Below are 56,880 nucleotides of genomic sequence, written 5' to 3'. Positions count from 1 at the left end.
GCTTTCGCTGACCGTGCTGCTCGCCGAAGGGCATCTTCTGATCGAGGATGTCCCTGGCGTCGGCAAGACCATGCTGGCGAAGACGCTGGCAAAGTCCATCGACTGTTCCGTGCGGCGCATTCAGTTCACGCCGGACCTGTTGCCCTCGGACATCACCGGTGTGTCCATCTGGGACCAGCAGCGCCGCGACTTCGAGTTCAAACCGGGGGCGATCTTCGCGCAGATCGTGATCGGCGACGAGATCAACCGTGCTTCGCCGAAGACCCAGTCCGCGCTTTTGGAGTCCATGGAGGAGCGCCAGGTCACCATCGACGGGCAGACCTACGAACTGCCCAGCCCCTTCATGGTGGTGGCCACGCAGAACCCCGTCGAGATGGAGGGCACCTACCCGCTCCCGGAGGCACAGCGCGACCGCTTCATGGCCCGCGTGTCCATCGGCTACCCGAGCGCGGAGGCCGAACTCCAGATGCTGGACGTGCACGGCGGCGTCTCACCGCTGGACGACCTCCAGCCGGTGGCCCACGCGCACGACATCGTGAAGCTCGTCGAGGCCGTCCGCAACGTGCATGTCGCACAGTCGGTCCGGCGCTACGCGGTGGACCTGGTCTCCGCCACGCGCACCCACCCCGATCTCAGACTCGGCGCCTCGCCGCGCGCCACGCTGCATCTGTTGCGCGCCGCGAAGGCGTCCGCCGCCCTGAGCGGCCGGGAGTACGCACTGCCGGACGACATCCAGGCCCTCGCCGTGGCCGTACTGTCCCACCGCCTGCTCCCCACCGCCCAGGCCCAGCTCAACCGCCGTACCTCCGAGCAGGTCGTCCAGGAGATCCTGCAGCGCACCCCGGTGCCTGCGGCGCCCCAGCAGCAGAGCGGCTTCGGCCTGGGCCGCTCCGCGCCCGACTTCGGCCAGCAACCGCCGCGGAGGCTTGGATGAGCGCAGAGGCGCCGGGGCACCCGGAGGACGACGAGGGCGACAAGGGCGGGGTGCGTACGGCGCTGGCCGGACTCACCACCCGCGGACGCTCCTTCCTGGCCGCCGGGGTCGCCGCTGCCATCTGCGCGTACGTCCTGGGGCAGAGCGATCTGCTCCGGGTGGGCGTACTGCTCGCCGTACTCCCACTGGTCTGCGCGACCGTCCTGTACCGCACGCGCTACCGGGTGGCCGGCAGCCGCCGGCTCTCCCCCGCGCGCGTGCCCGCCGCCGCCGAGGCCCGCGTCCATCTCCGGATGGACAACGTCTCGCGGCTGCCCACGGGCCTGCTGATGCTCCAGGACCGGGTGCCGTACGTGCTCGGTCCGCGCCCCCGGTTCGTCCTGGACCGGGTGGAGGCGGGCGGGCGCCGCGAGGTGTCCTACCGCGTCCGCTCCGACCTGCGGGGCCGCTATCCGCTGGGCCCGCTCCAGCTGCGGCTGACCGACCCGTTCGGCATGTGCGAGCTGACCCGCTCCTTCTCCACGTACGACACCCTGACGGTGATCCCGCGCGTGGATACCCTGCCGCCGGTGCGACTGACCGGCGAGGCCAAGGGATACGGCGAAGGACGGCACCGCTCGCTGGCGCTGGCCGGCGAGGACGACGTGATCCCGCGCGGGTACCGCTACGGCGACGACCTGCGCCGCGTGCACTGGCGCTCCACCGCCCGCTACGGCGAGCTGATGGTGCGCCGCGAGGAACAGCCGCAGCGCGCCCGCTGCACGGTACTCCTCGACACCCGGGGCATCGCCTACCTGGGCGCGGGCCCGGACTCGGCCTTCGAGTGGGCGGTGTCGGGTGCCGCGTCCGTCCTGGTCCACATGCTCGAACGGGGCTTTTCCGTACGACTGTTGACGGACACCGGCAACTCCGTGCCCGGCGAGGGCGCCGAGGGTTTCGCGGGCGCCAGTCAGGAGTCCGCGGACGCGGCCGGACTGATGATGGACACGCTCGCGGTGATCGACCACTCGGACGGCACGGACATCTCCCGGGCGTACGACGTGCTGCGGGCCGGCGGCGAGGGACTGCTGATGGCGTTCTTCGGCGACCTCGACGAGGAGCAGGCCGCGGTGGCCGCGAAGATGCGGCAGCGCAGCGGCGGAGCGGTCGCCTTCGTGCTGGACAGTGAGACCTGGGTGCAGGAACCCAACGATGTGCCGGGCCCCGAGGACCCGGCCGAGGAGTCGCTGCGGATGCTGCGCGAGGCGGGCTGGACGGCGGTGCGGGTACCGCGAGGGGTCGCGATGAGCGACCTGTGGCGCCAGGCGGACCGGGAGCGTTCCGGTCTCGGTGCCCTCAGTGGCGGGGAGGGACGGTCATGAGCGGGCGCGCACGACTGGCGCTGTGCGCCTGGGTGGCCACCATGCTGACGGCCTGTGCCCTGCTGCCGCTGGTCGAGGACGTGAGCTGGCTGCTCCAGGTGGCCTTCCTGCTCGGTGTGCAGACGATCGTCGGCGCGGGGGCCCGGCGGGTGCCGCTGGCCTGGCCGATGACGGTGGCGGCGCAGCTCCTAGTCTCCCTTGTTCTGCTGACCCTGGTCTTCGTCCGGGAGCAGGCGTTCTTCGGTCTGATCCCCGGCCCCGACGCCTTCCAGCAGTTCGGCACACTGCTGCAGAGCGGCGCGGACGACGTCGGGCGGTACGCGATCCCGGCGCCGCTGTCCGACGGCATACGGCTGATGCTGGTCGGCGGTGCGCTGCTGATCGGGCTCATGGTGGACACCCTCGCGGTGACCTTCCGCAGCGCGGCTCCGGCCGGCCTGCCGCTTCTCGCGCTGTACTCGGTCGCCGCCGGGCTGGCCGACGGCGGGGGCGCCTGGGTGTGGTTCCTGCTGGCCTCGGCGGGCTATCTGATGCTGCTCCTGGCCGAGGGCCGGGACCGGCTCTCCCAGTGGGGCCGGGTCTTCGGCGGCGCGCCGCGCGCCCTGGGCGAACAGTCGACCGGCGGCGCGATCGCCCCCGTACGCACGGGACGGCGGATCGGCGCGGTCGCGCTGGGCGTCGCCCTGGTGGTGCCGCTGGCGCTGCCCTCGCTCGACGGCGGGCTGCTGGGCGCCGCGGGGGGTGGTGTGGGCCCGGGCAGCGGAGGCGGCGGCACGATCTCCGCCGTGAACCCGCTGGTGTCGCTGCGCGACAATCTGAACGTGGACGAGGACCGTCAGGTCCTGTCCGTGCGCAACAGCAGCGAGGACACCCAGGACCTGTATCTGCGGATCGTCTCGCTGGACACCTTCGACGGCACCGCGTGGAAGCCGTCCCAGCGGCACATCCAGGACGTGCCCGACAGATTCCCGACGCCGCTCGGCCTGAGAGCGGACGTACGCCGCACGGAGGTCACGACCTCCGTCTCGGCGGCGGACTGGTACTCCCAGGACTGGCTCCCGATGCCGTACCCGGCCACCGGTGTGAAGATCGGCGGCAGTTGGCGCTTCGAGCCTGTGGGCCGCACCCTCGTCGGCGACCACGGCCAGAACACGCGCGGCGCGCGGTACACGGTGACGAGCCTGGACGTGCAGCCGACCGCGCAGCAGCTCGCCGAGGCACCGGAGCCGGACCCGGCACTGGTACGCGAGTTCACCCAGGTCCCGGAGTCGCTGCCGACGATCGTGGCGCGCACCGCGCGCGAGGTCACCGCCGGTTCGGTCAACGCCTACGAGCAGGCGGTCAAGCTCCAGGACTACTTCGCGGTGAGCGGCGGCTTCCGGTACGACACCCAGGTACAGGTCGGCAGCGGCTCCAACGCGATCGCGCGGTTCCTGAGGGACAAGGAGGGCTTCTGCGTCCACTTCTCCTTCGCGATGGCGTCGATGGCCCGCACGCTGGGCATTCCGGCCCGGGTCGCGGTGGGCTTCGCACCGGGCACCCCGCAGCCGGACGGCACGATCTCGGTGGGGCTGCGCGACGCGCACGCCTGGCCGGAGCTGTACTTCGAGGGCGTCGGCTGGACCCGTTTCGAGCCGACCCCGACCCGTGGTTCGGTGCCCGAGTACACGCAGTCCCAGGTGCCGGGCAGCGCCATCCCGAACCCGGACGTGCCGTCCCAGCAGGCGTCCGTCGCGCCGTCCGACTCTGCCTCGGCGAGCGAGACCTGCACGGCGGCGCAGCGGCGGCTGGACGGTGGGTGCGCGAGCGAGTCCCCGCAGGCCGCGCTGGGCCAGGACGACGACAGTGGGTGGTGGTCCGAGGCACTCGGGTGGACGCTGGGTGTGCTCGCCGCGCTGGCGCTCCTGCTGTCGCCGATGCTGTGGCGGCTGCGGATCCGGGCCGTGCGGCTCGGAGCGCACGGCCGAGCCGACGCCGACGCGACGGTCCACGCGCTGTCGGCCTGGCAGGAACTGACCGACACCGCCTGGGACTTCGGCATCAGCCCGGAGGAGTCCCAGACGCCCCGCAAGGCGGCCGCCCGGATCGTGCGCCTCGGCGATCTCGATCCACCGGCGGCTGACGCCGTGCACCGGGTGGCGGACGCCGTGGAGCAGGTCCTGTACGCGCCGAGTCCCCGCCCGACGGCGGGGCTCGCGGAGGATGTGCGCCGGGCGACCGAGGCCCTGCGTGCCACGGCGGGCCGGGGCACGCGGCTGCTCGCGACATTCGCCCCACGTTCGACCGTACGTGTGATGTGGACACTGTCGGCGCGCTGGGCCGAACTCAGCGAGCGGGCGCTGGCGGCCAGGCCGACCCTGCGCAAGCCGTGGGGCCAGCACAGCTGACGCCACGGCGGCAGGACATGGCGGTGGCCCGGAACCCCTGGGGGTTCCGGGCCACCGCCGTTTCACGTCCTGCGGTCACAACTCGGGGAACTGCGGCCCGAAGGGCTACTGGCCACCCTGCTGTTCGTCGCGGCGGCGCTGCCAGCGCTCCTCGATGCGGTCCATCATGGAGCGCCGCTGCCGGCCCTGTCGGCGAGCATGCGGAGCTCCGGGGGCAGCACCCGCGGCGGGCTGTTCGCCCGGCTTGGGAGCCTTGCGCCAGCCCGTCACGGCCAGTACCGCGCAGCCCAGCATGACGAGGAATCCCACCACGCTCAGCCAGATCTGCACTGCGACCATTCCGGCCATGAGGAGCGCGATACCTACGAGGAAGCCCGCGACCGCCTGGTAGACCCGTCGCCGGGTGTACGTGCGCAGCCCGCTTCCTTCAAGCGCTGTCGCGAACTTGGGATCTTCGGCGTACAGCGCTCGCTCCATCTGCTCGAGCATTCGCTGCTCGTGCTCCGAGAGCGGCACGGAGTCCTCCTCATTCGTGCAGTCGCCGGGGCGACCGGGGGTCCCCTTCAGGATAGGCAGGGAATCGCCCCCGTGAAACCCGCCCCTCTACGCCAATTGGCAACCGGAATCCGCCATGGCCGTCCGGTTCACTGAGGCGTTCATTCCCCAGCAACCGGCCCGTCATGCAGAGCGGTCTCCCTCGATCATACGGCTCCGGGCGTCCGATCGGGGGGCGTGTGGCGTACTCCATCTGCGGCCGAGCCCCTGATCAGCGGTCCGCCCCGGGAGGTGACTCAGACCTCGGCGGCACCCGGAGTCTCGCCGAGCACATGAAGCTGGGTGGCCACGGAGTGGAACGCGGCCTGCTCGGCCGCCGCGGCCTCCAGCTTCAGCAGCGCGTCCAGGGCGCCCGGCTCGGTGTCCACGAGGACCCCGGGCACCAGGTCGGCGAAGATCCGTACGCCGTGGACGGCGCCCACGCGCAGGCCCGCACCCTCGACCAGCCCGGTGAGCTGTTCGGCGGTGAACCGGTGGGGGACGGGGTCACTCTCGCCCCAGCGGCCGTTCGGGTCGTCGAGCGCCCGCTTGGCCTCCTTGAAGTGCCCGGCGAGGGCCCGCGCGAGCACGGCGCCGCCGAGTCCGGCGGCGAGCAGGCTGAGGACGCCCTCGGAGCGCAGGGCGGCCACCACGTTGCGGACGCCCTCGGCGGGGTCGTCCACGTACTCCAGGACGCCGTGGCAGAGCACCGCGTCGTAGCCACCGCGCTCGACCACGTCGAAGAGGCCGTGCGCGTCGCCCTGGACGCCCCGGACGCGGTCGGCGACACCGGCCTCGGCGGCCCGGCGCTCCAGCGCGAACAGTGCGTTGGGGCTCGGGTCGACGACGGTGACACGGTGGCCCAGGCGGGCGACAGGCACCGCGAAGTTGCCGCTGCCGCCGCCGGTGTCGAGGACGTCCAGCGACTCTCGCCCCGTGGCTTTGACGCGGCGTTCCAGGGCGTCCTGGAGGACCTCCCAGACCACGGCTGTACGGAGGGAAGAGCGGGGTCGCATCGGGTCCGACACGGCAGGTGACTCCTCGGCGCGGCACCGCCTCTTGCGCGGCGGAGCGAACGGGGTGCCTTCCCGGCCCCGGTGGGCTGCGGAAAAGCTGCGGCTTCCCCACCTTATTGCCTCCGGTGACCTACCCGGTCGACCGTCTCAGCCCGCGTCCGGGACGTCCCTGCCTCCCTCTCTGCCTCCCTCCCGGTCCTCCTCCTGGACCGCCCTCGGGGGCCTGTCCAGGTCGTGGCGCGGCTGGGGCAGCACCGGCTGGAGGACGAGCATCCGCTCGACGAGGCGCAGGAACATCGCCACGTCGCGTATCAGGTCGTCGGCGTCGCGGCTGCCGGCCGCACCCTGGATGCCGGCCTCGGCGCGGGCGCGGCGGCGGGCACCGGAGGCGAACAGCACGCTCCACTCGGCGAGTTCGGGCGCTATCTCGGGGAGCACTTCCCAGGCGCTGCGGATGCGTGCCCGGCGCCTCGGGGTGGGTTCGGGGCGGCCCCGGGCGGCGAGCACCGCGGCGGCGGTGCGCAGGGCGGCGAGGTGGGCGGTGGCATACCGCTCGTTCGCGGTCTCCAGGACGGCCGCCTCATCGAGTCCGGCACGGGCCTGGGCGAGCAGGTCGAGGGCTGCGGGCGGGGCCGTGGCCCGGCGGAGCACGGGGTGCACGTCGCCCGCCGGCCCGGTCAGTGAGGGGGCAGGGCCGGAGGGGCGGCGCCGAGGGGCGGCGGCTGCGTTCGTACTGGCCATGACGAACCTCCAGTCGTCTGTGTGACGGCACGCCCCGACAGGAGGTGCCGTATGTGCCCATCGTGCGGTATGCCACTGACAATCCGTTCTGACCTGGTCTTTTGCTTCGATCGAAGGTTCGAGTTATCTTTTGCACTGACCAGTCAGTTCAAAAAAGGTGGGGAACTGTGGACGGTCCGCACGGGCTCGGGGTGACCACCCGGGCCTTCGGGCTCAAGGGGCCTCGCGGCTGGGCATTCCGTGAGGTGTCCTTCGACGCGGAGCCCGGCTCGCTGATCGCGGTGGAGGGTGCGTCCGGATCCGGACGCACCTGCCTGCTGCTCGCGCTCACGGGCCGGATGAGGGCCACCGAGGGGTCGGCCACGGTCGGCGAGTGGCACCTGCCCAAGCAGGCGACGGCGGTGCGCCGCGTGAGCGCGCTCGCGCACGTCCCCGGCGTCACCGACCTGGACCCCGCCCTGACCGTCGGGGAGCACCTACGGGAACGGGCGCTGCTGGAACACCGGTTCGGCGGTTCCCTGCGCGGGCTGCTGCGGCCACGCGCGGAACGGACGGCCGAGGCGAAGCTGCGCGTCGACTCCGCGCTGACGGCGGCCGGCCTCGACCCTGAGGCACTTCCCAAGGGCTCCCGGACCGCCGTACGCGATCTGGAGCGGCTGGAGGCGCTGCGGCTGTCCGTGGCGCTGGCCCTGATCGGCGGGCCGCGGCTGCTGGGCGTCGACGACACCGACCTGAAGCTGTCGGACGCCGAACGGGGCGAGGTCTGGGCTCTGTTGAGGTCCCTCGCCGACGCCGGGACGACCGTCGTGGCGGTGTGCAGCGAGGCTCCCGAAGGGGCCGTCACTGTTTCGACCACCGTGTCGACACTGCCGCGCGAGCAGGATCCGGGCGAGAAAGAGTCAGGCGAGAAAGAGACTCGGGAGAAGGAGACGGTGGATGCGCTCCCCGAGACTGGCCGCGCTTGAGCTCAGGCGCTTCGGCCGTGGCAGGCTCCCGCGGGCAGCGTTGGCCTCGCTCCTGCTGCTGCCGCTGCTGTACGGCGCCCTGTATCTGTGGTCCTTCTGGGACCCGTACGGAAGGCTCGACCGCATACCCGTGGCGCTCGTGAACGCCGACAACGGGGCGAGCGTCGCGGGGAAGAAGCTCGCGGCCGGTGCCGACATCGTCAAGGGGCTGCGCGACAGTGACACCTTCGAGTGGCACGAGGTGAGTGCGGCCCAGGCCCGGGAGGGCGTCGAGGACGGCACTTACTACCTGTCGCTGACCATGCCGGCCGACTTCAGCAAGCGGATCGCGTCCAGTTCGGGCGACTCCCCGGAGACGGGCGCGCTCCAGGTGCGGACGAACGACGCCAACAACTACATCGTCGGGCAGATCTCCCGGACGGTGTTCGGCGAGGTGCGTACGGCCGCCTCCACGAAGGCCTCGCGTTCGTTCCTGGACCGGATCTTCGTCTCGTTCTCCGACATCCACGGGCAGACCGTGAAGGCCGCCAAGGGCGCCGACACGCTCACGGGCGGCATCGGAAAGGCCGAGCAGGGGTCCAAGGATCTCGCCGACGGGCTGAAGGACGCCGAGGCGGTCAGCGGCAAGCTGGTCCGGGGGCTGAGGAAGCTCGACTCGGGGGCGGGCGATCTGGCGGACGGTTCGCGGCAGGTCGCGGCAGGCACACAGACGCTCGCCGACCGGGTCAACGGCGTCGCGGACCGGCTGGGGCCCTTCCTCAAGGACAACGAGAAGACGATCGGGGACGCCGCTCAGCTCGTCGCCGACTCGGCCGGTACGGTCCGGCGCAACCTCGGCACCCTGGTGAAGGCCGCCCCGGCCGCCGCCAAGGGCGCCCACACGGCCTCCGACACCCTGGACGGGGTCTACAAAGCGCGCTGCGAGACCGCGGTGCTGCCGGACGCCGCGTGCGCCGACCTGAAGAAGGCCAGGCAGGCAGCGGCGGACGTGGCTACGGTCGCCGACGACGTCAGCACACTGGTCGCCGACCAGAACGGCGATCTGGACCGACTCGACCAGCACCTCGCCACCCTGCAGAAGCAGGCCCAGGCGCTCGCCGACCGCGCCCCGCGCCTGACCGAGGACCTCGACGACGTCGTCCGGAAGGTCGACAAGCTCAACGCGGGGGCCGCTCAGGTCGCCGCGGGAGCGCGGAAGCTGCACACCGGGCTCTCCACCGCCCGGACCGGCGCGACCGCCCTCGACACGGGCATCGGGGACCTCAGGACGGGCGCGGACGACCTCTCCGGAGGCATGTTCAAGCTCGCCGACGGCTCCGGGAAACTCGCCGGCGGGCTGCACGACGGCGCAGGGCAGATCCCCGACTACGACCGGCAGGACCGTGACGCGCGCACCCAGGTGATGTCCGACCCGGTCCAACTCGCCTCCCAGGACCTGCACAAGGCACCCAACTACGGCACCGGATTCGCCCCGTACTTCATCCCGCTGTCCCTGTGGGTGGGCGCGATGGTCGCCTACATGCTGATCCCTCCGCTCAACCGGCGCGCGCTCGCCGCGGGCGCCTCCGCGTGGCGCATCGCGCTGGCGGGCTGGCTCCCCGTGGCCGCCCTGGGCGTGCTCCAGACCGTGGCCCTGATGTCCGTACTGCACTGGGCGATCGGCCTGGAGATGGTGCGGGCGGCGGGGACGGTGGGCTTCCTGTTCCTGGTGACGGCGTGCTTCGCGGCGATCGTCCAGTGGCTGAACGCGCGTTTCGGAGCAGCGGGCCGGATCCTCGTACTCGCCTTCCTGATGCTCCAGTTGACGTCCGCGGGGGGCACCTATCCCGTGCAGACCAGTCCCGACTTCTTCAACGCGATCCACCCCTTCATGCCGATGAGTTACGTCGTCGAGGCCCTGCGCAGGCTCATCACGGGCGGCGGGCTCGGCCCGGTGTGGCAGGCGTGTGCGGTGTTCGCGGCGTTCACGGCCGGCGCCCTGGCGCTGACCGCCGTGGCGGCCCGCCGCAAGCAGGTGTGGACCCTGGACCGACTGCACCCGGAGCTGAGCCTGTGACGTCTCGTCAGCGTGTGCCCGGCGTTCCTGTGAGAATCGGGGCCATGGAACACAGCAGGACCCCGTCGGGCGGCGGTACGCGCCGCGAGGCCACCCGGCAGAAGCTCTACGAGGCCGCCGTCACGCTCATCGCCGAACAGGGCTTCTCCGCCACCACGGTGGACGAGATCGCCGAGCGGGCCGGCGTCGCCAAGGGCACGGTCTACTACAACTTCGCGAGCAAGTCCGTCCTCTTCGAGGAGTTGCTGCGGCACGGTGTGGAACTCCTCACCGCCTCCCTTCGGGAGGCGGCCGAGCAGACCGCCCGGGACGGCGGCACGAAGATCGACGCCCTGGACGCGATGGTCCGGGCCGGACTCGTCTTCATCAGCCGCTACCCGGCGTTCACCCAGCTGTACGTGGCCGAGTTGTGGCGCACCAACCGGGCCTGGCAGTCCACCCTGATGGTGGTCAGACAGCAGGCGGTTGCGGTCATCGAGGACGTCCTGCGCGAGGCCGTGGCGAGCGGCGAGCTCAGCGACGAGATCGACATCCCGCTGACCGCGGCGGCCCTGGTCGGCATGGTCCTGGTCGCCGCCCTGGACTGGCAGTCCTTCCAGCCGGAACGCTCCCTGGACGACGTCCACTCGGCGCTGTCCCGACTGCTCCAGGGACGGGTGGGCGGCAACCGCTGAGCGAGCGGATCCGGACGCGGACGCACAGGAAAGCGCGGACGCACAGGAAAGCGCCGGTCCGATGTGGCCGCGTCCCCCGCGGGCCACCTCGAACCGGCGCTCCCTTCCTGCTCCCCCGTACCCCCGTACCCCCGTGCGGTCGTTCCCCCGGGTCCCCCGGTGCCTCGCTCCCGCCGACGGATCGGCGGAAGGAGCGGTCCAGGGCCTCGGCACCGTTCCGCCGCCCCGTGTCGGCGGTACCGGAGCCGTGCCCTTTTCCGTGGCTCCACTCTCTCGTTCGCGCAGGTCGCAGCCCATCCGTGCGGCTACTCATCTCTCGCCCTAGGTACGTGTACTCAGCCCTGCGCACTCAACCCCAGGACGCGCCGTTGCCGACTGGTTACCATCGCGTCCGTGTCGGTACTCCCTTTGGTCTTCACCAGCGGCTGGGCCAGCGGTATCAACGCCTACGCGGTGGTGCTGCTCCTCGGCGTCTTCGGCGCGACCGGGCTGAGCGACGAGGTCCCCGAGTCGCTGCAGCGCCCCGAGGTGCTCGTCGCGGCGGGCGTGCTGTTCCTGTGCGAGGCGGTCGCCGACAAGATCCCGTACGTGGACTCGGTGTGGGACGCGGTGCACACGGTGATCCGGCCGGTCTCCGGGGCCGTCGTCGGAGCGCTGCTGGCCGGGCAGAGCGGTTCGCTGTCCGATCTGGCGGCGGGCGCGATCGGCGGTTCGACGGCGCTGGCCAGCCATGCGGTCAAGGCCGGGACGCGGATGGCCGTCAACACCTCGCCGGAGCCGTTCAGCAACGTGATCGTGAGCTTCGCCGAGGATCTCGGGGTCGCCGGCATCGTGACGTTCGCGATGTTCCACCCGGAGGCGGCGGCGATCATCGCGGGCACGCTGCTACTCACCGGGCTGCTCCTGCTGTACTTCCTGGTCTCCCGGATCAGACGCTTCCTGCGGCGCCGGGCCCAGCGGCGCGAGGAGAAACGGTTCACCGTCCAGACCGGATGGCCCCCGGGCTGAGTCGGGTTGCCCACAATCCCACGAACTCCCTGGTCACAGGCCCGTGGCCGGACTGTCAGTGGGGGCCGATAAAGTCCCTGACATGGCACGGATTGCGGTGATCGGCGCCGGCATGGGCGCGATGGCGGCCGCTGCCCGGCTGGCCGTCGCGGGCCACCGGGTGGCGGTGTACGAGCGTGGGGAGACGTACGGCGGGGCGGTGCGCCGCTTCGAACGCGACGGGTTCTCGTTCGACACGGGCCCCGGGCTGCTCACCCTGCCCGCGGTCTACCGCGACCTGTTCGTCAAGACCGGCAAGCAGTCCCTGGAGGAGTGCGTCGAGCTGGTCCAGGTCGACCCGTCCTCGCGGCACGTCTTCCCGGACGGCACGGAGGTCGCCCTGCCGAACGCGTCCCGCGCGGGCGTCGTCCGGGCCCTGGAGACTGCTCTCGGGGCCGGGGCGGGTGACCGCTGGGGCGAGTTCCTGGTCAGGGCCCGCGAGGCCTGGGACCGCACCCGCAGACCGCTCCTGGAGGAGCCCCTGTGGACCGACTGGCAGGTGCTGGCCGAGCGGGAGCCCTATCCGGCGGTCCCCCACAAGCGGCTGCTGCGCACCCGTCGGGCCGGCACGCTCGCCGAGGTCGCCGCCTGGGAGCTGCGCGACCCACGTCTGGCCGCCCTCCTGGAGAGCCATGCCCTGGCATACGGCCTCGATCCCCGGGTCGTTCCGGCGAGCGCGGCCGTGCTGCCGTACATGGAGCACGCCTTCGGCACCTGGTATGTCCGGGGCGGCATCCGGGAGTTGGCGCGTGCGGTGTACGAGCGGTGCGTGGCCCGGCGGGTCGAGTTCGTCTTCGGCGCCGAGGTCTCGGGGATCGTCGAGAAGGACGGCCGGGCGGCGGGGCTGGAGCTGGCTGACGGGACCGTCGTGGAGGCCGACCAGGTCGTGGCGGGCGTGGATCCCGTACGGCTGAAGGGGCTGACGGAGCACGCGCTCGACGAGGACGGTGACGTGTTTCCCGATGCGTCGTCGCCGTCGCCGGGCCGGTTCACCGTACTGCTGGCCCTGCGCGGGGCCCGTGAGGCGGGTGCCGCGCATCGCACGGTCGTGCACGCGCCGGACCGGGAGGCCGAGTTGAACTGGGTGAGCGGGGAGGGAGACGGCCCGGCGCAGCCCACGGTGACCGTGCTGCGGCCGAACGATCCCGCGCTGCGGCCCGACGAGGAGCACGAGTCCGTGGTCCTGACGGCGGTGGCACCGCCCAAGGGTGACTGGGCAGCGGACGGCCCGGTGGAACGGTTCGCTGAACTCATGGTCGGCGCGGCAGGGGCTGCGGTTCCCGGACTGCGCGAGCGGGTCCTGTGGCGGGAGATACGGACGCCCGGAAACGCCGGGGACGAGACGGGCGCCTTCCTCGGGGGTGTGTCGGCGCCCTCGCTCGCGGGCGGGAAAGGCGGCTTCCTGCATCCTGCCAACAGCACCCGGCTGCCGGGGCTCTATCGCGTGGGCGGCTGGTCGCACCCTGGGGGCGGGCTTGCGCACGCGGGCATGTCGGGTGCGCTGGTCGCCGGGCTGATCGTGGAGGGGCCGGGCTTCCGGGGCTCGCAGTGAATCCCCGGGCGCCCGGGCGGGGCAGCAGGCCTCAGAAGCGGTACTGCTGTTCGTCGAACCCGTTCCCGGGCACCTGCCCGTTGCCGTTGGCCGTGCCCTGGCCATTGCCGTCGTCCTGGTAGGGATACTGCTGCTCCGGCGGGAGTTCACCGCCGAAGAACGGGTCGTCGGTGTTGCGCTGCTGCGGGACCCAGACACCGCTCGCCGGGGTCTCGCCGTAGCCGGCGTTGCCGTACTGCTCCTGGCCGTAGCCCTGCTGACCGTACTGCTGCTGGTCGTATCCGGAGTCGTACGAGGTACCGCCGTAGCCCTGTCCGATGTACGGGTCCGAGTAGGCGGCGTACTGCTGCTGGCCCGAGGCGTCGTAGCCGTACTGCTGCTGGTCGTAGCCGGTGTAACCGTCGTACCCGTAGGTCTGGTCGCCGTTCTGGGCCGCTGCCGCGTACGACTGGTCCTGGCCCGCGCCCGCGTAGGACTGGTCCTGGCCGGTCGCCGCCGCGTATGCGGCGTCGCTGTATATGCCATACGAGCCGGTGTCGTCGGGGATGGGCTGCGGTTCGTAGACGGCCGTGCTCTCGGCCTCCGTGGGCCGGACGGAACGGGCGGGGGTGAAGACGTCGTCCCGGTCGTAGTCACGGTCGAAGTCGTCGCCCTGCTGGTACGTTCCGGCACCGGTGCCGTAGGCGTCGTTGCCGACACCGTCGGCGGGGCTGTGGCCGAAGTCACCGAAGTACGCGTCTGCGCCGTTGCCCTGGCCGTACGCGCCCTCGGCGGCCTCCAGGTCGGAGACCTCCAGCGTCGGGTCCTGATGCTCCCCTTCGCCTCGGCGGCCCTTCTTGCCGAACCGCGAGAGGAAGCCCGAGCGGCCCGCGACGGCCCAACCGGCCGAGAAGCCGCTGCGGAACGACAGGGTGACGTACGTCTGCCCGACCGCGAAGGCCGCGGCGCCCAGGCCGATGACCAACACATTCGGGATGAGCACGCCGAGGACCACGCCGAGGAAGCCGCCGAAGGCCAGCAGCCGCCAGCGCAGCCGCGCCTTGTACTGCAGCAGAACCTCTCCGAGTAGCCACAGCGCGACGATGCCAAACGCGATGTAGAGGACCGTCCAGCCCATGTACGCCCCTCTCCCAGTGGCCGCTACGCAGTGTGTCGTACGCCCGCGCGGCCGGTCTAGGCCCGCTGTGGGTGGTGCAGACCCAGGTTCTCGTAGATTTCCAGCGATGCCGTGGAGTTGTTCAGCGTAATGAAGTGCAGTCCGGGGATTCCCTCGGCCAGCAGTCGCGCGCAGAACTCCGTGGCGAACTCGATGCCAATGGAGCGTACAGCCGCCGCGTCGTCTTTGGCTGTGAGGATCCGCTCTTTAAGGGTGGAGGGGATGGCCGCGTTGCTGAGCTGCGGCAACCGCTCCAGCATCCGCACGCTGGTCACGGGGATGACCTCGGGGATGACCGGGGTCGGGCAGCCCGCCGCCGCGACCGCGTCCCGCAGCCGCAGATACGACTCCGGGTGGAAGAACATCTGGGTGATCGCGTAGTCCGCGCCGGCCCGGCACTTGTCGACGAAGTGGGTGACGTCCGCGTCCTGGTCGGGAGAGCGCGGGTGGGTCTCCGGGAAGGCGGCGACGCCTACGCAGAAGTCGCCCGACTCCTTGATGAGCCGGACGAGTTCGGCGGCGTACGTCAGACCGCTCGGGTGCGGTACCCACTCGGCCATCGGATCGCCGGGCGGGTCCCCGCGCACGGCCAGGATGTTACGGATGCCCGCGTCGGCGTACTGGCCGATGATGTTGCGCAGTTCGGCGACGGAGTGGTTGACCGCGGTGAGGTGGGCCACCGGGGTGAGCGTCGTGTCGGAGACGATCTGCTGGGTCTCCTTGACCGTGCCCGCGCGCGTCGACCCGCCGGCGCCGTACGTCACGGACACGAAGTCCGGTGCGACCGCCTCGACCCTCCGGAGCGCGTTCCACAGGTTCCGCTCGCCCTTGGGAGTCTTCGGCGCGGAGAACTCGAAGGAATACGTGGTCTTGCCGGTCGCGAGCATGTCACGCACGGTGCGTGCGCGGTCAGTCCTGGTGGACGCGGTTCCTAGGGCCATACCCGCAGGTTAGTCAGGGGGCGGCGGTCTCCCAACCGGATGGCGGAAATTTGCCCGGATTGTCGACTTGTTGTCCACGCCTCGGACACTGGACGCGGGCACCTGGACCTCAGGGATCTCCGGTGCCCGGTTACAGGGAACGCAGCCGCTTGGCGAACTCCGCCGCCGCCGCGCCCGGGTCGTCGGCCTTCGTTATCGCCCGTACGACGACAACCCGGCGGGCGCCCGCCGCCAGCGCCTCGTCCAGGTTGCCCAGGTCGATGCCGCCGATGGCGAACCAGGGGCGCCCGGTGGCGAGCCCGGCCGTGTACCGGACCAGGTCGAGGCCGGGCGCGTGGCGGCCGGGCTTGGTGGGGGTCGGCCAGCAGGGGCCCGTACAGAAGTAGTCGACGCCCGCCTGGACGGCGGCTGCCGCGGCCTCCGGTTCGGCGTGTGTGGAGCGGCCGATGAGCACGTCCGGGCCGAGGATCGCGCGGGCCGCCGGGACGGGCAGGTCGCCCTGGCCGAGGTGCAGTACGTCGGCACGGGCCGCATGGGCGACGTCCGCGCGGTCGTTGACCGCGAGGAGCTTGCCGTGCCGGGCGCAGGCGTCGGCGAAGACCTGGAGGTGGTCCAGTTCCTCGGCCGCCTCCATGCCCTTGTCGCGCAGTTGCACGATGTCGACCCCGCCCGCCAGAACGGTGTCCAGGAACTCGGCGAGGTCACCCTGCCGTCGGCGGGCGTCCGTGCAGAGGTAGACCCGGGCGTCGGCCAGCCGGGCGCGGGCAGTGCCGGCGCCGACGGTCGCCCCGGGCACGGAGTCGGTCGTCTCGGGCATACGTGTGTCCCCCCATGGACGCGCCCATGGGGTGTTCTCCCCGGGCGCGCCCCTGTGTGGCGGTGTGCGGACCGCGGCCCGCACACCAACGGCTGGTCGGATCAGACGGCGAGCGCCTGGGCGCGACGCTTCACCTCCGTGCCGCGATTCTCGGCGAGGGCCTGCGCGGGGGTACCGGGCAGGCTCGGGTCGGGAGTGAAGAGCCACTCCAGCATCTCTTCGTCGGAGAAGCCGTCGTCCCTCAGGAGCGTCAAGGTGCCGGTCAGGCCCTTGACGACCTTCTGCTCGACCCCGTCGATAAAGGCGGCGGGGACGTGCAGCGCACGGTTCTCACCACGGCGTACGGCGATCAGCTGGCCTTCCCTGACCAACTGCCGGACGCGTGTCACCTCGACATCGAACACTTCGGCGATGTCGGGGAGGGTGAGCCAGGCGGGGACGAGAGCATCGATCTTTGCGTCAATCTCGGTCACGGGACAAGCCTGCCATCCCGCACTGACAGTCGGAAGCCGGGCCCCTCCGACCTGCGCCGTTGCGGTGGTGTCGAGCCGCGTCAGGCTATGCCGTGGCCGCCTTCAGTGGCCGGGAGGGGTCCGTCAGCGCCTCGGCGTCCATCAGGGTGCCCGCCTCGACCAGGCGGCGCCCCTGGGCCAGGTCACGGGGGCGGCCCACGGCCAGCAGGGCCACCAGGCGGCCCTCCCGCAGCCAGCAGACCGTCCAGGCGGGCCCGGACGGGTCACCGCGCCACAGGGTGGTGTCGGCGGACTGGTGGTGGCCGACGTACTGGACGAAGCGGCCGAACTGCTCCGACCAGAAGTACGGGACCGGGTCGTAGACCGCCGGGGACTCCCCGATGATGTTCGCGGCGACCGTACGGGGCCCCTGGAGGGCGTTGTCCCAGTGGTGGACCAGAAGGCGCCGGCCGTACCTTCCCGAAGGGAAGGAGGCGCAGTCGCCGACCGCGTAGACGTCCGCCGCGGAGGTGCGCAGGTGGTCGTCGGCGACGACCTCCCGGTGGTCACCCAGGGCGATCCCCGAGTCCGCCAGCCAGGCCGTGGCCGGGCGGGCCCCGATGCCGACCACGACGGCGCCGGCGGGCAGCCGCGAGCCGTCGTCGAGCACCACCGCGCCGGGCTCGACGCGGGCCACGCGCGCGTGGGTGCGCAACGAGGCGCCGCTGTCGGCGTACCAGGCGGCCATCGGCGCGGCCACCTCGGCGGGCAGAGCGCCTGCGAGCGGCCGGCCGGCGGCCTCGACGACAGTGACCGCACAGCCGGCCTCGCGCGCGGCAGTGGCGAACTCGGCGCCGATCCAGCCGGCCCCGACGACCACGATGTCGTGCTGGCGAGCGAGTACGGGTCGCAGCCGTTCGGCGTCGTCCAGGGTGCGCAGCAGATGCACACCGGGTACGCCCTCGGTGCCCGGCAGCCGGATCGGTTCGGCGCCGGTCGCGAGGACCAGGACGTCGTACGGGACGGGCCCCTCGGCGGTGTCCAGCTCGTGTTCGGCGCCGCGGACGCCCAGCACCTCGCACCCGAGCAGCAGTTCGATACCGAGGGCCTCGAAGTCGACGTCGAAGGCGGAGCCCTCCGCCTTGCCGAGCAGCACGGCCTTGGACAGCGGCGGCCGGTCGTACGGCTGATGGGGTTCCGCGCCGAGCATGGTCACGGTGCCGGTGAACCCCTGCTCCCGCAGGGCGACCGCGGTCTGCACCCCGGCCATGCCCGCACCCACGACGACCACGCGCCGCGGCTGCGACACGCCCTGTGTGCCCTGTGCCTGCGTCCGCTCGGCCTGCGTCTGCTCGCTCACTCGATCACCATAGACAATTGACAAATTGTCAGTCAGTGGGCGCGGTCAGTGACCTACTGCACACCCACCTGTTCCACGACACTCGTCCCGCTGCCCGGCTGCGACTCCCACTCCCAGGCCTCCGCCAACCGCAGCCGCCCGTCCGGCAGTTCGGTCACTTCGGACACACAATGGCCCGAGGACGTCGTCCCGTCGTGCTTCAGCTGCACGTACCGGAAGTCGAGACGGTCACCTTCCCGCGTACCCACGAGACGGCCGCGTACGACATCCCCGCCCGCGTACTCGGCCCAGATCTCGCCGTCCTGCTCGTGGTAGGTGAACCGGGTGCGCGTCCCCACCTGGCCCGGGGCCTGATCCACGACGGGGGCGAGGACGAGGCCGTCCAGCGAGCGGGGCATGGGCGGAGGCTCCCTTACATGGGCGTTGCTCTGCGGGCTAGGCTGACCAGCGTAAGCACTCGCGGGAGCCCGGACGCACCGGGCTGAGAGGGAGGCTGGACGGCCTCCGACCGTACGAACCTGATCCGGGTCATGCCGGCGAAGGGAGGGGCTGGACGCCCATGTCGCGTACGCACACTTCGGACGTCGTTGTCGTCGGAGGCGGGATCATCGGGCTGGTGACGGCCTGGCGGGCCGCGCAGCGCGGGCTCGCCACGACCGTCGTGGATCCCGTGCCGGGCGGCGGGGCCGCCCAGGTGGCGGCCGGGATGCTGGCCGCCGTCACGGAACTGCACCACGGCGAGCAGACCCTGCTGGGGCTGAACCTGGAGTCGGCCCGCCGCTACCCGGACTTCGTGGCCGAACTCACCGAACTGACCGGCCACGACCTCGGCTACCGCCGCTGCGGCACCCTCGCCGTCGCACTCGACGCCGACGACCGCGCCGAGCTGCGCGAGCTGCACGCCCTGCAACAGCGGTCGGGCCTGGAGTCGGAGTGGCTCTCGGGGCGCGAATGCCGGCGCCTGGAACCGATGCTCGCGCCGGGCGTGCGCGGGGGGCTGCGGGTGGACGGCGACCACCAGATCGATCCGCGGCGGCTGGCCGGGGCGCTGGTGGACGCGTGCGAGCGGGCGGGGGTGGTGCTGCGCCGGACGTGGGCCGAGCGGCTCGACGTACGGCGGGGGCGAGCCGTGGCGGTCACGGACTCGGACGGCGACGAACTGGCCGCCGGGTCGATCGTGCTGGCCGGGGGCAGCCTCAGCGGACGGCTCGCGGGGGTCCCTGAGGCCGTGCTGCCGCCCGTACGGCCCGTCAAGGGGCAGGTGTTGCGGGTGACCGTGCCGAAGCGGTACGCGCCGTTCCTGAGCCGGACCGTGCGGGCCGTGGTGCGCGGCAGCCAGGTCTATCTGGTGCCGCGTGAGAACGGTGAGCTGGTCGTCGGGGCGACCAGCGAGGAGCTGGGCTGGGACACGACGGTCACGGCGGGCGGCGTGTACGAGTTGCTGCGCGACGCCCACGAACTCGTTCCCGGGATCACCGAGCTGCCGTTGACGGAGACGCGGGCGGGACTGCGCCCCGGGTCCCCCGACAACGCGCCGTTGCTCGGCCCGACGGCGCTGGAGGGGCTGTTGGTGGCCACCGGCCACTACCGGAACGGGGTGCTGCTGACGCCGGTCACGGGAGATGCCATGGCCACTGTTCTGGCCACCGGTGAACTGCCGGACGAGGCCCGGGCCTTCACACCTCGGCGGTTCGACGCCATAAGCGCCATGAGCACGGTGCAGTTCGTATGAGCCATCACTTGAACATCCTGGTCAACGGCCGGCAGCGCGAGGTCTCCCAGGGCACCGTGCTCGACGCTCTGGTGAAGTCCCTCACCGCGGCGCCCTCCGGGGTGGCCGCCGCGCTCAACGAAACCGTCGTCCCGCGCGCGCGGTGGTCGTCGACCCCTCTCTCCGAGGGGGACCGTGTCGAGGTCCTCACCGCCGTCCAAGGAGGCTGAACCATGGCCGACGATCCCTTTGTCCTCGGTGGTACCACCTTCACGTCCCGGCTGATCATGGGTACGGGGGGTGCGCCCAGCCTCGATGTGCTGGAGCGGGCGCTGGTGGCCTCCGGCACGGAGCTGACGACGGTCGCGATGCGGCGCGTCGATCCGTCGGTGCACGGGTCTGTTCTGTCGGTGCTGGAACGGCTCGGCATCCAGGTGCTGCCCAACACCGCGGGGTGTTTCACCGCCGGGGAGGCCGTGCTGACGGCCCGGCTGGCCCGGGAGGCACTCGGTACGGATGTGGTGAAGCTGGAGGTCATCGCCGACGAGCGGACGCTGCTGCCGGATCCCATCGAGTTGCTGGACGCGGCGGAGGTGCTGGTGGAGGACGGGTTCACGGTGTTGCCCTACACGAACGACGATCCTGTGCTGGCGCGGAAACTGGAGGACGTGGGGTGCGCCGCGGTCATGCCGCTCGGGTCGCCCATCGGGTCGGGGCTGGGGATTCGCAACCCGCACAACTTTCAGCTGATCGTGGAGCACGCGCGTGTGCCGGTGATTCTGGATGCGGGGGCGGGGACGGCGTCGGATGTGGCGTTGGCGATGGAGTTGGGGTGTGCGGGGGTGATGTTGGCGTCGGCGGTGACCAGGGCGCAGGAGCCTGTGCTGATGGCTGCCGCCATGCGGAGCGGGGTGAACGCGGGGAGGTTGGCCTACCGGGCGGGTCGGATACCTCGGCGGCACTTTGCTGAGGCGTCGTCTCCTACTGCCGGGCTGGCTGCGTTGGATCCCGAACGGCCTGCTTTCTAGGTGCCCTCTGCTTCACTGCCCTTTGATCTCCCACCCACGCACCACCCGTTTCAGCCCGTTGACAAGGGAAGCTCTCCTGTGGGGGTTCGCCGTCATAGGCGGCTCTCCGTTTGCGATCTGCGTCACAGGTCGGCTTCAGTCCCGCTGCTTTCTTGTGCTTTCCTGGCCGAAACTGCGGGCTTGTCAGCGGCGGCTCGTACACTCACCTGCGTGGATACGACCCTTCAGGACCCTCTCGTCGGGCAGGTGCTCGACGGCCGCTATCGCGTGGACGCGCGGATCGCGGTCGGCGGGATGGCCACGGTCTACCGGGCCGTGGACACCCGCCTCGACCGCGTGCTCGCCCTCAAGGTGATGCATCCCTCGCTCGCGGCCGACGTGGCCTTCGTCGAACGGTTCATCCGGGAAGCGAAGTCCGTGGCCCGGCTCGCGCACCCCAACGTCGTACAGGTCTTCGACCAGGGCGCCGATGGGTCGTACGTCTATCTCGCCATGGAGTACATCGCCGGCTGCACCCTGCGTGACGTGCTCCGTGAACGCGGCGCGCTCCAGCCCCGGGCCGCGCTCGACATCCTGGAGCCCGTGCTCGCCGCGCTCGGGGCGGCGCACCGGGCCGGGTTCGTGCACCGCGACATGAAGCCCGAGAACGTGCTGATAGGGGACGACGGTCGGGTCAAGGTCGCCGACTTCGGGCTCGTGCGGGCCGTGGACACGGTCACCAACACGACGGGGGCCGTCCTCGGCACCGTCTCCTACCTCGCGCCCGAGCAGATCGAGAGCGGCACCGCCGACCCCCGGGTCGATGTGTACGCCTGCGGAATCGTCCTCTACGAGATGCTGACCGGCGACCAGCCGCACTACGGCGACTCCCCCGCGCTGGTGCTCTACAAGCACCTGCACGAGGACGTGCCGCCGCCGTCGGCCCTCGTACCGGGGCTGGCCTACGAGCTGGACGCGCTGGTCGCCTCGGCCACCGCGCGCAACGCCGACATCCGCCCGTACGACGCCGTGGCGCTGCTCGCGCAGGTCCTGGAGACACGCGGCTCGCTCGACGCCGAGCAGCTGGACGCCGTACCGCCGCAGGCCGTCGCCTCGGCGCACGACAACGCCGAGGATTTGACGAGCGTCATCCCGCGCGCGCTGGCCGTGCCGCGGCCCCTGCCCGTCAACGAGGACGAACCCCCGGTCGACGAGCGGCGGTTGAACCGGACCAGTCGGCTGGGAGCTGTCGGCGCTCCCCCTGCGCCCGCCCCGCCCTCCCGGCGTGCCGCGCGGGACCGGAAACGGCGTACGCCGCTCGCCATCCTTGTCGCCGTACTGCTCGTCCTCGGTGTGGGGGCGGGCGTCTGGTACATCAACTCCGGGCAGTTCACGCAGGTCCCGGCCGTACTGTCACAGACCCAGGCAAAGGCCGAGGCCCGATTGGCGAACGCCGGGCTCGAAGTCGGCAAGACCAAGACGGCCTACAGCGACACGGTGCCGCGCGGCACCGTCATCAGTACCGATCCGAAGGTAGGCGAGCGCATCCGGGACAACGACACCGTGACGCTCACCATCTCCATGGGGCCGGAGACCGTGCCGGTGCCCCAGCTTTCGGGCTATCGCCTCGACAAGGCCAGGGCGCTGCTGAAGCGGAACGGTCTGGAGCCCGGGATGGTCACCCGCGAGTTCAGCGAGGAGGTGCTCCGGGGTTCCGTGATCAGCACCAGCCCGGACCCCGGCACCGAGCGGCGCGCTGGTTCCGCGGTCGCCCTCGTCGTCAGCAAGGGCAGCCCGGTGGAAGTCTCCGACGTCACAGGCGCGACCCTCGCCGACGCGCAGGCCGAGCTGGAACAGGCCGGGCTGAAGGTCAAGGTCGCCACCAAGACCGTCAACTCGGACGAGTTCGAGCAGGGGCAGGTCGCCGTCCAGTCACCCGAGGGCGGCAGCGAGGCCGAGCAGGGCGACACGGTCACGCTGACGGTCTCCAAGGGCCCCGAGATGATCGAGGTCCCGGATGTCGTGGGCGACAGCGTCGACGACGCGAAGGCGGCTCTGGAGGGGGCCGGGTTCAAGGTCGACGAGGACCGGGGACTCCTCGGGCTCTTCGGCGACACCGTGAAGAAGCAGTCCGTCGACGGCGGTGACACCGCAGCCAAGGGGTCGACGATCACCATCACGATCCGCTGACCCCGGCGGGCAGTCGCAGTCGCAGGCCATCGGCATCCGCCGACGGGACGCGGAGCGCCGCATGTCACCCTGACAGGGTGACCAGCAAGCAGCTCCGCAACCCCGTCGGCGGCCATGTTCCCGTGGCCGGCGGTCTCCACTCCGTCGGCCTGTCCTACGCCCGCGATCTCCTGGCCGAGACCGTGCAGGTCTTCGTCGCCAACCCGCGCGGCTGGGCGACGCCCGTCGGCAACCCCCGCCAGGACGAGGAGTTCCGCGCGGCCTGTGCCGACGGCTCGATCCCGGCGTACGTCCATGCCCCGTACCTGATCAACTTCGGCTCGCACACCGAGGCGACCGTCGAGCGGTCGGTGGAGTCACTGCGGCACTCGTTGCGGCGCGGACGCGAGATCGGCGCGCTGGGCGTGGTGGTGCACACCGGGAGCGCGACCGGCGGGCGGGACCGGTCCGTGGCCCTCAAACAGGTACGGGAACATCTGCTGCCGCTGCTCGACGAGCTCACCCACGACGACGACCCGCATCTGCTCCTCGAGTCGACCGCCGGGCAGGGCTCTTCCCTCTGTTCGCGCACCTGGGACTTCGGGCCGTACTTCGAGGCGCTCGACGCCCATCCGAAGCTGGGCGTCTGTCTCGACACCTGCCACATCTTCGCGGCCGGGCACGATCTGACCGGGCCCAGCGGAATGCACCAGACCCTCGATCTGCTCGTCGACACGGTCGGCGAGGGGCGGCTGAAGCTGATCCACGCCAACGACTCCAAGGACGTGGTCGGCGCGCACAAGGACCGCCACGAGAACATCGGCGCGGGTCATATCGGCGAGGACCCGTTCCGCGCGCTGATGACCCACCCCGCGACCGAGGGCGTACCGCTGATCATCGAGACGCCCGGCGGGAAGGAGGGGCACGCGGCGGATGTGGAGCGGCTGAAGAAACTCCGGGACGGGTAGCGGATCAGGACCCGGCATCCGCTTCAGGAATACCCCTGGGGGGTATATTGCTGGCGAGTGCAGGAAACCGTGACCACGTGACACCGGGGGCACCCATGGAACACGAGACACACGCACACCAGCACACGCCGGCCGCCACCTGGGCCATGGCCGTCCAGGCCACCCTGCACTGCCTCACCGGCTGCGCCATCGGCGAGGTGCTCGGCATGGTCATCGGCACAGCGCTGGGGTGGGGGAACCTGCCCACCACCGCGCTGGCGATCGTCCTGGCGTTCTTCTTCGGCTACTCGCTCACCCTGCGCGGAGTCCTGAGGGCGGGCGTCGGATTCCGTACGGCCGTCCAGGTCGCACTGGCCGCGGACACCCTGTCGATCGCCGTGATGGAGCTGGTCGACAACGGCGTGATCGTGCTCTGGCCGGGCGCGATGGACGCCCAGCTGGACGATCTGCTGTTCTGGGGAGCGCTGGCGATCTCACTGGCCGTCGCCTTCGTCATCACCACGCCGGTCAACAAGTGGACGATCGGCCGGGGCAAGGGCCACGCGGTGGTGCACCGGTACCACCACTGACCCCAGCAACCCAAGATCTCAGTAACCCCAGGAGCTCAGAGCTCGGGGCCGTCCCCGGGCTCCTCCTGGTACGAGTAGCGCTGTTCGCGCCAGGGGTCGCCGACGTTGTGATAGCCGCGTTCCTCCCAGAACCCGCGGCGGTCGGCGGTCATGTACTCCACCCCGCGCACCCACTTGGGTCCCTTCCAGGCGTACAGGTGGGGCACCACCAGCCGAAGCGGGAAGCCGTGTTCCGCGGTGAGGAGTTCGCCGTCCTTGTGGGTGGCGAAGATCGTGCCGCCGGACGCGAAATCGGCCAGTCGGAGATTCGAACTGAAGCCGTATTCCGCCCAGACCATGACGTGTGTGACTTCGGGCGCCGGCGGCGCGGCCTCAAGGATCGTCCGCGCCGGAATTCCGCCCCACTCGGCGCCCAGCATGCTGAACTTCGTGACGCAGTGCAGATCGGCCACTACGGAGACATACGGCAGGGCCGTGAACTCCTCATGGTTCCAGCAGCGCTTCTCACTGTCGGCGGTGGCACCGAAAACCCTGAACTCCCAGCGCTCGGGGCGGAATTTGGGCACCGGCCCGTAATGGGTGACCGGCCAGCCGCGCTGCATACGCTGCCCCGGCGGCAATTCGGGCTGCGCCGCACCTCCTGAATCGCGCTCTCCCGATTCACGTTCCACCGGCTGACCCATGGCTCCATCCTGACAGACCAGGAAGAGTGCGCATGACCAGGCCCGACCAGATTCCACCAAGTCCGGATAACTTGGACTAAGCATGCCCTTACTTACTAAGTACGCACTTACTGGACGATCTTCGATGGCGATGAAATCATTCGGCGGCAACCTCCCCAGTCCCCCGCTTGGAAGGAGCCTCTGCGATGCAGGGCGACCCCGAGGTCATCGAATTCCTCAATGAGCAGCTGACCGCCGAACTCACGGCGATCAACCAGTACTTCCTGCACGCGAAGATGCAGGAGAACTTCGGCTGGACGAAGCTCGCAAAGTACACGCGGCACGAGTCGTTCGACGAGATGAAGCACGCGGAGATCATCACCGACCGGATCCTGTTCCTGGACGGCCTGCCGAACTATCAGCGGCTCTTCCACGTCCGGGTGGGACAGACCCTCACGGAGATGTTCCAGGCGGACCGGCAGGTCGAGGTCGAGGCGATCGACCGCCTCAGGCGCGGGATCGAGGTCATGCGCAGCAAGGGCGACATCACGTCCGCGAACATCTTCGAGTCGATCCTCGCGGACGAGGAGCACCACATCGACTACCTGGACACCCAGCTGGAACTGGTGGAGAAACTCGGCGAGGCGCTCTACATCGCGCAGCTCATCGAGCAGCCGGAGAGCTGAGAGCCGGCCTTCAGGGCGCAGCGGCCTCCAGGCCTCAGGCCGCCTCGTCCAGCTGTTCGGCCCGGACTTGCCTACTGCCCTCGTCCGCGAGCCCACGGGTCGGGTATGCGCCCCTGCCCAGCAGCGCCTGGATGCGTCGTACGCACGAGCCGCAGTCCGTGCCCGCCTTGCAGGCCGACGCGATCTGACGGGGGGTGCAGGCGCCGTCCGCCGCGTGCTTCTTCACCTGCGACTCGGTCACTCCGAAGCAGTTGCAGACGTACACGCGGGTCACCTCCCGACGGGATCCAAAGGACGTGCCATACCGAGACCAAGGCCCGCTTGATCGGTGAGGCAAACCTAACCTTACCCGTCTGCCGGGTGCCCGAAAAGTGCTGTGGGGCGCGGATCGTATGTGATCCGCGCCCCATATTTCCGCCTGTAATAGGCGGAACAACCGGTGATCTACTACTGGTCCCTGTACATCTCCGCGACCAGGAACGCCAGGTCGAGCGACTGGCTGCGGTTGAGGCGGGGGTCGCAGGCCGTCTCGTAGCGGTGGTGCAGGTCGTCGACGAAGATCTCGTCGCCGCCGCCCACGCACTCGGTGACGTCGTCGCCCGTCAGCTCCACATGGATACCGCCGGGGTGCGTACCCAGCTCCTTGTGGACCTCGAAGAAGCCCTTGACCTCGTCGAGCACGTCGTCGAAACGGCGGGTCTTGTGACCGGAGGCCGCCTCGAAGGTGTTGCCATGCATCGGGTCGGTCACCCAGGCCACCGTCGCACCCGACGCCGTCACCTTCTCGACCAGCTCGGGCAGCTTGTCGCGGACCTTGTCTGCGCCCATACGGACGATGAAGGTCAGCCGGCCCGGCTCACGGTCCGGGTCGAGGCGCTCGATGTACTGCAGCGCCTCCTCGGCCGTCGTCGTCGGGCCGAGCTTGATGCCGATCGGGTTGCGGACCTGGGAGGCGAACTCGATGTGCGCGCCGTCCAGCTGCCGGGTGCGCTCACCGATCCACACCATGTGCGCCGAGACGTCGTACAGCCGTCCGGTGCGGGAGTCGACGCGGGTCAGCGCCGACTCGTAGTCCAGGAGCAGCGCCTCGTGCGAGGAGTAGAACTCGACCGTCTGGAACTCGGCCGGGTCCGTCCCGCAGGCACGCATGAAGTTCAGCGCGTTGTCGATCTCGCGGGCCAGCTGCTCGTACCGCTGGCCGGACGGGGACGACTTCACGAAGTCCTGGTTCCAGGCGTGCACCTGGCGCAGATCCGCGTACCCACCGGTGGTGAAGGCGCGGACCAGGTTGAGCGTGGAGGCGGAGGCGTTGTACATCCGCTTCAGTCGCTCGGGGTCCGGGATACGGGACGCCTCGTCGAAGTCGAAGCCGTTGACCGAGTCACCGCGGTACGTCGGCAGGGTCACGCCGTCGCGGGTCTCGGTGCCCTTGGAGCGCGGCTTGGAGTACTGGCCGGCGATCCTGCCGACCTTCACGACCGGCACGGAGGCCGCGTACGTGAGGACGGCGCCCATCTGGAGGAGGGTCTTCAGTTTGGCGCGGATGTGCTCGGCGCCGACGGCATCGAAGGACTCGGCGCAGTCGCCGCCCTGGAGGAGGAACGCCTCTCCCTTGGCGACGGCCGCCATCCGGGCGCGCAGCTGATCGCACTCGCCCGCGAAGACAAGCGGGGGATACGACTCGAGCTCCGCAACGACTGCGCGCAGAGCCTCGGTGTCGGGGTACTCGGGCTGCTGCGCCGCGGGCAGGTCTCGCCAGGTGTTGCCAGCGCTCGCGCTGGTCTTAGCGTTCACGGTCACGACCTCAACATTACGGGGTCATGTCGGGCGTCCATCCGCCTGCTCATCAAGTGAGACGGGGTTCGCTCGTTCGGGTCCGGTGAGCGGAATGGCGGGTCCATGTGCCGGTTCATGATCTGCCCGTGTCCTGTGGTGTATGGTCCGTCGCATGTTCGCGCACTCGACCCAGAACCAGAACTGGTGGTGGCCCGCTCACTCGGCGGCCCACTGACTGCGCGTACGCAAGACTTCGCGAAGGCCGCCCGAGGGGCGGCCTTCGGTGTTTCCGCGGACTTCCGCGCCGGGCCGTTCCTCCCGATCACTGATCCAGTCATCGATCGATGGAAGAGGAACGATGCGACTCGACCGGCTCCTGCACGACAACCGCCCGTTCGCCCTGCTCCGCCGCCGTACCCCCGGCCACAATCACGAGATGGTCGAACTGCTGCTCGGCCCGGTGACCACGTACGACCGGCTCGCGGACATCCCCGACGAGGGTCTCGCCCTCATCCCCTACCGCCAGATCCGTGAGCGCGGCTTCGACGTCCGCGACGACGGCACACCGCTGGCGGTGCTCACGCCCGAGGAGACGTACGAACTCCCGCTGGAGGAGGCGCTGGACCGGCTTCCCGCGCATGACGTGCGGGTCGAGGGCGGTGGCTTCGACGTCGGGGACGAGGAGTACGCGGACATCGTCGGGCGGGTGCTGCGGGAGGAGATCGGGCGCGGCGAGGGGGCGAACTTCGTCATCCGGCGGACGTACGAGGGTGAGATCCCGGGCTTCGGACGCGCCGACGCCCTCGCGCTGTTCCGGCGGCTGCTGGTCGGGGAGCGGGGCGCGTACTGGACGTTCGTCGTGCACACAAGTGAGCGCACTCTGGTCGGGGCCAGTCCTGAGGTGCACGTGCGGATGTCCGGCGGGACCGTGGTCATGAACCCGATCAGCGGGACGTACCGCTATCCGGCCGAGGGGCCGACCCCCGAGCACCTGCTCTCGTTCCTCGCCGACGGCAAGGAGATCGAGGAGCTGTCGATGGTCGTCGACGAGGAGCTCAAGATGATGTGCACCGTCGGCGACATGGGCGGGGTCGTGGTGGGGCCGAGGCTGAAGGAGATGGCCCATCTCGCGCACACGGAGTACGAGTTGCGGGGGCGCTCCTCACTGGATGTGCGGGAGGTGCTGAAGGAGACCATGTTCGCGGCGACCGTGACCGGGTCGCCCGTGCAGAACGCCTGCCGGGTGATCGAGCGGCACGAGGTCGGTGGGCGCGGTTATTACGCGGGGGCGTTGGCGCTCGTCGGGCGGGACGCGGGCGGGGCGCAGACCCTCGACTCGCCGATCCTCATCCGGACCGCCGACATCGCGCCGGACGGACGGCTGCGGGTGCCGGTCGGCGCCACGCTCGTCCGCGGCTCGGACCCGGCGGGTGAGGTCGCCGAGACCCACGCCAAGGCGGCCGGGGTGCTGGCGGCGCTGGGTGTCGTACCGGGGAGGGCCAGGGAGGCGGGCGTACGGCCGCGGCTCATGGACGATCCACGGGTGCGGGCGGCGCTGGACGGGCGGCGGGCCTCCCTGGCGCCGTTCTGGCTGCGGATGCAGGAAGCCCCCAGAGAGGGAGCGGAGCTGACCGGGCACGCCCTGATCGTCGACGCCGAGGACACCTTCACGGCGATGCTCGCGCACGTCCTGCGCTCGTCGGGCCTTGAGGTGACCGTGCGGCGCTACGACGAACCGGGGCTGCGGGAGGCGGTCGCAGGGCACGAGGGGCCGCTGGTTCTCGGGCCGGGCCCCGGTGATCCGGGCGACCTGACCGACCCGAAGATGCAGTTCCTGCGCGAACTGACGGCCGAGGTCGTCCGGGACCACCGGCACGGCGTCCTCGGGGTCTGCCTCGGGCACGAACTGATCGCGGCGGAGCTGGGGCTGGAGATCGTACGGAAGGAAGTGCCGTATCAGGGCGCGCAGACGGAGATCGATCTGTTCGGGCGGACGGAGACCGTCGGTTTCTACAACAGTTTCGTGGCGCACTGCGACGACGAGGCGTCCAGGGAGCTGGCGGCGCATGAGGTCGAGGTCAGCCGGAGCGCGAACGGGGAGGTACATGCGCTGCGGGGGCATGGTTTCGCCGGTGTGCAGTTCCACCCGGAGTCGGTGCTGACGCTGAACGGGGCCGCTGTCGTACGGGAGTTGATGGAGCGGCTGCGGGGTGCGGCCACCCTGGGGTGAGGCGGGCGGGCGCCCGGGCTCGTTGCCGGGCGCCCCTCGCAGGAGAAGGTCAGCCGAAGAAGACGCCGACCTCCTCGTACAGCTTCGGGTCGACCGTCTTCAGCTTTGCCGTGGCCTCCGCGATCGGGACGCGGACGATGTCCGTGCCGCGCAGGGCGACCATCTTGCCGAAGTCGCCGTCGCGGACCGCCTCGATGGCGTGCAGGCCGAAGCGGGTGGCGAGCCAGCGGTCGAAGGCGCTGGGTGTGCCGCCGCGCTGGACATGGCCGAGCACCGTGGTGCGCGCCTCCTTGCCTGTCCGCTTCTCGATCTCCTTGGCCAGCCATTCACCGACGCCGGACAGCCGCACATGGCCGAAGGAGTCGAGGGACTGGTCCTTCAGCACCATGTCGCCGTCCTTGGGCATGGCGCCCTCCGCGACCACCACGATCGGGGCGTACGAGGCGCTGAAGCGCGAGGTCACCCAGGCGCACACCTGTTCAGTATCGAAGCGCTGTTCGGGGATGAGGATGACGTTGGCGCCGCCGGCCAGGCCGGAGTGGATGGCGATCCAGCCGGCGTGGCGGCCCATGACCTCGCAGACGAGGACGCGCATGTGCGATTCGGCGGTGGTGTGCAGACGGTCTATCGCCTCCGTCGCGATGCCGACGGCGGTGTCGAAGCCGAAGGTGTAGTCGGTGGCGGACAGGTCGTTGTCGATCGTCTTCGGTACGCCGACGACCGGTATCCCGTACTCGTCGGTGAGCCGGGCCGCGACTCCGAGGGTGTCCTCGCCGCCGATCGCGATGAGCGCGTCGACCTCCTGCGCGGCGAGGTTCTCCCGGATGCGGGCGATGCCGTTCTCCTGCTTGAGGGGGTTGGTCCGCGAGGAGCCGAGGATGGTGCCGCCGCGCGGGAGGATGCCACGCACGGCGGGGATGTCGAGGCGCACACTCGCGCCCTCCAGCGGACCTCGCCAGCCGTCCCGGAAGCCGACGAAGTCGTACCCGTACTCCTGTACGCCCTTGCGGACGATGGCCCGGATGACGGCGTTGAGCCCGGGGCAGTCGCCGCCCCCGGTCAGTACTCCGACGCGCATGGAAATGTCCCTTCGCCGAGGGTTCCTGACGAAGGATCAGTGTGACGTGCGCCTCACTCGGCGTCGAGGCTCCTCACGGCTTCCCACTGCCTCTCACTGCCACTCACCGCTTCTCACTCGTCGTCCAGGCCGCGCTGTATCGCGTACCGCACCAGTTCCACCCTGTTGTGCAGTTGCAGCTTGCCCAGGGTGTTCTGGACGTGGTTCTGGACCGTGCGGTGCGAGATCACCAGGCGTTCGGCGATCTGCTTGTAGCTGAGGCCCTTGGCCACCAGCCGCAGCACCTCCGTCTCGCGGTCGGTGAGCTGCGGGGCCTTGGGTTCGTCGGCGCCCGCGGCCGGGGCCGGTTCGGAGGCCAGGCGACGGTACTCGCCGAGGACCAGACCGGCCAGGCCCGGGGTGAACACCGGGTCGCCGACCGCCGTACGGCGCACCGCGTCGATCAGTTCCTCGGTCGAGGCCGACTTCAGCAGGTAGCCGGTCGCCCCCGACTTCACCGCCTCCAGGACGTCGGCGTGCTCGCCGCTCGCCGAGAGGACCAGGACGCGCAGGGCGGGGTTGGCCCCGACGACCTCCTTGCACACCTGGACGCCGGGTTTGGCGGGCAGGTTGAGGTCGAGCACGAGGACGTCCGGTGTGACGGCCCGGGCGCGGCGTACGGCCTGCTCGCCGTCGCCCGCCGTGGCGACCACGTCGAACCCGGACTCGGCGAGGTCCCGGGCGACCGCGTCACGCCACATGGGGTGGTCGTCGACGACCATGACCCTCAGTGGCCCCTGACTCTCTCCTGCGTTCCCGCTCATGTCCCCGTGCCCGTTCTCGTTCTCGTTCCCGGTGTCCGTCATCGCCGCTCCGTCTTCCCCCGTGCCGGTCTGGTGTCCTTCGGTACCGTCAGCTCGACCTCCGTGCCCTGCCCCGGCACCGAGATCACTTCCGCGTCACCGCCGAGGTCGCGCAGTCGGCCGCGGATCGACTGGGCCACGCCGAGCCGCCCCTCGCCCTCGGCCTGCGCGAGCCGCCCCGCCGGGATGCCCGGCCCGTCGTCGCGCACCGTCACGACGACGGATTCCGGCTCGTCCTCGACCAGGATCCAGGCCCGCGCCCCCTCCCCGGCATGCCTGCGTACGTTGTCCAGGGCGGCGCCGACCGCGGCCGCCAGCTCCTTCGCGGCGGCCCTGGCGAGCGGTACGGGGGCGCCGGGCTCGGAGAGGGTGATCGTCGAGGTGGCGTACGGGACGAGCAGGGTCCGCAGGTCCACCGGGTCCGGCGAGTCCGGCGCCGACTCCCCCGCCGTGCGTACGGCGGTGCCGGCCGCCCCGGACGCCTGGTGCTCCCCGTAGTCCGGCTCCCGAGACTCCGGTACGAGGCCGCCGGAGACCAGGGCGCGCAGCGCGACCTCCTGCTCGCCGGCCATCCGGCCCAGTTCCCCCGCCTCGCCGCCGAGCACGGCACCGCGTCGCTGCACCATCGCCAGTACCTGGAGGACGCTGTCGTGGATGTCCCGGGCGAGGCGCTCCCGTTCCCGGGTCGCGGCCTCGATCTCCAGGGCGCGGGCGAGGGTGCGCTCGGAGGCGCGGGCGACCTCGACGACGTACCCGATGGCGATGGAGGCGACCCAGACCAGGATGACGTTGTGGATGGTGTCGCGGGCCGGGGTGCCTCGCTCGACGAGGTTCACGGCGGCGACCAGCGTCGAGGCGAAGGCCGCCCAGCGCCAGCCGCCCTTGATCGCGAAGGCCAGCACGGAGCCCGCGGTCCATATCGACGGCAGGGTCGGGCCGCCCGACTGGATGCGTTCGTGGGTGTCGGCGAGGGGCGTGAGGAGGATGCCGGTGAGGGCGACCGTGAGGTCGGCGGCGAGGAAGCGCTTGGTGCAGCTGGCCGCGTTCGCGACCCAGGGCAGGGTGGCCAGGGTCCAGACGAACAGGACGCAGTAGTAGGCGACGGCGACCCAGGGACGCCGGAACCCGTCGTAGGCGGTGGCGAAGAACCCCACCGCGTACAGCATCGTGAGCACCCGGTAGCCGGCCAGCGCACGCCACAGCGGCTGCTCGACCGACATCCGCATGATCTTCGGACGTCCAGCTCTCTCACGTACCGCCATGTCCCCCGCCCATCCCCCGAACCCGCCCCCGGGTACTGCTACTTGGTGCCCGACCGTTCCTTCTCCAGAGCCTTCTGCGCCTGCTTCTCCGCTTGTTTCTCGGCCTTCGCCGCTTCCGCGATCTGCCGCTTGGCGGCCGACGCGTAGATGTCGACGTACTCCTGGCCGGAGAGCTTCATGATTTCGTACATGACCTCGTCGGTCAGGGCCCGGAGCACGAAACGGTCGTGTTCCATGCCCTGGTACCGGCTGAAGTCGAGCGGCTTGCCGATGCGGATGCCCGGGCGCATCAGCTTGGGCATCACCTTGCCGGGCGGCTGGATCTTCTCGGTGTCGATCATCGCGACCGGAATGACCGGTGCCCCGGTGGCGAGTGCCACGCGCGCGAGGCCGCCGGGCTTGCCCCGGTAGAGGCGGCCGTCGGGCGAGCGCGTGCCCTCCGGATAGATGCCGAACAGCTCACCGCGCTCGATGACTTCGACACCGCTCCTGATCGCGGCCTCGCCCGCACCGCGCGCCCCGGAGCGGTCCACCGGGAGCTGGCCGACGCCCTTGAAGAAGGCGGCGGTCATCCGGCCCTTGAGCCCGGGCGTCGTGAAGTACTCGGCCTTCGCGATGAAGGTGACCTTGCGGTCGAGGACCGCGGGGAGGAAGAAGGAGTCGGAGAACGACAGGTGGTTGCTCGCCAGGATCGCCGGGCCGTCGGCCGGAACGTTCTCCAGGCCTTCCACCCAGGGCCTGAAGGCGACCTTCAGCGGTATCCCGACGGAAACCTTCATCGCGCCGTACAGCAACCGAGTGCCTCCTGAGTCTGTGGATCAGACCTTAACCCGGAGCACTGTCAAAGAGCCCGACGGCCCTGGTCGGTGTCAGTGCGGTCGCGTACGGTGAAGTACGCCTCGAAGCCTCGTGGCTTCCATGCGTGATCACCCACCCCAGTCACCCACCCCATGAACAGGAGACCGATGGTGCCGGTCCTTCCTGGAGCCGAGCCGTACCGCCATGAGGGCGGGGAGGTCGGAGTCCTGCTCTGTCACGGTTTCACCGGTTCCCCGCAGTCGCTGCGCCCCTGGGCGGAGTACCTCGCCGAGCGCGGACTGACCGTTTCGCTGCCGCTGCTGCCCGGGCACGGCACGCGCTGGGAGGACATGCAGCTCACCGGCTGGCAGGACTGGTACGCGGAGGTGGACCGCGAGCTGCGCGCCCTGCTGGAGCGCTGCACCCAGGTGTTCGTCTTCGGCCTGTCGATGGGCGGCGCACTGACCCTGCGGCTCGCCGCGCGGTACGGCGACCGGATCAGCGGCATCGTGGTCGTCAACCCGGCGAACAAGGTGCACGGCCTTGCCGCGTACGCCCTTCCGGTGGTGCGCCATCTTGTGCCCTCGGTGCCCGGCATCGTGAGCGACATCAAGAAGGAAGGCGTCGCTGAGGTCGGCTACCCCAGGATTCCGCTGCACGCGGCGCACTCGATGCGGACGTTCTACCGTCTGGTCGACGGCGAGCTGCCGCAGGTCACCCAGCCGATGCTGCTGCTGCACAGCCGGACGGACCATGTCGTGCCGCCGGTCGACTCGGCCCGGGTGCTGAGCCGGGTGTCGTCCACGGACGTGACGGAGACCGTGCTGGAACAGAGCTACCACGTCGCGACGTTGGACCATGATGCGGACCGGATCTTCGAGGAGAGCCACGCGTTCGTCCTCCGGCTCGCACCCGCGGCCGGTAAGGGGTCCGAGGAGTCGAAGGACTCGGTTGGGCTGGGTGCCGGCGATGTGCAGGTGCCGCACCAGAGCCGGCAGGGAGACCAAGTGGGGCAGCAGGAAGGGACGGCCACGGGTGGCTGAGCACGACTCCGACCGCGAGCCGGAGGAGAAGGGTGTGCCCTTCGACGAGGCGGCCGCGTGGGCCGCGATCGTGGAGGCGTACGGCGACGAGCCGCCGGACCCGCCCGGCGCCAAGCCGTTCAAGTCCGTCGAGGATCTGGCGCTGCTCGAACCGGACACGAACGACGACGCCGACGACGACGCCGTCGACCCCGACCCCAAGGGCAACGCCGACAAGGTGGCCAAGGGCGACGGGCAGCCCGCGAAGCCGCTGGGCAGCTCCGTCGCCTTCGCCCCGGGCGTCGGCGGCGGGGGGCCGCGCGACTACGCGACGCCGGACGCGTCGGAGGACGACTTCGACGATGACGACGAGGGCCACTTCGTGCCGCCGGAGCCGCCTCCGCTGGGGGCCTCCGACACGACCGCCCGGTTCGCCTGGCTGGCGGTGCTCGGCGGCCCGGTCCTGCTGCTGCTCGCCGTGCTGCTGGGCTGGGACATGACCTGGTGGCTGACGACGCTGGGCATCGGCGGGTTCCTCGGCGGGTTCGCGACGCTGGTGATGCGGATGAAGGGCGACGAGGACGACGAGGAGGATCCGGGGCGGGGGGCTGTGGTCTGACGACCACTGTCACGCAGTCGGCGTTCCGAGGGCGGCCAGGACCGGAAGGTGGTCCGTGGCCGCCCTCAGGCAGTTCCTCTCGACACCGACACCGACACGACATCGACTCCGCCCGGCGGGCCGGGGCTCAGGATGCCGGTACGCGCAGTGCCGCCAGCACGGGCAGGTGATCCGTCGCTGCCCTCAGGTCTGACGCCAGCACCCCCGGGTGGCCAGACGGCACCCCGCAGCCGAGGACCTCGATGCCCGGCGTGGCCAGGATCGCGTCGATCCGCTGGTGCGGGTCGGTGGGCGTCGAGGTGTACTCCGTGCCCCAGGGGGCGGTGGCCCAGCAGTCCTGGAGGCCGGTCGCCAGTCGCTGGAAGCTGCGGCCGGCGGGGCGTTCGTTGAGGTCGCCGCCCGCGACGGCGTGCGGTACGTCCAGCGCGGCGAGGCGGTCGAGGAGCAGTCCGGACTGCTCGTACCGCTCATCCTTCTGCAGGCTGAGGTGACAGCTCAGTACGCCGAGCCGGGCGCCCCCGAAGCGGACCACTGCCGTGGCGAAGCCGCGCCGGTGCTGGCCGGGGGTGAGGGGGAGGAGGACGTCCTCGGTGCGTTCGACGGTGGCGCGCAGGGAGCAGAGGAGTGCGGGGCCTGCGGCGGTGGCTCCGCCGGCGAGGAGTACCTGGCCGGAGGCGGCCGCGAGGCGGGCCAGATGCTTGCGCCAGCGGAAGAAGCGGGGGGCTTCCTGGATGAGGACGAGGTCGGGGGCGCAGGCCGTGATGACGCGGGCGAGGGCGGTGGTGTCGTCGCGCATCGAGCGGATGTTGTAGCTGAGGACTCGGATGACGGCGGAACCGTCAGGGTCTGTGCGGGGGGTGGGGAGCGGGGGGTTCGTCGCCATGTTGGTCAAGATACGGAGGTGGGGTAAGGGGAATACCGGTAACTCGCCGTGGGAGGTGCGGTAGTTGGCCGCGGTGACGGCCGGTGGGGGCTTGTCGCGCCCACGCGGCGGAGCCGCACAACGACAGAGCCCCGCGCCCCTGGGTTGCTGCCCCCCACCGGTGTGAAAAACCCGCCGTTCCTCTTCTTTGAGGTACGGCGGGCCGGTTGCAGTCAGCGCGTGTCTACATGATCGGGTCGGGTTCCCGCGCCAGGTCTGCCGCGCCCACCATGCCTGCCTTGTTGCCCAGTTGGGCGGCGATGACGTCCGCGACGGGTCGCCAGTTGCCGCCTACCAGCCAGCGCTTGTAGGACCTGCGGATGGGGTCGAGGACCAGTTCGCCCTCGTCCGAGAGGCCGCCGCCGACGATGAAGGCGGAGGGGTCGAAGAGGGAGGCCAGGTCGGCGAGGCCCGAGCCGGCCCAGCGGGCGAGTTCGCGGTACGAGTCGACGGCGACGGCGTCGCCCTGTCTCGCGGCCATCGAGATGTGCTTGCCCTCGATGCCCTCGGGGGTGCCGTCGCCCAGGGAGAGCAGCAGCTCGGCGTTCTCGGGGGTCGCGTTGGCGCGCTGCTTCGCGTACCGGACCAGGGCGCGCCCCGACGCGTACTGCTCCCAGCAGCCCTGGCTGCCACAGCCGCACAGCAGCCCGTCCGGAACCACGCGGATGTGGCCGAACTCGGCGGCCACGCCGAAGTGGCCGCGGCGCAGCTTGTTGCCGATGATGATGCCGCCGCCGAGGCCGGTGCCGAGGGTGATGCAGATGACGTTGCGGTGGCCCTTGCCTGCCCCGAACTTGTACTCGCCCCATGCCGCCGCGTTCGCGTCGTTCTCGACGACGACCGGCAGCCCCACGCGTGCCTCGACCTTGTCCTTCAGCGGTTCCTCGCGCCAGTCGATGTTGGGCGCGAAGTAGACCGTGGAACGCTGACGGTTCACGTATCCGGCCGCGCCGATGCCGACGCCCACGATCTCGTGCCCGGCGCGCGCGCCCTCGACGGCGGCGGCGATGGCGTCCACGATGCCCTCGGGCGTGCCCGGGGTCGGCACCTTGTGGGTCGAGAGGATGTTGCCTTCCTCGTCGACCACGCCGGCCGCGATCTTCGTGCCGCCGATGTCGACGCCGATGGTGAGTCCCATGAATCCCTCAGTTTCGGTCGAGCCCCGCTACGGACAACGGTACCCGAGGCCCTGTCGCCGGGTTCCTGTCGTCCGCACGGTGGGCAGGCCGGCGGGACGTGGACTCAGGGGCTGTCAGTCCAGGTCGATGCGCTCGCCGGAGCCGGTGCCCTCGCCCCGGTCCTCGCCCCGCTTCCTTCCGCGATCGGTCTCCCGGGTCGTCCAGCGGCGTTCCTGGGACTCGACGGCCGAGCGGTAGGCGGCGAGCAGTTCGTTGCCCGCGGCTGCCAGGTGGTCGAAGACGTCCGGGTTGCGTTCGATCACCGGTTCCACGGCGGCCTTGGCCTGCTGGACGACCTGCTGCACCACCTGTTGGGCGGTGCCCTGGGCGACCGCGCCGAGCAGCGGTGACTGGAGGGACGACAGCTTGTCCGAGACGGCGTCGACGAGCTTGCGCAGTTCCTCGGCGGCGGATCCGGGCGGCGGGCCGTACCGGGCCCGGCGGCGCGCCTTCTCCGCTTCGAGGTCCTCGGCGCAGGCCTTCGCCCACGCGTCGGCGTCGGTGGCGGGCGTCTCGTACGGTGCCTCTTCGGCCGCCTCCTCCCGAGCGGCGTCGGACGTGGGGCGCTCTTCGCTCATGGCGGGCTCCTGACTACGGTTCGTCTCTCCGACGGTACCCGAATGGACGTACGCCGTTCATCGTCCCTGCGGCCACAGATCGGGGTCCGGCGTGAATCGGATCCTCAGCTCGCCGTCGCGGAGGGCGGCGCCGGCCACCGTGCAGCGGCGCAGTGCCGAGGGCAGCGGCACGATACGGCGGAACGGGCCGACGGTGAGGACGAGTTCGTCGCCGCGCCGGACCAGGTCGAGCTCGTCGCGTATCGCGCCGGGCAGCGGGATGTGCCAGAGGAGCACGCCGTCGTCGGCGAGGTGGTCGGTGACGGGCCACTCGATGGGGGCGGGGGTCCGGTTGACGGCGGGTGCGCGCAGGGCGGCCAGGTCGTCGGTGCCGCGCGGGTCGTGTCCGAGGTGCGCCACCTGGTGGAGGGCGTACGTCTCGGTGGACTCTGCCGACTCGGCCCATTCGTCGATCGTCTTGCGCTGCTGGGCGGTGACGGAGGCGAGCCAGGGGTCCATCGAGGGCTCCGGCAGGACGCGGTTGGCGATCAGCACTTCCGCGCGCAGGCCGCGCAGGGCGAGGCCGGTGGTGGCGGCGCGTACGGCGTCGGTGCCGGCCGGGCCGGGTTCGGCGACCAGTCGTACGACGGTGTCCTGGTCCTCGACGACCGCGGCGGTGGCGGCCAGTTCCACGTCCCAGCGGGCGGCGGCCTCGTACAGCCACTCCGAGGGCATCGGGACGCCGGCGAGGCGGCCGAGTACGGGGCGCAGGGCGCGGGCGGCCTGGCGTTCGGCCGGGAGGAGACGGCGCAGGTAGCGGCGGAGTTCGTCGGGGAGGGCGAGGAGGGCGAGGGCCTGCGGGGTGGGCGGGAGGTCGACGACGAGGAGGTCGTACGCCTCCGAGAGCGCGGCGTCGCGCAGGGCGCGCAGCAGGGCGAGTTCCTCGGCGCCGGGGAGGGGGGTGAGTTCCTCGGGGTCGAGCCGGGAGGCGCCGAGGAAGTCGAGGGCGTTCGCGGCGCGGTCCTGGAAGGCGGCGAGGTCGGCGCGGAAGCGTTCGGCGGCGTCGGGTCGCCAGGCGGTGAGGTGGGGGACGCCCGGGACGGAGACGGGGGTGGGGCCGGTCTGGGTGCCGAGGGCGGCGCCGAGGGTGTCGGTGCGGTCGGTGCTGAGGACGAGGGTGGGGGTGCCGTCGCGCGCCGCGGTCAGTGCGGTGGCCGCGGCGAGGGTGGTGCGGCCCGAGCCGCCTGGGCCGGTGAGGAGGATTGTGCGCATGTGGGTGAACGGTACCGGTGGTTGGCGCCCGCCCCTGGGGGCTGCGCCCCCAGACCCCCCTACGGCCCTGAACGGGCCTTGTCCTCAATCGCCGGACGGGCTAAAAATTAGCCCCTCCGGCGATTGAGGAGCGGGCTACTTCGGTTCCTCCACGCGCTTCTTCAACCCGGCCAGCGCCCGGTCGATGATGACCTTCTCCGCCTTGCGCTTGATCATGCCGAGCATCGGGATCTTGACGTCGACCGTCAGCTGGTAGGTGACCTCGGTCGCCCCGTCGCCCGCCGCCTTGAGGATGTACGAGCCGTCCAGCGCCCGCAGCATCTGCGACTTGACCAGGGTCCAGGAGACCTCGTTCGCGCCGGTCCAGGTGTAGCCGAGAGTCTGGTCGTCCTTGATCGCGCCGGCGTCCATGACGAGGCGGACCTGCTCGGCGCGGCCCTCGGCGTCGGTCTTCAGAACCTCCGCCTCCTTCACCTCGCCGGTCCAGTCCGGGTAACGGGCGAAGTCGGCGATCACCGCCATCACCTCGTTCGGTGCCGCCTCGATCGTGATGCTCGAACTGGTGAATTCCGCCATCGCCGTGGCTCCTCCAGGTGCGGTCCGGTGAGGGAGGGTTGGTGCGCACGTATGTGCAGCGTGAAGGCTACCCCGCGCCGGGCGGGCCGTTGCCACCCGGACCCGGGGGCACCCGGGTTCACCATTCGAGCGCCCACGGCTTCCCGCTCCCCGCGAAGTGCCCCACGTTCACGCACTCCGTGCCGCCGATCCGCATCCGCCGGGCCAGTGGCTGGTGGACATGGCCGAACAGGGCGTATCGGGGGCGCGTGCGCCGGATCGCGTCCAGCAGCGCACGGCTGCCGCGTTCGAAGCGGCGCGCGACCGTGTCGTACACCAGTTCCGGGACCTCAGGCGGAATGTGCGTGCACAGCACGTCGACCTCGCCGACCGCCTCGATCTTCGCCGCGTACTCCTCGTCGCTGATCTCGTACGGCGTGCGCATCGGCGTCCGCAGACCGCCGCCGACGAAGCCGAAGGTCCGGCCGCCGATCTCCACCCGGTCCCCGTCCAGGACGCGGGTGCCCGGGCCGGCGTACTCCGGCCACAGTGCCGGCATGTCGACGTTGCCGTAGGTGGCGTACGTCGGCGTCGGGAACGCGGCGAACAGTTCGGCGTACTGCTTGCGCACCGCTTTCTCGATGACCGTGGCCCGGTCCGCACCGACGCCCGCCCACAGCCGGGCCCCGAGCTCGCGTGCCTCCTCGAAGCGGCGGGCCGTGCGCAGCGCCACGAGGCGGCTCGCGTTCTCGGCGCCGAAGAGGTCGGGGAAGATGCCGCGCGAGTGGTCGGCGTAGTCGAGGAAGAGGACCAGGTCGCCCAGACAGATCAGGGCGTCCGCGCCCGCACCGGCTACGGCCAGGTCCCGCACGTTGCCGTGCACGTCGCTGACCACATGAATACGCGTCGTCTTCTCATCTGGGTTGCCCCGCGGTGAGGGTGCCATGGCGATCAAGGGTAGGCGTGTGCGGCAAGAGTGAACAGGACAGGGGGGTCGCCGACGGTTACTGGTCAGTCAAGAAAACCGTGCACTACTGTGCGTAAAAAGACATCAACCCGTGTGACGCCGCGAACATCTCGCCGAACCCCCCTGTCGTAGAACCCATACCGACGGGTAACGTCCGGGCAGTCCAGTCGTACTCAGGATTTCAACTACGAGGTCCATGAGTACTTGCCCGAGCCATGGACCGCACCGTCGCATCGCACAACGTCGTGGCGCCGGCGCCCTATGAGGAGCAGCAGTCTTGCGCGAGTTCAGCCTTCCGGCTTTGTACGAGGTCCCCGCGGACGGAAATCTGACCGACATCGTCCGTCGAAATGCCGCGCAGCATCCGGATGTCGCCGTCATCGCCCGCAAGGTGGGCGGCGTCTGGCAGGACGTGACGGCCACGACGTTCCTCGCCGAGGTGTCCGCCGCCGCGAAGGGCCTCATCGCCTCCGGGGTCGCGCCCGGCGACCGGGTCGCCCTGATGTCCCGGACGCGGTACGAGTGGACCCTGCTCGACTTCGCGATCTGGTGCGCGGGCGCGGTGACCGTCCCCGTGTACGAGACCAGCTCCGCCGAGCAGGTGCAGTGGATCCTCAGCGACTCGGGGGCCACCGCCGTCATCGTGGAGCTGGACGGCCACGCGGCCTCCGTCGAGTCGGTGCGCGACCGGCTGCCCGAGCTGAAGCACGTGTGGCAGATCGACGCCGGCGCGGTGGAGGAGCTGGGGCGGGCCGGCAAGGACGTCTCCGACGCGACCGTCGAGGAGCGCGGTTCGCAGGCGAAGGCCGACGACCCGGCGACCATCGTGTACACGAGCGGTACGACCGGCCGGCCCAAGGGGTGTGTGCTCACGCACCGCAGCTTCTTCGCCGAGTGCGGGAACGTCGTCGAGCGGCTGCGGCCCCTCTTCCGTACCGGCGAGTGCTCGGTCCTTCTCTTCCTCCCGCTCGCGCACGTCTTCGGGCGGCTGGTGCAGATCGCGCCGATGATGGCGCCGATCAAGCTGGGCACCGTCCCGGACATCAAGAACCTCACCGACGAACTGGCCTCGTTCCGGCCGACGTTGATCCTCGGTGTGCCGCGCGTCTTCGAGAAGGTCTACAACTCGGCGCGCGCCAAGGCGCAGGCGGACGGCAAGGGCAAGATCTTCGACAAGGCGGCGGACACGGCGATCGCGTACAGCCGCGCGCTGGACGAGCCGTCCGGCCCGTCGGTCGGCCTGAAGTTCAAGCACAAGGTCTTCGACCGGCTGGTCTACAGCAAGCTGCGGAACGTCCTCGGTGGCAAGGGCGAGTACGCCATCTCCGGCGGCGCCCCGCTCGGTGAGCGGCTCGGGCACTTCTTCCGCGGGATCGGCTTCACCGTGCTGGAGGGCTACGGCCTCACCGAGTCCTGTGCCGCCACCGCCTTCAACCCCTGGGACCGGCAGAAGATCGGCACGGTCGGCCAGCCGCTGCCCGGCTCGGTCGTGCGCATCGCCGACGACGGCGAGGTCCTGTTGCACGGCGAGCACCTGTTCAAGGGGTACTGGAACAATCCCGAGGCTACCGAGGAGGCGCTGGCCGACGGCTGGTTCCACACCGGTGACATCGGGACCCTCGACGAGGACGGCTACCTCCGTATCACCGGCCGCAAGAAGGAGATCATCGTCACGGCGGGCGGCAAGAACGTCGCCCCGGCCGTGATCGAGGACCGTATCCGCGCGCACGCGCTGGTCGCGGAGTGCATGGTGGTGGGCGACGGGCGGCCGTTCGTGGGCGCGCTCGTCACCATCGACGAGGAGTTCCTGGGCCGTTGGGCCGACGAGCACGGCAAGCCGACCGGGTCCACCGCGGCGTCGCTCGCCCATGACCCGGATCTGCTCGCGGCGATCCAGGGCGCGGTCGACGACGGCAACGCCGCGGTGTCGAAGGCGGAATCGGTGCGGAAGTTCCGCATTCTGGCCTCCCAGTTCTCCGAGGAGTCGGGCCACCTGACGCCGTCCCTGAAGCTCAAGCGCAATGTGGTGGCGAAGGACTACGCGGACCAGATCGAGGCGATCTACCAGAGTTAGTACCGGAGTTGGTACCGGAGTTGGTTCATGGCGCGGTGTCCTCGGCGAGGACCCGCGCCATCGTCCGTTCCGCGAGCGCGGTGATCGTCACGAACGGGTTCACCCCGATCGACCCTGGCACCAGCGAACCGTCGGTGATGTAGAGCTTCGAATACCCCTTCACCCGCCCGTAGTTGTCGGTCGCCTTGCCCAACACGCAGCCGCCCAGCGGGTGGTAGGTGAAGTCGTCGGCGAAGATCTTGTTGCCGGAGCCGAACAGGTCGTAGCGGTACATGGTGGAGTTGGCGGCGTTGATCCGGTCGAACAGCTTCTTGGCCATGGCCACGGACACCGCGCTCTGGGCGGCGCTCCAGCCGAGCCGCGCCGAGTCGGTCGCCGCGTCGTAGGTGAACGACGCCCGCTCCGGGTTCTTGGTGATCGCCAGATAGAGACTCACCCAGTGCTCCAACCCCGTTGGCAGCGGGGCGATTTCGGCGAAGACCGGGTTGGCGGTGTTGGCCCAGTCGTCGATGCCCATCACCGGCATCGTCGACTGGTTCGCCCCGACGGTGTCCCACAGGTGGTTGGCGCGTCCGAGCATCACATTGCCGTTGGTCCCCCACCCTGCCCCCACACTGGCGTCGAGCGCGGGCAGCGCCCCCGTCTCGCGGGCCCTTACGAGGAGTTCGGTGGTCCCGACGCTGCCGCCGCCGAGGAACAGATAGGTGCACCCGTACTGCTTGGTCTGGACGACCGCGCCGGTGTCGTCGATCCGGTCGGCGGTCAGGACGTACGTTCCGTCGGCGGCCCGGGTGATCGCCCTGACCCGTTCCATGGTGGTGATGGTGACGTTGCCGGTGCCGAGCGCCGAGGCGAGGTACGTCTTGTCGAGGCTGCGCTTGCCGTAGTTGTTGCCGTAGATGACCTCCTGCCCGAGCGCGGACTTGGTCGCCGTGCCGGCCGCCTCGCGCTGCATGTAGTCGAAGTCGTAGACGCTCGGTACGAACGTGGTCTTCAGGCCGGTCTTCTCGGCGTGCTTGCGGGAGATCCGGGTGAAGCGGTACCACTCCGTGGACTCGAACCAGGCGGGGTCGACGCTGTTGACGCCGAGCATCGCGCGGGCCCTCGGGAAGTAGGTGCCGTACATCTCCGTGGCGTTGACGCCTGGGAACTGCTCGGCGAAGTACGACTGGAGCGGGGTGACGGCCATACTGCCGTTGACCAGCGAGCCGCCGCCGACCCCACGGCCGAGGAACACGGACATGTCGTTGTAGTGCACGCGGTCCAGTGCGCCCGGGTAGGGGCTGATGTCCCTGTTGACGACGTCCAGCCACAGGAAGCTGGCGAGGGGTGCCTCGGTGCGGGTCTTGAACCACATGGAGCGCTTGTCCGGGGCGGCGGTGGAACAGAAGATCTTGCCGTCGGGACCCGCCGTGTTCCAGAGGCGGCCCATCTCGATGACGAGGGTGCGGATGCCGGCCTGACCGAGGCGGAGGGCGGCGACCGCGCCGCCGTATCCGGACCCGATGACGATCGCGGGGGCGGACTCGACGGCGGCGGGTTCGACGGCCTGGGCGGACTGGAGGCCGACGCGGGTGAATCCGAGGGCGGCGGCCGTCTGGAAGGCGGCCATGCCCAGTATTTGACGTCTCGTCAGCTGATGCTGCATCAACTGACGGTGTATCAGCTTTTCTGTCATGAGCGCAGCATCGGCGGAATTTCGGGTTCCGCCTAGTAGGTGCGTACCTGCACAAGTTCCCAAACGCGGACGCCCGCCGTCACAGCAGCGTCTTCAACTCCTCCGCCAGCAGGTCCCAGCACCACTTCTCCTCGACCCAGGCCCGCCCCCGCTCTCCCATCCGGGCGCGCAGTTCGGCGTCGCCGAGCAGGACGATGATCCGGTCGGCGGTCTCCTCCACGGACCTGCCGCGCACCACCCAGCCGGTCTCACCGTCCAGGACGGCGTCCGGCGCGCCCCCCGAGTCACCGGCGACCACCGGCAGCCCTGTCGCGGACGCCTCCAGGTACACGATCCCGAGCCCCTCGACGTCGAGGCCGCCCCGGCGCGTCCGGCACGGCATCGCGAAGACGTCTCCGGCCCCGTAGTGGGCGGGCAGCTCGGCCCAGGGCACCGGACCGGTGAAGCGGACCGAGTCGACGACGCCGGTCTCGTGCGCGAGCTTGCGCAGCTCCCTCGCGTAGGGCCCGCCCCCGACGATCAGCAGGACCGTCTCCGGCTCGGCCGCGAGGATGCGGGGCATCGCCAGGATCAGCGTGTCCTGGCCCTTGCGCGGAACCAGCCGCGAGACGCACACGACGACGGGCCGGTCGGTGAGCCCGAGCCGGGCGCGAACCGCGGTGCCCCCCGACTCCGGGTGGAAGGTCTTCTCGTCGACCCCCGGCGGCAGCTGGACCATCCGCCGGGCCGCCCGCGGAGTCAGCGCGGCGGCGATCCGCGACCGCGTGTACTCGCCCAGGTAGGTGATCGTGTCCGTCGACTCGCCGATCCTGCGCAGCAGTTGACGCGCCGCCGGCAGCTGCGCCCACCCCGCCTCGTGACCGTGGGTCGTCGCCACCAGCCGCTCGGCGCCCGCCTTCCGCAGGGCCGGCGCCATCAGCCCGAGCGGCGCCGCCGCCCCGAACCACACCGACGTACAGCCGTGTTCACGCAGCAGAGCGACGGCCTGCCCGGTGACCGCGGGCGTCGGCAGCAGCATCGTCGTCCGGTCCCGTACGACGGTGAAGGGCTGCTCGGCGTCGAAGGCGGCCGTGGCCCGGGCGCCCTCGGGGCCCCGTTTCCAGGTGGAGGCGTAGACGACGACCCGGTCGGGGTCGAGCCGCAGCGCCATGTTGTGCAGGAAGGCCTGGATACCGCCCGGACGGGGCGGGAAGTCGTTCGTCACGATCAGGGTCTTGTGCACGCCGCCGACCCTACCGAACCCCTTCCCACACCCTCCCAGAACCCTCACAGCTGTCCGGCCCCGTTTGATGGCATTCGCACAGTCGAGCGGGAGATCATGGCCGCGCATCGGTTGACGCGCACGAAGAACCAGCCGTCAAGAACCAGCCACGAGGAACGGACAGGGATTCACGTGGACATCGCGGACGGAGGGCGGCTGCGGCCCCCCGTGGCACTGCTGGGCACCTGGAGCCTCACCCGGCTGCTCCTGCTGCTGTTCGTGTTCAAGGTGTTCGTCTTCCCCGGCCCGGACGTCACGAGCGACGTCTCGGTGACCTACCACGGCTGGTACGAGGTGCTGCGCGACGGCACCTTCCCGCTGGCCGACGTCACCTGGCAGTACCCGCCCGCGGCCGCCCTCGCGATCCTCTCCCCCGCCGCCCTGCCCTTCCTGGACTACGCGTCGGCGTTCTTCGTCCTGGCCTGCCTCGCCGACCTGGCCGTCCTGTCCCTCCTCCTGTACTCGGGGGTGCGCCCCGGCCGGACGCGGCGCGGCGCCTGGGTGTGGGTGGTGGGCGTACCGCTGCTGGGCCCGACCGTGTACGCGCGGTACGACGTGATGGTGACCGCCGTGGCGGTGGCCGCGCTGCTCGCCGGGGCCCGGCATCCGCGCCTCATGGGCGCCCTGGCGGGCTTCGGGGCGCTGCTGAAGGTCTGGCCGGCGCTGCTGCTCGTGGGGGCCGTACGGCGCCGGGCATGGGCCTCTGCGGCCGTCACCGTGGCCGCGCTGGCGTCGGGGTTCGCGGTGGCCATGCCCGGCGCCTTCGCCTTCCTGACATTCCAGGGCGACCGGGGCACCGAGGTGGAGTCGGTGGGCGCCCTCGTCTTCCATGTCGGCCGGCACTTCGGCTGGGAGGGGCAGGTGGCGTTGAACTACGGCTCCATCGAGTTCCTGGGCCCGTTCGTGAAGACGGTGAGCACGGTGGCGCTGCTGCTGACCGTCGCCGCCTTCGGCTGGCTGCTGCTGTGGCGGCTGCGCGCCACCCGCTTCCTGCCGCACACCCTCGCGGACGCGGCCTTCGTGGCGGTGCTGCTGTTCACGGTGACCAGCCGGGTGATCAGCCCGCAGTACCTGGTGTGGCTGGTCGGCCTGGCCGCCGTCTGCCTCGGCTTCCGGGCCAGCCGTATGACCCTGCCCGCCGCCCTGGTCGTCGCGGCCTGTCTGGTGACGGTCCTGGAGTTCCCCATCGGTTTCGGACACGTGGTCGCCAGCGACGCCTACGGCATGACCCTCCTGTTCACCCGCAACGGCCTCCTGGTCGTCGCGGCCCTCACAGCCGCCCTGGAGCTGTGGCGCGCGACGGCCCCGCCCCGGGCGCAGCTCCCGCCGCTGCCCGACCAGGCCACCCGCGCCAGGCAGACTCAGCCGAGCTGATCGCGGAGATACTCCCGCCACAGCGCCGTGAACTCAGCGGGCGTCGTCCCCAGCACCTGCTCCATGGCCCCCTCGACGGCCCCCGCCCGCTTCCCGTGCGCCCCCGCGGCCCGGTAGAACTCGCCGAGCCGCACCTCGCCCCACCGGTCGGCGATCATCCGGCAGGCCAGCCAGCCGCCCTCGTACGCCTGGGCCAGCTTCGCCCCGTCCCCGCCGAAGCCGAAGTCCGCGTCCCTGGGAAGCGCGTCCGGCGTCTCGCCCGAGGCCACGACACGGGCCAGTTCGGGCGCCGCCTGGACCGCCGTACGGCCCGTGGACCGGTACCCGACCCAGTCCGCGTACCCCTCGGAGAGCCACAGGGGCGTGGCGGCCGTGGTGGCGGTACGGGTCGCCACGTGCGTGGTCTCGTGGGTGAGCACGACCTGCTTGCCGAAGTCGCCGAGCACGCCGTACGCGTCCGGGTTGACGATGATCCGGTCCGCCGGCGCCTTCACCGACCCTCCCGTCTCCCCGGTCGTGACGGCCGCTATCCCCCGGTACGAGGAGGCCGGCGACCCGAGCAGCCCCGCCATCCCCTCCAGCGACTTCGGTATGAGGACCACGACCCGCCGCGTCCACGCCCCGCCCCACGCCTCGGTCACCGCCGGCACGGCCCGGTCGGCGAGGCCCGCGTACCGGCGCAGGGTCTCCGGTGACTGGCCGACCCCCAGCACAAGGCTGTGGGTGCCGCGTACGGCCTCTACGGTCCCCTGGTCCCACAGCTGTTGGCCCGTCTTCCGGGCGGGCCGGTCGGCGTCGACGTACCACTGACCGTCGCCCCGCTCGGTGAGGCTCAGTGTCCGCCCGACCTTCACGGGGGCCCTGTCGATGCCCTCGACGCGGTAGCTCAGCTCCACATCCGCGGTGGCCTCGCCACCCTCGGTGCGGTGCAGGGCGGTCAGGCGGTACGACCAGGCCGCCAGCGGGAGCGCGCGCAGCCGACTGAACTCCGCCGGCGCACCGGTCCGCGCGTACGCCGGTGCGTCGCCGTCGAGGACGGCCGCCGCCCGCCGGTCCAGCAGCCGTCGTACGTCGGCGGACGCGGTGTCGGTTCCCGACCGGCCGCCGCACGCCACGAGGGAGCCGAGCGAGCCGACCAGCAGCCAGAGCACCACGACCCGGACCCGCCACGCACCCCACCCACGCCTTCGACCCGCCACGCCGACGATCGTACGGGGCGATTGTCGAGAAATCAGTAAAGGGAGTTGCTGCGGACGTTCAGACCCTGCTCACCCGTGCTCAGACCCTGGTGACCGACGAGACCGGCATCATGCCCACCGGGTCGTACCGCACGGGCGCGCCCGGATAGGGGGCGTGGATCACCTGGCCGTTGCCCACGTACATCCCGACGTGGCTGGCATCGGACCGGTAGGTGACCAGGTCGCCCGGCTGCGCCTGGGAGAGCGGGACCTGCTGCCCGGCGTACCGCTGGGCCTGCGAGGTGCGCGGCAGGGAGACCCCGGCCTTCGCGTACGACCACTGCATCAGGCCCGAACAGTCGAAGCCGGAGGGCCCGTTGGAGCCCCAGATGTACGGGCTGCCCAGCGCCGCACGGGCAGCGGCGACGGCGGCTGCCGCGCGGGCGCTCGGCGCGGCGGCGTTGCCGGGGTCGGGCAGGTCGGCGCGGTCGGAACGGGAGGACCGGTCGTAGGCGGCGCGGTCGGCGGACGGCAGCGAGTTGAGCAGCGCCCGCGCCTTCGCCAGCTTCCGTTCGACGGTCCTCTTGTGCGCGGCGACCGCCTTGCGGCTGCGGTCGAGCTCGGTGAGCCTGTCGGTGGCCTCCGTGCGCTCCTGGTCGAGTTCCCGCAGGGCGGCCTGGAGTTCCCTCAGCTCACCGGCCTGGTGGAAAGTGATCCGGTCGAGCGCGGCGGCCTTCTCCAGGTACTCGTCCGGGTTGTCGGAGAACAGCAGGGCGAGCGAGGGATCCATGCCCCCGGCCCGGTACTGGGCGCCCGCGAGCGAACCGAGCGCCTCCCGCATGGTGTTGACGCGCTGCTGCTGCCGGGCGATCCGGTCCTGTGCCCGGGTCACCTGCTCGCGCAGCGCGTCGGCCCGCTCGTCGGCCCGGTTGTAGGACTCGGTGGCCTTCTCGGCCTCCGCGTAGAGCCGGTCGACCTCGGCCCGGGTGTTGTCGGTCGGCGCGGCGGTGGCCGACGGGACGGCGGCGCCGAGCGCGGCCACGGTGGCGGACAGCACGGTCAGAGCGGCGCCCGCGGCGCAGCCCCGGTCGAACCCGGACGGTGCAAGGCGGCGATGGAACCCCACGAGAAGCCGCACTCCTTCCGCTGGCGGACGCTGACGTTCCCCCGATGTTGGGGGCGCGCCAGACAGTAGCCGTGCGACTACGTGCGGGCCAAAGACCTCGACGGCCACACACAGTGACGCCCCGCCTATGACGCAGGTCATCGGCGGGGCGTGGGGTCAGCGGAGGGTGTCGTGATTCGCCCGTTCGGGCGTCAACGTGTCCTGATCTTGAACCGACCCGGAAGGAGTACGACGATCCGATCCGGCGACGAGAGGATCAGATCCGTACGCCGAACTGGAACGGCATGTTTCCGATCGACTCGTACCGCACGACCGTGCCGCTGCGCGGCGCGTGCAGGACCTGGCCGTTGCCGGCGTAGAAGCCGACGTGGTGCAGGTCGCCGTAGAAGATGACCAGGTCACCGACCTGGAGCTGGCTCTGCGAGTAGATGCGCGTACCGGCGTTGGCCTGTTCCTGCGAGGTCCGGGGGATGTGAATACCGACCTGGGCGAACGCCCACGAGGTGAAGCCCGAGCAGTCGAAGGTGGAACTGCCGTCGGCGCCGTAGACGTACGGCGAGCCGATCTTGCTCTGCGCGGCGGCGTACGCGGATCCGGCGCGGCCCGTGACGGCCCCGCCGCCGCTGTCGAGGGCGGAGCGCTGGCTGGCCCGGCTGGCGCGGGCGTCCTCGGCGGCGATGGCCGCCTTCTGCGCGGCCGTCATCGAGTTGAGAAGCTTGCGCGCCTCGGTGAGCTTGCTCTGGACTTCCTTCTTCTTCTTGGCCAGCTCGCTGCGGGTGTCCGCGAGGTCCTTGAGCTTCTCCGTGGCCTCGGAGCGCTGCTGGGCGAGCGAACGCTGCTTCTCCGTGACCTTCTTGAGCGTCTCGACCTGCTGACTGCTCAACTGGTCCATCGTGGACGCCTTGTCGAGGTAGTCGTCCGGGTCGGCGGAGAGGAAGAGCTGCACGGAGGGGTCGATGCTGCCGGTGCGGTACTGGGCGGCGGCGGCGAGTCCGAGGCTGTCACGCAGCTCGTTGAGGTCTCCCTGGCCGCGGGCCACGTTGTCCTGGAGAGTGGAGATCTCCTTCTCCAGCCGGTCCTGCTTCTCCTCGGCCCCGTTGAGCTTCTCGCTGGCCTGCTCGGTCTGCTCGTAGAGCTTGTCGACCTTCGCCTTGACCTCGTCCATGCTCGGCTTCTCGCTCGGCGCGGCGTTGGCGGCGTTGGCGCTGAGGGCCACGGCGGCTGCGGCGGCGGTGGTGAGCACGGTCACGCGGGTGCGGCTCGGCTGCTTCGGTCGACGATGGGACGCCACGGAGGCGAACTCCTTCTTCTCCCGCCGTCACTCCCTTTGAGCGATCACCCGAGCGGAGGTTCGAGGCACGACCCTAGTGACCTTCCTGTGATCAGTTCAAATCCTGGCATGAAAAATGTTTGTCACTCACCGCATTTTTTACACACAACACACATACAGCGATGTTCGATTGACGCTACGTTGCGTAACACTTCGGCACTATTCTGCACAGGTCTGCCAATTCGACCATTACGCCCAAGCGTTGTCAGCCGCGCGAGAACCGCTTCAGCAGCACCACCGAAGCCACCGGCCGGGCACCCGCCTTGGCGATCCCGTCGGCCACCTCGCGGTCCGTCGACACGACGATGACCGGCCTGCCGGGCGGCTCCGCGCGCACCAGCTGACGGATCAACTCGTCGGCGGTGACACCGGGCTTGGAAAACAGGACGCGCACCCCGCGCGGCGGCGCCAGCAGCACCGGAGCGGCCAGCTCGGCCCCGTCGAAGACACAGGTCACCTCGGCGCCGGTCTGGGCGGCAAGCTGCGAGAGCTGGCCGAGCAGCCTCAACCGCTGCTTCTCCAGGGGCATTTGGGGATACCCGGTCTTGGTGACGTTGTAGCCGTCGACGACCAGATGGGCCTGCGGCAGCGCGAGGAGCTGGTCGAGGATGGCAGGGTCGTTTTCGGACAGTGCTCGCGCAGCGATGTCCTTCGGAGTCATTCGTCCCGGTTCGACCGCGTCCACGGTCTCGGCCGGCCGCACCGACACCGGCGGCAGTGCCAGCTCCCGCCGCAGCCCCTGGGCCGCGTCGAGCACGGTGTCGAGCAGCAGCCGTACGCGCATGTCCTCGACGCTGCGTCCCTCCCGGGCGGCGCGTCTGCTGGCCTCCAGCGCGGCCTCGACCTCGACCAGCCGCCCCTTGAGCCGCCGCGCCTCGCTCTCGGCCGCGGAGACCTGCGTGTGCCCCTCGGTGCGCAGGGTCTCCATCTCGGCGTGCACCTTGCGCAGGGCCGCCTCACCGCGCTTGACGTCACTGAGGGCGGCGCGCAGCTTGCGGTGCAGCGACTCGGCTTCCTTCTTGGCCGACTCCAGCTCCGTACGCAGCCGCTCGGTCTCGGTACGGGTGTGATCGCGGGCGGCGGTCAGCTCCTCGCGCAGCCGCTCCAGTTCGGCCCGGCTCTCGTCGTCGGCGCGCTCGGCGTCGGCACGCTGCGCCTCCTCGCCGGCCGCGGTGACAAGCTTCACCCAGCCCGTGGGCCGCAGCACATAGGCCGCGGCGGCCACGTCCAGCGGATCGGCGGCCGGGGGCGGCGAACCGGCGTCGAGAGCACCCGCCAGCTCCGGCTGGGCCTCCCTCAGCTTCTCCCCGATGCGCTGCCGGAACAGTGTGTCGGTCTCCAGCGCGGCGGCCATCGCGTTACCGGCGAACTTGGCCCGCCGATTGGGCGCGAACCGCGCGTACTGCCGTAGCTGGGCGGGCAGTTCGGCCACGGTCAGCCCGCCGAACCCGTCGGAAACGATCTGTACGACGCGCCTGCGCACGCCGTCGGGCAGCGGGCGGTCGAGCACCTCGGCGGCGCCGTCGCCCGGCTCCCCGCCTGTGGTCTCCACCATCCGTCACCCCAACCAGTTCCGGTGCGGGGCCTGCTCCCGTCAGGAGCCGGCGCCCGGCCTGTCCACGAGTTCCACCTGATCCACGGCGTTGCACCAACGGCAGCGCACCGACTCGATGGTCTCACTGACCACCTCGCGCTCCTCCACCTTTGGATCTCCGGAGAGGTCGAGGTGCACGTACTCCACGACCTTCGAGGAGCGGGTCACGTCGAAACGCGTGAGGTTGCCGCAGAGAGCACAGCGCCACCGGGTCGAGTCGGTAGGCAGAGGAACCGTCATCGTGGATATGTTCGCTTTCCTTCTAGTATCCGTGCTGCGCCAGTTTGCCTGGAGCGTGTGGCTCGTAACCCTAAGGCCTGGCGGGTACCCACCGCCCGTCCGTCCACAGCGGCGAGGCGGTCTGCACTGTTCGGTCCCGTTACGTCATGCTCTGTATCCATGATCGGCGAGTTCGAAAAGTGGCGTACGGCAGTCCACAGATCGGTCCGCGCCCAGTCGGCGCCGGTGACGTACGGGCTGATCGCCGTCTGCTGCCTGCTCTTCGTCATCGGCCCCGCCTCGGGCCTGAACCCCGGATACGGCACCGGGGACGCCCTGCTCGCCGCCCAGCGGGCCTACTTCCGGCGCTGGGGCGTGGTCCCCGCCGACCTCTTCACGGGCGCCCCGCGGGCCACGCTCACCCCTGTCACGGCACTGTTCGTGCACGGCAGCTGGGTCCACCTGCTGGGCAACATGCTCTTCCTCTACGTCTTCGGCGCGATGACCGAGGAACGCCTCGGCCACCTGGAGTTCGCCCTCTTCTACGTGGGCTGCGGCTATCTCGCCCTGCTGGGTTACGCCGCCGCCAACGCCGGCTCGCAGCAGACGCTGGTGGGGGCGTCCGGTGCGATCTCGGCGATCCTGGGCGCGTTTTTGTACCTCTTCCCCGGCGCCCGCGTCACAAGCCTCTTCCCGTTCCTCTTCTTCCTCCCGCTGCGCTTCCCGGCCTGGCTGACCCTCCCGTTCTGGGCGACCCTCCAGTGGGTGGCGGCGGGCCGGGCGTCCTCCGGGCCCGGGGTGGCGTATCTGGCGCACGTGGTGGGGTTCGGGCTGGGCTTCGTCCACGCGTGGGTGCGACATCGGCGTACCACTAGAGTGAGTTCCGCCCCAGCGTCGGCCACCGAGGGAGAGAACCAGCCGTGATCACCGCGATCGTGCTCATCAAGACCAGCGTGGACCGGATCCCCGAGATCGCGGAGTCGATCGCCGGCCTGGACAGCGTGAGCGAGGTCTTCTCGGTCACCGGTACGTACGACCTGATCGCGATGGTCCGTGTCAAGGCCCACGAGGACCTGGCGGAGATCATCCCCGGCAGCATCAGCAAGATCCCGGGCGTGGAGGCAACAGACACCCACGTGGCGTTCCGCACGTACTCCCAGCACGACCTGGAGGCGGCGTTCGCGATCGGCCTGGACAGCTAGACGCCTTCAACGCTGACGCTTCGGGCTCCGCCGGCAAATCCAGCCCCGGCGGGCACCATCCAGCCCCTCCGGCGTTCGAGGAGCGGGGCCCGGGGGCAGAGCCCCCGGGGACGGGCCGGGTAGGGCGGCGGGGGCGGTCAGACCGCCGGCACGCAGCGCCCGTCCTCGGTCCGGTACTGCCACCGAGCCCCATCCCGCACAAGCTCCTTCACCGCACCCACAAACCGCTCCACGTGCTCGTCGGGGGTGCCCGCACCGAAGCTCACCCGAATCGCGTTCAGCGACTTCTCGCCGGGGGCAGCCTCCGGGGCGCCACACTCCCCCTGAGTCTGCGGGTCACTGCCCAGCAGCGTCCGCACCAGCGGATGCGCGCAGAACAACCCGTCCCGCACCCCGATCCCGTACTCGGCGGAAAGCGCCGCGGCGAAGTGCGAGCTGTTCCAGCCCTCGACGACGAACGAGATGACGCCGACGCGCGGGGCGTCGTCGCCGAACAGCGAGAGAACCCTGACCTCGGGCACCTCCGCCAGCCCCGCCCGCACGGTGTCGATCAGGTGCTGCTCCCGAGCCACGAGGGCGTCGAAGCCGGCCTCGGTGAGGGCCTTGCAGGCGGCGGCGATCGAGTAGGCACCGATGACGTTCGGCGAGCCGGCCTCGTGCCGGGCGGCGGTGTCGTGCCACTCCACGTCCACTCCCCCGTCCGTGCGCCGCGTGACCTTGCGGCTGGCGCCGCCCCCGGCGAGGTACGGGTCGGCGGCGCGCAGCCAGTCGGCGCGGCCGGCCAGGACACCGGAGCCGAAGGGCGCGTACAGCTTGTGGCCGGAGAAGGCGACCCAGTCGACGTCCAGGTCCTGGACGGAGACCGGGTGGTGCGGGGCCAGCTGGGCGGCGTCAAGGACGATCCGGGCACCGTGCGCGTGGGCGGCGTCGGCCAGCTCCCGTACGGGCCACAGCTCACCGGTGACGTTGGAGGCGCCGGTGACGCAGACGAGGGCCGGGCCCTGGCCCCCCTGAACAGATGCGGTACGGGCGGCGAGGGCCTCCTTAAGGGTGGCCACGGCCTGCTGGGGGGTGCGCGGGGCGTCGAGGTAGGTGACCTGCGCGTTCTGCCAGGGCAGCAGGGAGGCGTGGTGCTCGGTCTCGAAGACGAAGACCTGGCAGCCGTCGGGGAGGGCGGCGGCGAGGAGGTTGAGGGAGTCGGTGGTGGACCGAGTGAAGATCAGCTGGTCGTCGGCGCGGCAGTCCAGGAACTCCGTGACCGTCCTGCGGGCGTTCTCGAAGAGGTCCGTCGACAGCTGGGAGAGGTAGCCGGCACCCCGGTGCACGCTGCCGTAGTAGGGCGCGTACGCGGCCACGTCGTCCCAGACCCGCTGGAGGGCGGGCGCGCTGGCGGCGTAGTCGAGCGCCGCGTAGTTGACCTCGCCGCCGGTGACGAGCGGGACGGTGACATCACGGCCCAGAACAGCCAAAGGCCCCGAAATGTCACAGCAAACGGCCTGGTCGGCGGCAAGGGTGGAGACAGACATGGCGAACTCCCGTGAGAGGCAAGAGGAATCGCTGTGCGAGCGGACGTGGCTCAGCACAGGAAAAAGGTGAAAAGGGTGCGCGGAGGCGGGGCTCGGCAGCCCTATCGCATTCGCTTGCTCACGGAAGACTCCCTCGAACGACCAGGACCCCTGGTATCGAGAGGGGCCCGCGCTTGCCGTAAGCCTTGCTGCCTACGGCCTGGTCTTCATCCCGGGGCACCCCGCCACGGACGGAGGGTTGCCGGACAGTCGGCCGGGGCCTCATGACTGTCACTCATGACCTGGTACAGAACGTACGTGAAGTGATCGACGCCCCGCAACCCGTGTCCGGATCGCGGGACGCCCATCAACAAGAAGGCAAGAGAAGCGGGGAAGAGAGAAAGAGGGGAATCGAGGAAGCGCTACGCGTTGCTGGCCGCCGCCCACCGCTCCAGCGTCCGCTTCGCCGCCCCGGAGTCGACGGATTCCGCGGCCCGCGCCATCCCGGCGCCGATCTGTTCGGCCAGTGAACCCGGCCCCGGGTCCAGCGCCACCAGTGCGGCCGCCGAGTTGAGCAGCACGGCATCCCGTACGGGCCCGGTCTCGCCGTCCAGCAGCCGCCGGGCGACCGCCGCGTTGTAGGAGGCGTCGCCGCCGCGCAGCGCCTCCACCGGGACCAGTTCGATGCCCACGTCGCGCGGGTCGAAGGTCTCCTCCGTCACCTTGCCGTCCCGGACGACCCACACCCGGGAGGTGGCGGTGATCGTCAGTTCGTCGAGGCCGTCGTCGCCCCGGAACACCAGGGACGAGTTGCCGCGCTCGGCGAAGACACCGGCGACGATGGGCGCCATCCGGGGGTCGGCGACCCCGACCGCCTGCGCCCTGACCTTGGCGGGGTTGGTCAGCGGGCCCAGGATGTTGAAGACCGTCCGGATGCCCAACTGGCCTCGCGCGGCGCCCACATGACGCATCGCCGGATGGAACTTGGCCGCGAAGCAGAAGGTGATCCCGGCTTCCTCGGCCACCTCGGCCACCCGCTTCGGCGTCAGCTCCAGATTGACTCCGAGCTGCCCCAGCACGTCCGACGCCCCGGAGGCCGAGGAGGCCGCCCGGTTACCGTGCTTGACGACCTTGGCGCCCGTGCCGGCGATGACGATCGCCGACATGGTGGAGATGTTCACCGTGTTGGCGCCGTCGCCGCCGGTGCCGACGATGTCGACGGTCGGCCCCGGCACCTCGATCACGTTGGCGTGCTCGTACATCGCCTCGACGAACCCCGAGATCTCCTCGACGGTTTCACCCTTGGCCCGCAGTGCCACCACGAACCCGGCGATCTGCGCGTCGGTGGCCTCACCGCGCATGATCAGGTTCATCGCCCAGGCGGTGTCGGCGGCGCTCAGGTCATGGCCGTCGAGCAGGCCGTTCAGTACGCGGGGCCAGGAACGGACCGCCGCGGTATCGCCTCCGGCGGGGTTCACAGCGCTCATTTGCCGCTC

53 protein-coding genes and 2 riboswitches (1 of these 55 running past the window's edge) are annotated in these 56,880 nt (G+C 70.8%); of the genes, 22 read left to right on the top strand and 31 right to left on the bottom strand.

What is annotated here, in order from left to right:
* The 3 genes in view from OG734_RS36490 to OG734_RS36480 are tightly spaced (each overlapping or abutting the next) and all read left to right on the top strand, a layout consistent with a single transcriptional unit that may run on beyond the window.
* Positions 1–934, top strand: the 3' portion of a protein-coding gene (locus tag OG734_RS36490) for an AAA family ATPase (RefSeq protein WP_330291690.1). The gene continues 107 nt to the left of window position 1, outside the view; the window shows 934 of its 1,041 coding nt (coding positions 108–1,041); its start codon lies off the left edge, out of view; its stop codon occupies positions 932–934.
* Positions 931–2,295 carry a DUF58 domain-containing protein gene (locus tag OG734_RS36485; RefSeq protein WP_330291689.1) on the top strand — a complete coding sequence of 455 codons (1,365 nt, stop codon included), beginning with the start codon at positions 931–933 and terminating at the stop codon, positions 2,293–2,295. The genes OG734_RS36490 and OG734_RS36485 overlap by 4 nt, the downstream gene beginning before the upstream one ends.
* Positions 2,292–4,682: a transglutaminase TgpA family protein gene (locus tag OG734_RS36480; RefSeq protein WP_330291688.1), complete on the top strand. Its 2,391-nt coding sequence runs from the start codon at positions 2,292–2,294 to the stop codon at positions 4,680–4,682. The genes OG734_RS36485 and OG734_RS36480 overlap by 4 nt, the downstream gene beginning before the upstream one ends.
* Positions 4,683–4,787: 105 nt before the next feature.
* Here OG734_RS36480 and OG734_RS36475 read toward each other — a convergent pair whose 3' ends face one another.
* The 3 genes from OG734_RS36475 to OG734_RS36465 all read right to left on the bottom strand — a co-directional run bounded on the left by OG734_RS36475 (position 4,788) and on the right by OG734_RS36465 (position 6,973).
* A complete protein-coding gene (locus OG734_RS36475; RefSeq protein WP_329278142.1) occupies positions 4,788–5,198 on the bottom strand; it encodes a DUF3040 domain-containing protein in 411 nt (136 codons plus the stop codon).
* Between the two features lie 275 nt (positions 5,199–5,473).
* Positions 5,474–6,244, bottom strand: a complete 771-nt coding sequence (locus tag OG734_RS36470) for a methyltransferase (protein ID WP_330291687.1) — start codon at positions 6,242–6,244, stop codon at positions 5,474–5,476.
* Between the two features lie 135 nt (positions 6,245–6,379).
* Positions 6,380–6,973, bottom strand: a complete 594-nt coding sequence (locus OG734_RS36465; RefSeq protein ID WP_330291686.1) for an SAV_6107 family HEPN domain-containing protein — start codon at positions 6,971–6,973, stop codon at positions 6,380–6,382.
* A gap of 167 nt (positions 6,974–7,140) precedes the next feature.
* On the opposite strand from OG734_RS36465, the gene OG734_RS36460 reads away from it, so the two are divergent.
* The 5 genes from OG734_RS36460 (at position 7,141) to OG734_RS36440 (ending at position 13,267) form a co-directional block, all read left to right on the top strand.
* Entirely contained in the window at positions 7,141–7,938 is a 798-nt protein-coding gene (locus OG734_RS36460; protein WP_330291685.1) for an ATP-binding cassette domain-containing protein, read from the top strand.
* Positions 7,910–9,994 carry a YhgE/Pip domain-containing protein gene (locus OG734_RS36455; RefSeq protein WP_330291684.1) on the top strand — a complete coding sequence of 695 codons (2,085 nt, stop codon included), beginning with the start codon at positions 7,910–7,912 and terminating at the stop codon, positions 9,992–9,994. Before OG734_RS36460 ends, OG734_RS36455 begins: the two co-directional genes overlap by 29 nt.
* 44 nt (positions 9,995–10,038) lie before the next feature.
* Entirely contained in the window at positions 10,039–10,668 is a 630-nt protein-coding gene (locus OG734_RS36450) for a TetR/AcrR family transcriptional regulator (RefSeq protein ID WP_330291683.1), read from the top strand.
* A 393-nt stretch (positions 10,669–11,061) separates the two neighbouring features.
* The gene (locus OG734_RS36445; RefSeq protein WP_330291682.1) at positions 11,062–11,676 is read left to right on the top strand and encodes a DUF4126 domain-containing protein; all 615 of its coding nucleotides are present in this window, start codon (positions 11,062–11,064) and stop codon (positions 11,674–11,676) included.
* Positions 11,677–11,758: 82 nt separating this feature from the next.
* Positions 11,759–13,267: a phytoene desaturase family protein gene (locus OG734_RS36440; RefSeq protein ID WP_330291681.1), complete on the top strand. Its 1,509-nt coding sequence runs from the start codon at positions 11,759–11,761 to the stop codon at positions 13,265–13,267.
* Between the two features lie 31 nt (positions 13,268–13,298).
* Here the strand turns inward: OG734_RS36440 and OG734_RS36435 are convergent, their stop codons facing one another.
* The 6 genes from OG734_RS36435 to OG734_RS36410 form a co-directional block, all read right to left on the bottom strand.
* Entirely contained in the window at positions 13,299–14,384 is a 1,086-nt protein-coding gene (locus OG734_RS36435) for an SCO2102 family sporulation regulator (RefSeq protein ID WP_330291680.1), read from the bottom strand.
* Between the two features lie 56 nt (positions 14,385–14,440).
* Positions 14,441–15,364: a methylenetetrahydrofolate reductase [NAD(P)H] gene (gene metF, locus OG734_RS36430; protein WP_330291679.1), complete on the bottom strand. Its 924-nt coding sequence runs from the start codon at positions 15,362–15,364 to the stop codon at positions 14,441–14,443.
* Between the two features lie 130 nt (positions 15,365–15,494).
* Complete coding sequence (thiE, locus tag OG734_RS36425; RefSeq protein ID WP_330291678.1) at positions 15,495–16,181, bottom strand: thiamine phosphate synthase; 687 nt, start codon at positions 16,179–16,181, stop codon at positions 15,495–15,497.
* Between the two features lie 101 nt (positions 16,182–16,282).
* Positions 16,283–16,654 (bottom strand): Rv2175c family DNA-binding protein, encoded by a 372-nt coding sequence (locus tag OG734_RS36420; RefSeq protein WP_330291677.1) that lies wholly within the window; start codon positions 16,652–16,654, stop codon positions 16,283–16,285.
* 85 nt (positions 16,655–16,739) lie between these two features.
* Complete coding sequence (locus OG734_RS36415) at positions 16,740–17,924, bottom strand: NAD(P)/FAD-dependent oxidoreductase (protein WP_330293921.1); 1,185 nt, start codon at positions 17,922–17,924, stop codon at positions 16,740–16,742.
* Between the two features lie 122 nt (positions 17,925–18,046).
* Complete coding sequence (locus OG734_RS36410) at positions 18,047–18,391, bottom strand: hypothetical protein (protein ID WP_330291676.1); 345 nt, start codon at positions 18,389–18,391, stop codon at positions 18,047–18,049.
* 51 nt (positions 18,392–18,442) lie between these two features.
* Positions 18,443–18,555, top strand: a riboswitch (TPP riboswitch).
* Here OG734_RS36410 and thiO point away from each other — a divergent pair.
* From thiO to OG734_RS36380, 6 genes are all read left to right on the top strand, one after another.
* Positions 18,553–19,725: a glycine oxidase ThiO gene (thiO, locus tag OG734_RS36405; protein WP_330291675.1), complete on the top strand. Its 1,173-nt coding sequence runs from the start codon at positions 18,553–18,555 to the stop codon at positions 19,723–19,725. (Overlaps the previous riboswitch by 3 nt.)
* A gap of 8 nt (positions 19,726–19,733) precedes the next feature.
* Complete coding sequence (gene thiS / locus OG734_RS36400; RefSeq protein ID WP_330293920.1) at positions 19,734–19,934, top strand: sulfur carrier protein ThiS; 201 nt, start codon at positions 19,734–19,736, stop codon at positions 19,932–19,934.
* Between the two features lie 3 nt (positions 19,935–19,937).
* On the top strand, positions 19,938–20,732 hold the full coding sequence (locus OG734_RS36395) for a thiazole synthase (protein ID WP_330291674.1): 795 nt from the start codon (positions 19,938–19,940) through the stop codon (positions 20,730–20,732).
* A gap of 210 nt (positions 20,733–20,942) precedes the next feature.
* On the top strand, positions 20,943–22,901 hold the full coding sequence (gene pknB, locus OG734_RS36390) for a Stk1 family PASTA domain-containing Ser/Thr kinase (RefSeq protein WP_330291673.1): 1,959 nt from the start codon (positions 20,943–20,945) through the stop codon (positions 22,899–22,901).
* A gap of 77 nt (positions 22,902–22,978) precedes the next feature.
* Positions 22,979–23,848, top strand: coding sequence for a deoxyribonuclease IV (locus OG734_RS36385; RefSeq protein ID WP_330291672.1), 870 nt, complete (start codon positions 22,979–22,981; stop codon positions 23,846–23,848).
* Positions 23,849–23,943: 95 nt separating this feature from the next.
* Complete coding sequence (locus tag OG734_RS36380; protein ID WP_330291671.1) at positions 23,944–24,417, top strand: DUF4396 domain-containing protein; 474 nt, start codon at positions 23,944–23,946, stop codon at positions 24,415–24,417.
* 35 nt (positions 24,418–24,452) lie between these two features.
* Here the strand turns inward: OG734_RS36380 and OG734_RS36375 are convergent, their stop codons facing one another.
* On the bottom strand, positions 24,453–25,100 hold the full coding sequence (locus OG734_RS36375) for a sulfite oxidase-like oxidoreductase (protein WP_330291670.1): 648 nt from the start codon (positions 25,098–25,100) through the stop codon (positions 24,453–24,455).
* A 185-nt stretch (positions 25,101–25,285) separates the two neighbouring features.
* Here OG734_RS36375 and bfr point away from each other — a divergent pair, with 185 nt between their 5' ends.
* A complete protein-coding gene (gene bfr, locus OG734_RS36370; RefSeq protein ID WP_330291669.1) occupies positions 25,286–25,765 on the top strand; it encodes a bacterioferritin in 480 nt (159 codons plus the stop codon).
* 34 nt (positions 25,766–25,799) lie between these two features.
* On the opposite strand, the gene OG734_RS36365 is transcribed toward bfr, so the two are convergent.
* Both OG734_RS36365 and OG734_RS36360 read right to left on the bottom strand, forming a co-directional pair.
* Positions 25,800–26,039, bottom strand: coding sequence for a (2Fe-2S)-binding protein (locus OG734_RS36365; RefSeq protein ID WP_330291668.1), 240 nt, complete (start codon positions 26,037–26,039; stop codon positions 25,800–25,802).
* Between the two features lie 173 nt (positions 26,040–26,212).
* Positions 26,213–27,565, bottom strand: a complete 1,353-nt coding sequence (locus tag OG734_RS36360; RefSeq protein WP_330291667.1) for a class II 3-deoxy-7-phosphoheptulonate synthase — start codon at positions 27,563–27,565, stop codon at positions 26,213–26,215.
* Between the two features lie 334 nt (positions 27,566–27,899).
* Here OG734_RS36360 and OG734_RS36355 point away from each other — a divergent pair, with 334 nt between their 5' ends.
* Positions 27,900–29,771, top strand: coding sequence for an anthranilate synthase family protein (locus tag OG734_RS36355; protein WP_330291666.1), 1,872 nt, complete (start codon positions 27,900–27,902; stop codon positions 29,769–29,771).
* A gap of 49 nt (positions 29,772–29,820) precedes the next feature.
* On the opposite strand, the gene OG734_RS36350 is transcribed toward OG734_RS36355, so the two are convergent.
* From OG734_RS36350 to OG734_RS36335, 4 genes are all read right to left on the bottom strand, one after another.
* Complete coding sequence (locus tag OG734_RS36350) at positions 29,821–30,849, bottom strand: 6-phosphofructokinase (RefSeq protein WP_330291665.1); 1,029 nt, start codon at positions 30,847–30,849, stop codon at positions 29,821–29,823.
* Positions 30,850–30,962: 113 nt separating this feature from the next.
* The gene (locus OG734_RS36345; protein WP_330293919.1) at positions 30,963–31,652 is read right to left on the bottom strand and encodes a response regulator transcription factor; all 690 of its coding nucleotides are present in this window, start codon (positions 31,650–31,652) and stop codon (positions 30,963–30,965) included.
* 38 nt (positions 31,653–31,690) lie between these two features.
* A complete protein-coding gene (gene macS, locus OG734_RS36340; RefSeq protein ID WP_443064981.1) occupies positions 31,691–32,953 on the bottom strand; it encodes a MacS family sensor histidine kinase in 1,263 nt (420 codons plus the stop codon).
* Between the two features lie 38 nt (positions 32,954–32,991).
* Positions 32,992–33,732 (bottom strand): lysophospholipid acyltransferase family protein, encoded by a 741-nt coding sequence (locus tag OG734_RS36335; RefSeq protein ID WP_330291663.1) that lies wholly within the window; start codon positions 33,730–33,732, stop codon positions 32,992–32,994.
* Between the two features lie 189 nt (positions 33,733–33,921).
* Between OG734_RS36335 and OG734_RS36330 the strand changes: the two genes are divergently transcribed.
* Both OG734_RS36330 and OG734_RS36325 read left to right on the top strand, forming a co-directional pair.
* Positions 33,922–34,794, top strand: coding sequence for an alpha/beta hydrolase (locus OG734_RS36330; protein ID WP_330293918.1), 873 nt, complete (start codon positions 33,922–33,924; stop codon positions 34,792–34,794).
* Positions 34,787–35,392 (top strand): hypothetical protein, encoded by a 606-nt coding sequence (locus OG734_RS36325; protein WP_330291662.1) that lies wholly within the window; start codon positions 34,787–34,789, stop codon positions 35,390–35,392. The genes OG734_RS36330 and OG734_RS36325 overlap by 8 nt, the downstream gene beginning before the upstream one ends.
* A gap of 127 nt (positions 35,393–35,519) precedes the next feature.
* Here the strand turns inward: OG734_RS36325 and OG734_RS36320 are convergent, their stop codons facing one another.
* From OG734_RS36320 to OG734_RS36295, 6 genes are all read right to left on the bottom strand, one after another.
* A complete protein-coding gene (locus tag OG734_RS36320; protein WP_330291661.1) occupies positions 35,520–36,275 on the bottom strand; it encodes an endonuclease/exonuclease/phosphatase family protein in 756 nt (251 codons plus the stop codon).
* A gap of 223 nt (positions 36,276–36,498) precedes the next feature.
* A complete protein-coding gene (locus OG734_RS36315) occupies positions 36,499–37,452 on the bottom strand; it encodes an ROK family glucokinase (RefSeq protein ID WP_105968475.1) in 954 nt (317 codons plus the stop codon).
* Between the two features lie 114 nt (positions 37,453–37,566).
* Positions 37,567–38,070 carry a DUF5304 domain-containing protein gene (locus tag OG734_RS36310; RefSeq protein ID WP_330291660.1) on the bottom strand — a complete coding sequence of 168 codons (504 nt, stop codon included), beginning with the start codon at positions 38,068–38,070 and terminating at the stop codon, positions 37,567–37,569.
* A gap of 57 nt (positions 38,071–38,127) precedes the next feature.
* Positions 38,128–39,321, bottom strand: coding sequence for an ArsA family ATPase (locus OG734_RS36305; RefSeq protein WP_330291659.1), 1,194 nt, complete (start codon positions 39,319–39,321; stop codon positions 38,128–38,130).
* A gap of 135 nt (positions 39,322–39,456) precedes the next feature.
* Positions 39,457–39,897, bottom strand: a complete 441-nt coding sequence (locus OG734_RS36300) for an SRPBCC family protein (RefSeq protein WP_330291658.1) — start codon at positions 39,895–39,897, stop codon at positions 39,457–39,459.
* 118 nt (positions 39,898–40,015) lie between these two features.
* A complete protein-coding gene (locus tag OG734_RS36295; protein WP_330293917.1) occupies positions 40,016–40,771 on the bottom strand; it encodes a metallophosphoesterase family protein in 756 nt (251 codons plus the stop codon).
* A gap of 349 nt (positions 40,772–41,120) precedes the next feature.
* Here OG734_RS36295 and OG734_RS36290 point away from each other — a divergent pair, with 349 nt between their 5' ends.
* Complete coding sequence (locus OG734_RS36290; RefSeq protein ID WP_330291657.1) at positions 41,121–42,917, top strand: AMP-dependent synthetase/ligase; 1,797 nt, start codon at positions 41,121–41,123, stop codon at positions 42,915–42,917.
* Between the two features lie 25 nt (positions 42,918–42,942).
* Here the strand turns inward: OG734_RS36290 and OG734_RS36285 are convergent, their stop codons facing one another.
* Both OG734_RS36285 and OG734_RS36280 read right to left on the bottom strand, forming a co-directional pair.
* Positions 42,943–44,529: a GMC oxidoreductase gene (locus OG734_RS36285; RefSeq protein ID WP_330291656.1), complete on the bottom strand. Its 1,587-nt coding sequence runs from the start codon at positions 44,527–44,529 to the stop codon at positions 42,943–42,945.
* Between the two features lie 145 nt (positions 44,530–44,674).
* Positions 44,675–45,817, bottom strand: a complete 1,143-nt coding sequence (locus OG734_RS36280; protein WP_330291655.1) for a glycosyltransferase family 4 protein — start codon at positions 45,815–45,817, stop codon at positions 44,675–44,677.
* A 171-nt stretch (positions 45,818–45,988) separates the two neighbouring features.
* Here OG734_RS36280 and OG734_RS36275 point away from each other — a divergent pair, with 171 nt between their 5' ends.
* Positions 45,989–47,230 (top strand): glycosyltransferase family 87 protein, encoded by a 1,242-nt coding sequence (locus OG734_RS36275; RefSeq protein ID WP_330291654.1) that lies wholly within the window; start codon positions 45,989–45,991, stop codon positions 47,228–47,230.
* On the opposite strand, the gene OG734_RS36270 is transcribed toward OG734_RS36275, so the two are convergent.
* From OG734_RS36270 to OG734_RS36250, 5 genes are all read right to left on the bottom strand, one after another.
* A complete protein-coding gene (locus OG734_RS36270) occupies positions 47,218–48,429 on the bottom strand; it encodes a hypothetical protein (RefSeq protein WP_330291653.1) in 1,212 nt (403 codons plus the stop codon). The genes OG734_RS36275 and OG734_RS36270 overlap by 13 nt on opposite strands.
* Before the next feature lie 79 nt (positions 48,430–48,508).
* The gene (locus OG734_RS36265) at positions 48,509–49,534 is read right to left on the bottom strand and encodes a C40 family peptidase (protein ID WP_330291652.1); all 1,026 of its coding nucleotides are present in this window, start codon (positions 49,532–49,534) and stop codon (positions 48,509–48,511) included.
* Positions 49,535–49,790: 256 nt separating this feature from the next.
* Positions 49,791–50,825 carry a C40 family peptidase gene (locus tag OG734_RS36260; RefSeq protein ID WP_330291651.1) on the bottom strand — a complete coding sequence of 345 codons (1,035 nt, stop codon included), beginning with the start codon at positions 50,823–50,825 and terminating at the stop codon, positions 49,791–49,793.
* A gap of 244 nt (positions 50,826–51,069) precedes the next feature.
* Positions 51,070–52,419, bottom strand: coding sequence for an NYN domain-containing protein (locus OG734_RS36255; protein WP_330291650.1), 1,350 nt, complete (start codon positions 52,417–52,419; stop codon positions 51,070–51,072).
* Positions 52,420–52,458: 39 nt separating this feature from the next.
* Positions 52,459–52,698: a hypothetical protein gene (locus tag OG734_RS36250; protein ID WP_330291649.1), complete on the bottom strand. Its 240-nt coding sequence runs from the start codon at positions 52,696–52,698 to the stop codon at positions 52,459–52,461.
* Between the two features lie 159 nt (positions 52,699–52,857).
* On the opposite strand from OG734_RS36250, the gene OG734_RS36245 reads away from it, so the two are divergent.
* Positions 52,858–53,601, top strand: coding sequence for a rhomboid family intramembrane serine protease (locus tag OG734_RS36245; RefSeq protein WP_330291648.1), 744 nt, complete (start codon positions 52,858–52,860; stop codon positions 53,599–53,601).
* On the top strand, positions 53,598–53,879 hold the full coding sequence (locus OG734_RS36240; RefSeq protein WP_330291647.1) for an Lrp/AsnC family transcriptional regulator: 282 nt from the start codon (positions 53,598–53,600) through the stop codon (positions 53,877–53,879). Before OG734_RS36245 ends, OG734_RS36240 begins: the two co-directional genes overlap by 4 nt.
* A gap of 137 nt (positions 53,880–54,016) precedes the next feature.
* Here the strand turns inward: OG734_RS36240 and OG734_RS36235 are convergent, their stop codons facing one another.
* Together OG734_RS36235 and trpD are read right to left on the bottom strand one after the other, a co-directional pair.
* Positions 54,017–55,405 (bottom strand): aminotransferase class V-fold PLP-dependent enzyme, encoded by a 1,389-nt coding sequence (locus OG734_RS36235; protein WP_330291646.1) that lies wholly within the window; start codon positions 55,403–55,405, stop codon positions 54,017–54,019.
* Between the two features lie 164 nt (positions 55,406–55,569).
* Positions 55,570–55,687: riboswitch (SAM riboswitch) on the bottom strand.
* Positions 55,688–55,806: 119 nt separating this feature from the next.
* Entirely contained in the window at positions 55,807–56,871 is a 1,065-nt protein-coding gene (trpD, locus tag OG734_RS36230) for an anthranilate phosphoribosyltransferase (protein WP_330291645.1), read from the bottom strand.
* Positions 56,872–56,880: the final 9 nt, after the last annotated feature.

Source organism: Streptomyces sp. NBC_00576 (genome assembly GCF_036345175.1).
Taxonomy (GTDB): domain Bacteria; phylum Actinomycetota; class Actinomycetes; order Streptomycetales; family Streptomycetaceae; genus Streptomyces.
This window is presented reverse-complemented; position numbering and strand designations above follow the sequence as displayed.

Excerpts from the sequence above, each read along its gene's own strand:
- OG734_RS36440 (WP_330291681.1), top strand. The coding sequence starts at position 11,759 with ATGGCACGGATTGCGGTGATCGGCGCCGGCATGGGCGCGATGGCGGCC.
- OG734_RS36255 (WP_330291650.1), bottom strand. The coding sequence starts at position 52,419 with ATGGTGGAGACCACAGGCGGGGAGCCGGGCGACGGCGCCGCCGAGGTG.
- trpD (WP_330291645.1), bottom strand. The coding sequence starts at position 56,871 with ATGAGCGCTGTGAACCCCGCCGGAGGCGATACCGCGGCGGTCCGTTCC.
- OG734_RS36350 (WP_330291665.1), bottom strand. The coding sequence starts at position 30,849 with ATGCGCGTCGGAGTACTGACCGGGGGCGGCGACTGCCCCGGGCTCAAC.
- OG734_RS36300 (WP_330291658.1), bottom strand. The coding sequence starts at position 39,897 with ATGGCGGAATTCACCAGTTCGAGCATCACGATCGAGGCGGCACCGAAC.
- metF (WP_330291679.1), bottom strand. The coding sequence starts at position 15,364 with ATGGCCCTAGGAACCGCGTCCACCAGGACTGACCGCGCACGCACCGTG.
- OG734_RS36335 (WP_330291663.1), bottom strand. The coding sequence starts at position 33,732 with ATGAAGGTTTCCGTCGGGATACCGCTGAAGGTCGCCTTCAGGCCCTGG.
- OG734_RS36465 (WP_330291686.1), bottom strand. The coding sequence starts at position 6,973 with ATGGCCAGTACGAACGCAGCCGCCGCCCCTCGGCGCCGCCCCTCCGGC.
- OG734_RS36455 (WP_330291684.1), top strand. The coding sequence starts at position 7,910 with ATGCGCTCCCCGAGACTGGCCGCGCTTGAGCTCAGGCGCTTCGGCCGT.
- thiE (WP_330291678.1), bottom strand. The coding sequence starts at position 16,181 with ATGCCCGAGACGACCGACTCCGTGCCCGGGGCGACCGTCGGCGCCGGC.
- OG734_RS36320 (WP_330291661.1), bottom strand. The coding sequence starts at position 36,275 with ATGGCGACGAACCCCCCGCTCCCCACCCCCCGCACAGACCCTGACGGT.
- OG734_RS36380 (WP_330291671.1), top strand. The coding sequence starts at position 23,944 with ATGGAACACGAGACACACGCACACCAGCACACGCCGGCCGCCACCTGG.
- OG734_RS36395 (WP_330291674.1), top strand. The coding sequence starts at position 19,938 with ATGGCCGACGATCCCTTTGTCCTCGGTGGTACCACCTTCACGTCCCGG.
- OG734_RS36245 (WP_330291648.1), top strand. The coding sequence starts at position 52,858 with ATGATCGGCGAGTTCGAAAAGTGGCGTACGGCAGTCCACAGATCGGTC.
- OG734_RS36305 (WP_330291659.1), bottom strand. The coding sequence starts at position 39,321 with ATGCGCACAATCCTCCTCACCGGCCCAGGCGGCTCGGGCCGCACCACC.
- thiO (WP_330291675.1), top strand. The coding sequence starts at position 18,553 with ATGTCGCGTACGCACACTTCGGACGTCGTTGTCGTCGGAGGCGGGATC.
- OG734_RS36480 (WP_330291688.1), top strand. The coding sequence starts at position 2,292 with ATGAGCGGGCGCGCACGACTGGCGCTGTGCGCCTGGGTGGCCACCATG.
- bfr (WP_330291669.1), top strand. The coding sequence starts at position 25,286 with ATGCAGGGCGACCCCGAGGTCATCGAATTCCTCAATGAGCAGCTGACC.
- macS (WP_443064981.1), bottom strand. The coding sequence starts at position 32,953 with ATGGCGGTACGTGAGAGAGCTGGACGTCCGAAGATCATGCGGATGTCG.
- OG734_RS36450 (WP_330291683.1), top strand. The coding sequence starts at position 10,039 with ATGGAACACAGCAGGACCCCGTCGGGCGGCGGTACGCGCCGCGAGGCC.
- OG734_RS36355 (WP_330291666.1), top strand. The coding sequence starts at position 27,900 with ATGCGACTCGACCGGCTCCTGCACGACAACCGCCCGTTCGCCCTGCTC.
- OG734_RS36485 (WP_330291689.1), top strand. The coding sequence starts at position 931 with ATGAGCGCAGAGGCGCCGGGGCACCCGGAGGACGACGAGGGCGACAAG.
- OG734_RS36315 (WP_105968475.1), bottom strand. The coding sequence starts at position 37,452 with ATGGGACTCACCATCGGCGTCGACATCGGCGGCACGAAGATCGCGGCC.
- OG734_RS36410 (WP_330291676.1), bottom strand. The coding sequence starts at position 18,391 with ATGCCCCGCTCGCTGGACGGCCTCGTCCTCGCCCCCGTCGTGGATCAG.
- OG734_RS36235 (WP_330291646.1), bottom strand. The coding sequence starts at position 55,405 with ATGTCTGTCTCCACCCTTGCCGCCGACCAGGCCGTTTGCTGTGACATT.
- OG734_RS36250 (WP_330291649.1), bottom strand. The coding sequence starts at position 52,698 with ATGACGGTTCCTCTGCCTACCGACTCGACCCGGTGGCGCTGTGCTCTC.
- OG734_RS36310 (WP_330291660.1), bottom strand. The coding sequence starts at position 38,070 with ATGAGCGAAGAGCGCCCCACGTCCGACGCCGCTCGGGAGGAGGCGGCC.
- OG734_RS36345 (WP_330293919.1), bottom strand. The coding sequence starts at position 31,652 with ATGAGCGGGAACGCAGGAGAGAGTCAGGGGCCACTGAGGGTCATGGTC.
- OG734_RS36435 (WP_330291680.1), bottom strand. The coding sequence starts at position 14,384 with ATGGGCTGGACGGTCCTCTACATCGCGTTTGGCATCGTCGCGCTGTGG.
- OG734_RS36285 (WP_330291656.1), bottom strand. The coding sequence starts at position 44,529 with ATGGCCGCCTTCCAGACGGCCGCCGCCCTCGGATTCACCCGCGTCGGC.
- OG734_RS36375 (WP_330291670.1), bottom strand. The coding sequence starts at position 25,100 with ATGGGTCAGCCGGTGGAACGTGAATCGGGAGAGCGCGATTCAGGAGGT.